Raw genomic sequence first — 57,671 nt, 5'->3', positions numbered from 1 at the left:
CAGCCTTAACTGGTTCAGCTCTTCTTCTGCCCGGACAAAAGTTTCTGCCCCAGTGGCAGCTTGAAGCTGTTCTGCTCTTTGAAGCGGAATCGACTCTTTTTCAATGGCAAGTCGAGTTGCTCTTACACCGCGTTTTTCGACTGCTGACTGAATGAAATCAAATGGATTCTCATGGTCTTCATAACCAATGATATCGCCTGACCACCCAGCATTTTTCGCCTGTTCGACTTCCATTTTAGGCAAAATAAAAAATGGATCTGCCTCTTGAAACACAAACAACCCCATGACTCTTTCATGCGGCTCTGTGAAGTATCCAGATAGATAAAACACATTTTCCTTTGTATGTATAAATGCACCTTGAATGTCTTTTTCCTTTAGCCAAGAAGACATGCTGTTCATTCGGTTCATCGTCATCCTCCTCACACGTTTTACTACTGATCTATTGTATCAGTTTTTGCTGTATTTCGCACAAAAGCGCACTGGCAGAAGCCAAGTACGCTATGATGATTTGCTTAAGATGCACGAAGTAGACGCAGTCCATTTAAAATGACCAAAATCGTACTTCCTTCATGCCCGATAACGCCAAACGGTAAATCAAGCACTTGTAAGAAGTTCGCACAAATTAACAAACAAATCACCGTTAATGAGAAAATAATATTTTGCTTAATGATTCGATTCATCTTTCTTGAAAGACGAATCATCTTTGTTAAGTTATTTAAATTGTTTTTCATTAAGATCAAATCTGCTGTTTCTAAGGCCACGTCTGTGCCCCCGCCCATCGCAACCCCCACATCTGCTGTGGCAAGTGCCGGTGCATCATTGATTCCGTCTCCTACCATGATGATCGAGTTTCCTTGTTTTTTAAGTTGATTGACCTCATGGACCTTTTCATCTGGCAGACACTCAGCAACAACTGTTTGGATGCCGGCTTCCTGCGCAATGGCTTCAGCTGTTTTTTGCTGATCTCCTGTTAGCATGACGGTTTGGATACCTAAATCATTCAGCTCTTGAATCATTTTCTTCGCTTCAGGTCTAATTTGATCCTTAAGGCCGAGGCACCCAACGACTACTTGATCCTTTTGAACATACACCACTGTATATCCTTTTTCAGAAAGTTGCTCACCAGCTTCTTCAATCTCGCTGTCCATTGGAGCCTTGCCTGCAAAGTCTTTCTTCCCAATCCGCCACGTTTCACCATTCAATTGTGCCTTTACACCAAAACCAGAGGTTTCTTCAATGGTGACATGAGCTGTTCTTTCTATTTGTTGCTCTTGTGCCATATCAGATATCGCTTTCGCTAATGGGTGGTTTGATTGACTTTCAATTTGATAAAGCGCTTGATAAAAAGCAGCTTCTTCTTGTCCTTTCGCGATCAACACCTGTTCTACAGCTGGCTTTCCGCTTGTAATCGTCCCCGTTTTGTCAAAAGCAATCATGCTACTTGTGCCGAGCTTTTCTAAAAAGACGCTCCCTTTGACAAGCATTCCGTTTCTTGCACCGTTTGAGATCAGTGACAAAGCAGCTGGCATAATAGATGCCACAAGCGCACAAGGTGAGGCTACGACCATAAACACCATGGCCCGGTAGAAGGTTTCACTCATACTCCAGCCTAGTACAAAGTGAGGTAGCACCATTAAAATCGCAACGGTGATCAATACACCTTTTACATATGCCCCTTCGAATTTTTCAATAAATGCCTGGCTTGGCGACACACTTTCTTGAGCCGATTCGACAAGTTTAATTATTTTATGGAAAAGCGTTTCTTCATTATGTTTGGTGACTTCTACTGTTAAAGAACCATTTAAGTTTACTGTTCCTGCAAATACGTCTTCGCCTTGCCCTTTTTCTTGTGGCACAGACTCGCCCGTGAGCGCAGATTCATCTACACTTGTTCTTCCGCTTAAAATCACACCATCTGCAGCAATACGTTCCCCAGCTTTGATCATGATACGATCACCTGGTGTTAATGATGAAGCAGCGATTTGAATAGTCGTACCATCTTCTTCAATTAAAGTCGCTTCATCAGGTGCGATGCTCATTAAAGCTGTTAAATCCTTCTTACTTTTATTTGATGTATACGTTTCAAGCGCACCACTTAGTGAGAAAATAAAAATTAAGATCGCGCCCTCTGCCCAATATCCAATGATCGCTGAGCCTATCGCTGCAAAAATCATTAACAGTTCAACATTCAAGCTTTTAGACGAAATGGTTTCTTCAATTCCTTCTTTCGCCTTTGCAAAACCTCCAATAATAAACGCAAGGATAAATAAAGGAATACTCCACATGGTCTCATCCTTTAACATCCATCCAATCAAAATGAGAATCCCCGCGATACCTGCTGCTATTAATTCTCCGTGCTGTGCCCATTGATGAAGGGACCATTTCGATTCCTTTTGATTTGTTGTTTGATCAAGTGCTGCATTCTCATTCATGATTGTTTTCTCCTCTCTAATTGATAATGATTTTCACATCATCAATCGTTACCCGTTTCCTTTTTTCATCTATATTTTCTGCTATTTCAAGCTTTTTATAGGTCTGTCATTCATTATAACAGGTTCTGATCAATTTTCAATTAATAATTATTATAATTTCTTCTTGATAATAATTATCATTATTGATGTGGGTCATTCCATCTCTTCTGAGCACAGTTTATTCAGATGAAAAGCAATTGAACACAAAAAAGAACCAAAGGAATGAGCCTTGGTTCTTGAAATAAGGTTTCTTTCTAAAAATTCGTCCACTCTTTGATTTGTTTTTTCGTTAGTGGACCTACATGATTTTTCACTATCTCCCCTTTTTCATTTATCAAAAAGGTGGTTGGTATGGTGATGATTTGGTATTTCTTCATCATGTCCCCTCGCTCATCTAGTACGACCGGGAATGTAAATTTTTTGTCTTTTACAAATTGAGCAACCGCATGTTTACTTTGTTCAGCACCTAGTAAATTCACTGTTAAGATATCAACATCACTCTGATTTTCTTTTACGATCTGATCAAATACGGGCAGCTCCATTTTGCAGGACGGGCACCATGTTGTCCAAAAATGCAAAATGGTCTTTTTTCCTTTTGGCGGAATCATCTGCGTTTCACCAGTTAATGTAGGAGCCTCTATCCTTGGCGCCTTAACAGGCTCTTTCGCTTCAGCCTCGCTGCCTATGAGTAATAGAAGCAGGGTCATCATAAGAAGACTGGCGGGTAGATATTTACGATTCATGAGGATCTTCCTTCCCAGTTTTCTTATAGCTTGCCCGCTCGTCGAAGAGGGCATTCATGCTTTTTTCATTCTAAGAAACATGGAAACACCGAGCTCCTTACAAATCGTCGCATAATGCAGAGCAGTCAAGAGGAGCATGCCCGTATTCATCCCTAATATCACCCCCATCATATTTAAGCTTTCAATTGATCCGAGAAAATACACCATTGAAAACGAGACGATATGCACCCATATATTATGTAGGAACACATCTTTAATGAGTCCCATACCGATTAAGCACGCTTGAAATGGCATCACAAACAGGTGGCATAAAAAGTACGGCCAAAGCAGCTGTAAGTAGACAGCAGCTTGCGGTGAATCAAAAAAGAGCTGTGTGAGCGGATAAGCAAAATAATACATCACCATGACTGCCGGTACGCCGTACCCAAATGTAATGAGAATCGCCTGCCTGACACGTTTTTTCACGAGATCATACTGACCTAAAGCATAGGCTTCAGAGACATTCGGAATCATCACGATCATGATGGAATGAGCGATAAACGCCGGAAAAAAACCGATCGACATCGCGACACCAGCCAGCATGCCGTAATGATCAACAGCAAGTGTGCCAGAGATGCCTGCGGCAATAAGTGCGCCTTTGATTAAAAACGGTTCTATGGCATTGGCAATCGCATGAAAAATCCGCATGCCCGTTGTCGGAATAGAGACGGCTAATAATCGCTTTCTCACGTCACCCCCTCTTAATTCAACAGACCTGACATGGACAGCATTTTTCGCCATGACGTATTGGGAGTATAAATAAATAAAAACGACGAGATCACTCGCGACAATGACACCGATGGCAATGAGAACCGCAGTTTCAATATCAAAGGAATACCAATGAAAGAACAAAAACAAACAGATCAGCTGGATCGTTTTCTTCAGCATATTCGCCAGAGCGATTCTGCCCATTTGCTGCTTTCCCATAAAATAGCCGCGTGCGATCGAGGTAAACGCAATGATTGGAATAAGAGACAGCACAAGCCCTTTCATGAGCGGATGATACGACTGAAACACAGGAATGAACGGCAAGACAATCGCAGCGATCCCTGTTGTTGTACATGTCACTACGAGCGTCATTTTAAATGCATGGCGGAGCATACTTTTATGGAGCCGCTCATGCGATTCTGCAATGAATTTAGAAATAGAGACTGGCAGCTCTAAGCTGGCAATCACAAGGACAAGCATAATGATTGGAAGGATACTCATATATAGACCCATTCCATGTTCTCCAAGCTCTCTCGCTAAAATCATATTGACTAAAAACTCTATACACTCCGCAATAAAAGCTGCAACAGATAGCAGAATGACCCCTTTTACAAATCGATTCATGTAGCCTCCCCTTTATCTAAAGCAAATTCTTTTCACATTCTATGAGACAAGTCCTGAAAATATTTTGATAAATGAAGACAAAAAAAAGAGCGATCTAATTGATCGCTTCAGATTGTTGACAAAGGGCTAAAATGATCTTTATTTTAGTCCTTTGTCTCCTTTTCAGCGTGATAGAAAACCTTTGAAGTCTAGGAAGGACGAGCATCGGAGCGGAGCGAATTTGACATTCGTGAGCACCGAAGCGCAGACCTGACAACGAATGCGAGGGTTTGTCTACACGCTGGAGCGATCTAATTGATCGCTTCATTTCTTTATACGGCAAATACGTGACGACCGATACGTTCTACAATTTTGCGAGAACGAATCCAGTTATCTGTTGCCGTTTTAGGATTATAAAAATAAATGGCTTTTGTTGTTCTGTCATGTTCTTTCACTACTTGTTTCACAGCTTTAACAGAATCTTGATCTGCTTTATCATGAATACTCCCATTCGATACTGGCTGGAAAGCATTTCGCTGATAAATCACACCTTTGACACTGTCAGGAAAAGAGCGATGTTCCACCCTGTTTAAGACGACGCTTGCTACAGCTTTTTTACCTGCGTAAGATTCACCTTTCGCTTCAGCATGTACCAATCGTGAGAGCAGCTCCATTTCTTCATTAGAATAGCGTTTGGCGCTTTCCTCATTCGTCGTTTCTGATTTTACTCTTTTCTTCTGCTTTGGTTTTGAAGACTTTTCTTCTGTAGACGTACTTAGCATTTTGACTTTCGGCTGACGCTTCTCCTCTGAAAATGCTGGGATGACTTGATCGTGATCATCTTGATTTATATATGAAAGCTCATGCTTAACAGGTGCTTGTGAAAGTTCGTGACTTAATGTGCCTTGCTGCTCTTGGATGTTCTCCATCTTCATGGCTGCAACCAGCATTAGGATGACAAAAAGAGCTGTATGAATTTTCATCATTCGCCTCATTCCTCCTTTAATTAAAGTAGGCGGTAAGATACTTGTCCACTCTAACAAGAGCTTCTTCTATTTTCACCCACAAAGATTTTCATGCCTGTCCAAATTCCGTTATTAAATGGCATGTCCTAGTTGAATTGCGTATCAACTGGAATTGTTAGCGCTTAAAAAGGTCTATTTTCCGCCTATAATCATCCTTATGCACCTGATTATGGGTTATTACATTTTCTTTTCACATGTATCAAGACCATTTGAAGTGTGACAAAAGAACTAAAATAAAAAAGCTTTCTCTCATTCATGAGAGAAAGCTTTAGCTTCTTGCTTCTGTAAGATATTCAAAAATAACATCTCCACCATGTTTCGCAATCCCGCGAAAATGCTTAAAATCATCTTGATTCACCAAAATCGAACGAAACGTTAAAAAATCATCTTTTTGGATGTTTACTTGCTTTTCTGTCCCATTTCGTAACGACTCAAGTATTGTGAGGATTTGTTCTTCCGTCAAAAAAACCGCTCCTTTACAGCCATCATCAAATATTAAATATACCATCCGTTAGGTAAGCATACAACGAAAACGAAACAAAAACGTCTTTATCCTTTACATTGGTATGAAAATATTGCAAAATACTTTTTAATAGGGAATGAAATCTGTTTTTAAAGGAGAGGGATCGGTTGAAGATTGCAAAAATTGGAAATGTGATCGAATTTAGAAATGGTTTAACAGGTGTAGTTGAAAAAGTGAACGAAAACTCTGTCATTGTAGATGTCACCATTATGGACAACTATAGAGATTTAGAACTGGATTCACTAACAGTCGTTAATCATAAAAACTATAAAATCATCAAAGACTCCGTACATTAATTTGCAATCCTCAATTCAGACTATCGATACATACGTAAATACGAAGCAAATCATTTATTTTTGAAATGGTAAATAGTATTTCAGACAACCTTCTATTTTTATAAAGTGATGAAATGCAGTATTAGCTCTAGATAGGAGAAACTAAAATGCAAAATTCAAATGATATCATTGTGCGTTTTGGGAATATGGAAGACGCTGAAACTACTTTAGACATACAGTCATCAGTGATTGCTGAATCAGATTATTTACTTACAACGCCTGAAGAAAACAAAAAAACCCTTTTAGAACACAAGGCTTGGATACAAAAAAGAATAGAGAACGATAACGAAACGTACATAGTTGCTCAAAAAGACGGAAAAGTCATTGGGTTTATAGCATTTAAAAATGGATCAAATAGAAAAAGAACTGCCCACACAGGTTCATTCGGTTTGTTGGTTCATAAGAACTTTAGAGGTTTAGGCGTAGGGGAAGTGTTGCTAACAGCGTTATTAGATTGGGCAGAAAAGAACCCTTCGATCGAAAAGGTTAGTTTAGCCGTATTCTCTACAAATCAAAAAGCTATTTCTTTATACAAAAAGATGGGCTTCAGAGAAGAAGGACGTAAAATAAAAGAATTTAAAATAAGTGAACATGAATACTGGGATGATGTTTTAATGTATAAACTTGTTTAATAGCATAAAAATAAATGCAGAAAAAAGGACATAGCATACAATTTGTTATGTCCTTTTGTTATTATTTCATCTGTATGAGTGTCAGTCTTTTTGCGTATGAAAGGTTTGCATTTCCGCTTTCGTTTTGTACATATCAACTTCCTCTGGGGTGATAACGCCTTTATCGATCAAAAGTGCAATCACTCCAAGCAATGTGGAGGCACTCCATTTATATCGTTCTTTGTTTTGATGTTCGAGCATTTGTAGCTCTTCTTTTAGCTCCATCAGCAGCTTCTCTGTCTTTTCTTCATTGTTTGCCAACTCAAACGCCTCCGTTATTCGTTCATTGCCCCTATTTTATCTCAAAGCAAATAAAATAAGCAAAAAACACAATTCGCCTTTACAAACATACGTTCTGTCATGTATGATAAATTTACGAGCTGGTAGCCCCCAGCCGTCCTAGCAAGTTCTATTCCCATTTTTATGAGGAGAGCGACATGACTCTTCTCTTTTTTTATCACTTCATTCTGATCCATCCCTTTTAAACCCATAAAAAAAGACATGCATTAGGCATGTCTCAGATTGTTGACCAAGTGCTAAAATGATCTTGATTTTAGCACTTGGTCTTCTTTTCAGCGTGATAGAAAACCTTTGCAGTCATAGGAAGGACGAGTACTGGAGCGGAGCGAATTTGACATTCGTGAGCACCAGCACGCAGGACTGACACCGAATGCGAGGGTTTGTCTACACGCTGAAAGACATGTCATTAGGCATGTCTTTTTCTTTATTAGCGATTATCAATCGTTTCAGGATACATATCATGGTTCATCATACGATATGACGCCATTTCTTCATATTTGGTACCAGGTTTTCCATAGTTTGTGTACGGGTCAATTGAAATACCGCCTCTTGGAGTAAATTTGCCCCATACTTCAATGTATCTTGGATCCATCAATTCAATAAGATCGTTCATAATAATATTCATACAATCCTCATGGAAATCACCATGGTTACGGAAGCTGAACAAATACAATTTTAATGATTTACTTTCGACCATGATTTCGTTTGGAATATAGCTGATATAAACTGTCGCAAAATCCGGCTGACCTGTTTGCGGACAAAGTGACGTAAATTCTGGGCAGTTAAATTTCACAAAATAATCTCTATTTGTATGTTTATTCGGAAATGTTTCAAGCACTTGCGGTGCATAATCAAACAAATAATTGGTTCCTTGATTTCCTAGTAAAGTGACGCCTTCTAATTCTTCTGGTTTTCTTGTCGTCATGTCATCTCTTCCTTTCTATACGCCTCGTTTATTTCCCCACAATAATGTGTGAAGCTGCGGCAGAACTCTTACGCGATTTAAGTCTGGGTCTTGCGCTACTTGATCAACAAGCGCTTCATATTTCTTTAATAAATGCGTCAATAAGTACGCATCATCACCTGTTGTCGTGTCATCATTTCCTACTTGCAAATAAAAAGGAAGCTCTGGATATTTCGCATGAACATCCTTTGCATAGGCTAAATCATGATCGTCAAAAATGACGACCTTCAGGCTTGCATGCTCTAATCTATTTCCGTTTTTCAGCTCATCTATGATACGTGTGAGTTTCGCGAAATCTGTTTTCATATTTGAGCTTGGCGGTTTCGGAGAAATTGTTAAATCATCAATTTTCAAAAACCAGTCCTGATACATTGTCCCTTGTGTTTCAAGCGCTGTATCAATTCCTTCTTCGTGAAGCAAATCAATGAGTGATTCCATTTGTTTTAAAAGCGCAGGGTTTCCCCCTGAAATGGTGACATGAGAAAAAGCCTGTCCACCTATTCTTTTTAATTCTTTGAGAATGTCTTCTGCGTGAAGCCACTGAATGTCATGCTTTGCTGAACCATCCCAAGTAAAGGCGGAATCACACCAGCTGCAAGAGTAGTCACAGCCAGCCATTCTGACAAACATGGTTTTTTGTCCAATCACCATCCCTTCTCCTTGAATGGTCGGACCAAAGATCTCTAGTACAGGTATCGCCTTAGCCATTGTGCTCAACTCGTTTCGGCCGGTAAATGCAGTAGCTTGTTGGTGTCTCCCTCACAAAGACCTGAACACATACCGGTTTATTTGCTAAAGTCGATAAATAATCTGCGACTTTGTCATGGACTGTCTTTGCCACAACCTCTGTAGTAGGCATTGCGTATGGATTGGTTGATGAGAATTCCTCATGATCATTCAGCAGTGTGTGATCATACTGTCCATGTATAAGTTTTTTCAGTGTACTGAAATTGACAAGGAAACCCGAATCATCTAGGTCATCTCCAGCAATGGTGATATTGATGGTGTACGTATGACCATGTACACGGCTACAAGCACCTGCATCTTCTCTTGGGATGAAATGGGCAGCTGATATATGCATATCTTTATTCAATTCAAATGAGTATGGATGATTCGTTTGTGGATAGATTTGAGAAAGCATTTATTTTGCCTCCTTCATTTCCATATACGTGTCATAGCCCTTTTTCCGAAGTTTACACGCAGGACATTCCCCGCAGCCATCAGAAATGATGCCATTATAGCAAGTGAGCGTTTCATTTTTCACAAAATCTAATGCATTCAGCTCGTCTGCCAATTTCCATGTTTCTGCTTTATTGAGCCACATAAGTGGTGTATGGATGACAAATGGTTTTTCCATCGCCAAATTTACTGTGACATTACATGACTTTACAAACTCGTCACGGCAATCTGGATAGCCGCTAAAGTCTGTCTCGCATACACCTGTGATAATATGTCTTGCTCCGATTTGATATGCAAGAATAGAAGCAAAGGATAAGAACACTAAGTTTCTTCCTGGTACAAACGTGGAAGGCAGCTCTCCTTCTTTTTCTTCAATATCAATGTCATCTCTTGTTAAAGCATTTGGTGCCAGCTGATTCAAAAGTGACATATCTAATAGATGATTCTTCACACCTAACTTATCCGCAATTCTTTTGGCGACATCAATTTCTTCTTGATGACGCTGATTATAATGAAAGGTCACGGTTTCTACCTCTTCGAATTGTTGAAGTGCCCATAATAAACATGTTGTACTGTCTTGTCCCCCACTAAAGACAACGACTGCTTTTTCATTTTTCATCTTCTGTTCTCCTCCTTTTGCAGATCTATACCATCGTATAAAGCTGCATCTGAAAGGCTCATGAAAACCCCTATTTTTCTCAAAAGAAAAGACACCTTTACATGTGTATGAGGTGTCCCAGCCATAAAAAATAAAAAATGCCACATCCAAGGATACGGCAAGTCCTTAGTTTTTTATAGAGGGTTTTGCTAGAACCTCTCCCGTTTACACGGATTTTTGTTCAATTTTCACAGAGGATAGTGTACCACATATTTGTCATGCAGGCTATCCCTTCTTTACTTATCTAAAGAGGCAGGCACTTTTTTGAGAAAAAGAAAGAGGATAAAAAAGATGCTCACATAGCCAAAAATAGGATAAACCGTTGATATCAATGTACCGTAACCAATTTTACTTATCACATAGCAGCATAAGAGAATAAGGGATATCGTCAAGACACTGTTCATTCGTATATACGCCCTCACTTGTCTCTCAAGTCCATATAAATTGCCTATGACAGATGTAAAAACTTCGCCGAAAATCACAAATAAATAAATGAGGTGTATGGAATTTGCTACTTGATACACGACCTGTGCCATTGGAATATCAAACGCCTCCAGCATATCTAATGAAGAAAGAGATAAAAAGCATACGAATAAAATAACTGTCAGCATGATGCCCCCAAGCACAGCTCCCTTTTTAATCACCGCTTCAGAGGTCATTTCATTTGCGACGGGTACTAACACGGCTTGAGAAAGTGCCAAATTAAAAGCACCATATGAGATAGCTGATAAAATCCACTCTCCCTCACCCATTTGCAATGCAAGAACATAACTTTCACTACTGCTAAAAACGAATGAATCAAGAAACACGATCAATGAAAAGAAAATAAGCATTGGGACGACGAGAACATTCACACCAAATAATCCTTTTGATCCTTTCAAAAGCACAATCACACTCAGAATGATTGTTAAAAAGATCCCATATTCCTTCGATATGCCAAGCTGCTCTTCAAATATAGCACCTGCGCCAGAAATCATCACTGAAGTGACGCCTAGTAAAATAAAAAACATGACGACATTAATATATCGACTGGCAGCTGCGCCAAATAAAAACCGGTTCATATCTTGATAAGACTCTGCTTCAATTCGTTTAGAAATGAGCATCATTTTTGCCCCAAGTCCAGTAAAAATAGCGCCGCTAATCAAGATTCCGAATAATCCAATCCAGCCAAAACGAACAAAAAATTCTACGATTTCTTTTCCGGTCGCAAACCCAGCTCCAACCACTGTTCCTACATATACAAAGGCAAGCTGAAAAGCGGATTCATTTGAACGTTTCATATGACCCCTCCGCACCCATCACTTTCGATCGTCTTTTTTTATCCTATGAGACAAGTTCCTTGAAAAGAAGGACAAACCATGATTAAATGCAAAAAAGGATTTTCACCTGCCTTTGAGCAAAACAGTTGAAAGTCAAAATAGGTCAGAGTATACTATAGTCAAAGATGGTCAAACAACAGACCATTTCCTTTAACATCCATTGGTCAAATAAAGTCAAACTTTAAAATATAAGGAGGTCATGGCAAATGCGTTGTCAACATTGTCAAGTAAATGAAGCAACAATTCGCCTGAATATGCAAGTGAATTCATCCCGGAGCCAAATGGTTTTATGTGAAGACTGCTACACCTCTTTGATGGAGCAATCAAAAATGAAAATGGGACCTCAATTGTTCGGAGGAAGCTCATTCTTCTCTGAGCAATCAGGACATACGCAAAACGTAGAGCAGCCAAAGCAAAAAGGCTTACTCGATGAACTTGGCCGAAATTTAACAGATGGCGCGAATGCTGGTTTAATTGATCCAGTCATCGGCCGTGATGAAGAAGTCGCAAGAGTCATTGAGATTTTAAATAGAAGAAATAAAAACAATCCCGTCCTCATTGGTGAACCAGGTGTTGGGAAAACAGCGATTGCTGAAGGACTTGCACTGAAAATTGCAAGTGGCGATGTACCAAATAAATTAAAGAACAAACAAATCTATTTATTAGATGTCTCGTCCCTTGTCGCGAACACAGGAATACGTGGTCAATTTGAGGAAAGAATGAAGCAGTTAATTAAAGAACTGCAAAGCCGTAAAAATATTATCTTATTTGTAGATGAAATTCATCTTCTTGTAGGCGCAGGGTCTGCCGAAGGGTCAATGGATGCTGGAAACATCTTAAAACCAGCCCTTGCACGAGGCGAGCTCCAGCTAGTAGGTGCGACGACATTAAAAGAATATCGTCAAATTGAAAAAGACGCCGCACTTGAACGGCGCTTCCAGCCCGTCATTGTAGATGAGCCAACACAAGCTGAAGCAATCGAGATTTTAAAAGGCATTCAAGATAAGTATGAAAGCTACCATGGCATCACCTATTCAGACGAAGCGATTCAAGCGTGTGTTCAATTATCTTCACGGTATATCCATGACCGTCATTTGCCGGATAAAGCCATTGATTTAATGGATGAAGCAGGTTCAAAGGCGAACCTCTCCATTGATGCAGCAAGTGAAGATGAACTAACAAATCGCCTGAGAGAAATAGCTGCTGAAAAACAGGCTGCTTTAAAAGAAGAACAATACGAAAAAGCAGCAAAGCTTCGAGATGAAGAAGAAGCCACTGAAGCAAGACTTCAAAACAAAACAAATCACAAAGAACATGTCGTCACAGCAGAAGACATTCAAGCCATTGTCGAACAAAAAACAGGCATCCCTGTTGGCAAACTGCAAGCAGACGAACAAACCAAAATGAAAGAAATTGACGTCCGCTTAAAAGCACGAGTGATCGGTCAGGAACATGCGGTTGAAAAAGTCGCAAAAGCTGTGAAGAGAAGTAGAGCCGGCTTAAAATCAAAACATAGACCAACTGGCTCCTTCCTATTCGTTGGACCAACAGGTGTTGGGAAAACCGAATTATCAAAAACGCTAGCTGAAGAATTATTTGGTTCACGAGAGGCGATCATCCGTTTAGATATGAGTGAGTACATGGAGAAACACTCAGTATCTAAGCTCATCGGTTCTCCACCTGGTTATGTTGGACATGATGAAGCAGGTCAACTGACAGAAAAAGTGCGCAGAAAACCATACAGCATCATTTTGCTGGATGAAATCGAAAAAGCACACCCTGATGTGCAGCACATGTTCCTTCAAATCATGGAAGATGGCCGGTTAACAGACAGCCAAGGCAGAACTGTCAGCTTTAAAGATACAGTCATCATCATGACAAGTAACGCAGGCAGCACAGATAAAACGGTTAAAGTCGGCTTCCAGTCTGATCAGGAAGAAGCAATCGAGGAACAATCACTCATTGATTCACTCAGCGCCTATTTCAAACCAGAATTCTTGAACCGTTTTGACAGCATCATTCAGTTTGACTCCTTAGATCGAGATGATTTAGTGAAGATTGTAGATCTTCTGCTCAATGAGCTGTCAGCACAATTAAAAGAGCAAAATTTAACAGTCCATGTGACAAAAGAAGCGAAAGAAAAAATTGCAGAACTTGGATATCATCCTGCATTTGGTGCTCGTCCACTGCGAAGAACCATTCAAGAGCACGTTGAAGATCAAATGACGGAGATATTGCTTGAAGAAGATAAGCTTTCAGGATTTACTGTAGCTGTTGAAGATAACGAAATTGTCGTTAAAAAAGGATAAGTACATCTTAAGAAGGATTTACAGCTCCATCATGTGGCGGTGTCTAAGTTCCATCCGCACGCCGACGCTCCCCCGCCTCTTTTCATTTAAGATAAAAGAAAAAGAGGTGGATCACATGATGAATTGGAGCTATGATCTTGTCAAAATCATGTATGAGGAAAAATTAAAAGAGCTGCTTTTAAATGAAACTGCTCAAAGAAATTAAAAAGAAACTCCCTTTATATTAGAGGGAGTTTCTTTTTTAAAGCAATAGAAAGCGCTTTCGTCAAAATTTCTTCACAGAAACTGTCTTAATTTGATATTCAGACTAAAACCCTTCTAGAAGACACCGATATTAACTATAGAAAAAGATAGTTAAAGGATTTGGTGAGATAATGGACAAAACATCGTTAATAGGTATTATTTTAGCATTTATTGCACTGAGTGTCGGTATGGTTTTGAAAGGTGTAAGTCTAACCGCTCTTATCAACCCAGCGGCTATATTGATCATTGTGGTTGGGACGATTGCAGCTGTTGTCATCGCATTCCCATCTAGTGAAATTAAGAAAACACCAAAATTGTTCGGCAAAATTTTCAAAGACAACAAGCTTCCAACGATTCAAGAAATGATCCCTCTTTTTTCAAACTGGGCACAAATTGCGCGTCGTGAAGGTCTTTTGGCTTTAGAAGCTAGCATTGAGGAAGTAGATGATGATTTCCTTAAGAACGGTTTAAGCATGGCCGTTGATGGTCAAAGTGCAGAATTTATTCGTGACGTCTTAACAGAAGAAGTTGACGCCATGGCTGAAAGACATCAGTCAGGCGCATTAATCTTTACACAAGCTGGTACATACGCTCCGACGCTTGGTGTACTTGGCGCCGTTGTCGGACTTATTGCTGCACTTGCTAACATGGGAGATATTGAAGCACTTGGGCATGCAATCAGTGCTGCCTTCGTTGCGACACTGCTTGGGATTTTTACTGGGTATGTGTTATGGCATCCATTTGCCAACAAACTGAAGCGTAAATCAAAGGAAGAAGTAAAACTTCGTCTGATTATGATCGAAGGGATCCTTTCTGTTCTTGAAGGTCAATCTCCAAAAGTGATTGAACAAAAACTTCTCATGTACTTACCAGCGAAAGAACGTGCAAATCTTGTCATTGAAGAAGGAGAAAAACAAAATGGCTAGGAAACGTAAAAAACATGATCACGATGACCATGTAGATGAATCTTGGCTGATCCCTTATGCCGATCTTCTAACGCTTCTACTCGCGCTCTTCATTGTGCTTTTTGCATCTAGTTCGATTGATGCGGCAAAATATGAACAGATGGCTAAGTCTTTTAATGTCGTCTTTACAGGCGGTACTGGTGTCATGGATCAATCCAGCATGCAAAGTACTGAAGAAACTGAAAATAGCAACCAGACCAAGAAAGCAGCGGAAGAAGATGAAGAAGCTAAAGCGAAAGCTCGAGATCATGCTGTTCTCACAAAGGTCAAAAAGCAAGTGGATTCCTTCATTGCTAATAAGAAACTTGGAGCTAAGCTCGAAACAAAGCTGACGGACGAAGGTTTGCTCATTACGATAGAAGACAGTATCTTCTTTGATTCTGGCCGAGCAGTTATTCGCCCTCAAGATGTCCCGTTAGCAAAGGAAATTTCAAAACTACTCGTTATTAACCCCGCTCGTGACATCGTCATTAGCGGACATACTGATAATGTACCGATCAGAAATTCAGATTTTGAATCCAATTGGTATTTAAGTGCCATACGTGCTGTAAACTTTTTGAGTATTCTTCTTGAAAACAGCAATTTAAACCAAGAGAACTTTAGTACAAAAGGTTTTGGTGAATTCAAGCCGATCGCTTCAAATGATACGGCAGAAGGCAGAAGTAAAAACCGACGCGTAGAAGTACTGATTTTACCGATTGAGAAAAAAGCAAAATAAAAAAGGGAGCCCTCGGCTTCCTTTTTTATTTATTCTTTATGATCATATAAATGTTTTGCACGAAGTCCCACATGTTTAAGCATGTCAATGCAGGCATCCTTCTCTTCTTCGCTCAGGACACTGATCATCTCATGAATTTCTTTCGCGTGATCTGGGAAGATATCATCAAGCAAAGTTCGTCCCTGCTCGGTAATATGTGCAAATGTGACCCTGCGGTCTTCTGCACAGGCCTTACGACTGAGGAGTTCTTTCTTCTCCAATTTATCGACCACATACGTGATGCTGCCGCTTGCAAGTAAAATCTTATCACCGATTTGCTGAAGTGGCTGATCCCCTTTATGATACAGTAATTCTAATACCGCAAATTCAGTCGGATTCAGTCCGTGCTTCACAATATGTTTGTTCATGTGATGATTAATTGAGCGATAGGCACGTGATAATACAATAAATAATTTCAAAGATTTTTCAACATTATGATTTTCCATTTTTTTATCATCCTTTATGAAATGCAACCCACTAATGTGACATTAATAAACAATAAGTAAAATGTCAACATCTTGATCTATCTTTAGCATGAAAATGAGACCAGAACGAATCACCTAATTTTTTAAAAATCACACAAGTCATCGTAATAAAGATAGGTTCAATGCTATAATAAGTCTATTAGGTAATACGTTGGAGCGATGAATGATGAGTATACTGAAAGGGCTTTGGAAGAAGATCAGGCTGTACCTTATTTTGGTCATGATTCCAACCCTAATCATTAGTTATTTTATCTACGAAAAAGAAACGGAAAAAATTGATTTAAAAAACAAACAAACTGCTACACTTATGTTAAATATTCACAAAAACCAAATGAATTATTTAATTAGTGAAACAGAAGCAAGATTAACTTCACTTGCCATGGGATTTGACCAGCCTCTCAAGACGAAAAAAGTACAAAACATCCTAGAGAAAATCTATAAACAAGAACCTCGTTTTTCAGGTCTGTATCTCCTAGACAAAAAAGGAAATGTAACAGTTAGCACCACACCATTAAAGGAAAAAATTAACCTATCATTCAGAGATTACTTTAAGCGCATTCAAGTGACCAAGCAGACGGTGATCACAGATAATTATGTGAGCCGAATTACAAAACAGCGGATTCTTTCCATTTGTGTGCCTGTGCTGGATGAAAACGAAGAAGTCACCAATGTGCTAGTCGCCGCCATTCAAATTGATTATTTAAGAAATATAATGAATGTATTGAACCCTGATCTTCATTTTCAGATGCTGAATCAAAATGGACATGTTGTGTTTACAAGTGGTCCACAACCAGCATCAGAAAATGGTAGCACTGTGTCTACATATTTAGATGAAAACAGCTGGAAGCTGGAGGTCTATCCGCAGCGCGCTTCTACAGGTGAAGTGCTGTCTGTTATGCTGATCCCTTTATCCAGTGCTTTTATTTTATTAAATATTTTATTCACACTTGTTCAATATATCATTTTAAGGCGGCAAACCCAGCAGGAACGTCACCAAAATGAAGCGCAAAAGCTTGAATTAATCGGAACCCTCGCAGCAAGTACGGCACATGAAATTCGCAACCCCTTAACAGGGATTAGTGGTTTTATACAGCTTTTGCAAAAGAAGTATCACTCTGAAGAAGATCAGCTCTATTTTTCTGTCATTGAAGAAGAAATTAAACGAATTAACCAAATCGTCAGTGAGTTTCTTGTATTAGGGAAACCAACAGCAGAAAAATGGCAGAATAACTCTGTAAAAGAAATTGTAAGTGAGATCATGCCGATCGTTTTCTCTGAGGCGAACCTGTATAATGTTGAGGTTGATCTGCAAATTAATACAATTCAAGATGTTGGGGTCTATTGCACAAAGGATCATATTAAACAAGTTGTATTAAATGTTGCGAAGAACTCGTTAGAAGCGATGCCAAATGGCGGTCATTTGAAGATTTTGATTGAGGCTGAAAAAGACCATGTCATTATTAAAGTGAAAGATACAGGCGAGGGCATACAAGAAGAAATGTTAAAACATATCTTCCTCCCTTTTATTACGTCGAAGGAAAAAGGAACAGGTCTTGGACTTGTCGTGTGTAAACGAATCATTTCGATGTATGGCGGAACAATTGATATCGAGAGCGAAGTGAATAAAGGAACAACTGTCATGATCATGCTTCCTTCTGCTCACTCAGCATAGCTGAAACATTCAGCCGGTTTTGCTTAGGCAAGACCGGTTTTTTTATGTCAATAAGAGGCACGGTTCACAGATAGCAGACTCATTTGAGAGACAAAATCATGAAAGGAGGGGGCAGATTGTTTCTCATGAAAAAGGAGATACTGATACTCATTCATCAGGTTGTCCAGTTCTTGACTATATTTAATTGTCGTCTCACCAGTGTAGCCTTCTGCTTGAGCAGCTTCTACCATCTGTTTTCTCTTCTCGTCAATTGACATTAGCAATTGCTCTTTTCTTACATAACTATTCATGATCTCAGCTCCCGCAATAAATTCGACTGTCTATGCTCAAATTGATCCGACACCAAAATTATACTTTATTTGTAAATTAAATTAAATATGCTTATTTTATTTAATTTTTTACAGCCTAAAGACCTCTTACCCACTCTTATTTGGGGGTAAACTTCAAATTTGGACAGGACTGACACATGGATTAAACAGAATTTTATCCTATGCTGAAGATCAAAATCAACTATTTTCTTTCTCGTTTTATACCTATTTTCCTAAAAAAAAGCTGATCTTCCGCCTCATGCGGAATGATCAGCTCTTGTCATTAAACCGTTTCTTCCTCGTAAATTGGCACCCAGCCCTCAGTTGTGACAAATATGCGAACTGAGACCACTTTTCGATCCTCTTGAAGTGTAAAGTAGTGACGAATATGTGGTGGAACAGAAATTAAATCGCCTGGGTTCAGTCTTACATCAAAAAAGACGCCATCCTTCCCTTGAATGGCAAAGATTCCATGACCACTTACAATAAAACGGACTTCGTCATCTGTATGGTGATGCTCACGCTGAAAATTTTGGAGCAGGTCATCTAGGTTTGGTGTGGCATCAGATAATGAAATCACATCCTGTGATTTGTACCCTCGTTTCTCTGATATACTCTCGATTTCCTTTTGGAAAACAGTCAAAATCTCGTCCTTTTCTTCATCTGTTAAATCATACTTTTCTGATAATCGGTTTGGCAGCTTTGCAATATCCCAATGTTCATAAATGACCCCTTGGTTTTCTAAATAGGCTGCCACCTCTTGTTCGCTTTCAAGTAATGTATTCTCTTCATTATGAATCAAAATCGTCGCCATGTGCTTTTCCTCCTTTTTATGTGACAAGCTGCTTTTGATAAAGCGTTAATTTTAAGTAGTAGCTAAACAAAAATTCATACGCCTCTAATACTCGTTTTGCTTCAGAGGCAGTTTTTCCCCAGACTGTGATGCCGTGATTTCGAATGAGCACAGCACCTGATTCCGACTCTTCAGTGAGATGCTTTGCAAATTGTGCTGCAAGATGCGGAATATGGGCTGGATTTTCAATAATCGGTAACGACACTTCTGCATCCTCTTCCCAGTAACCAAGCGCTTTGATGATTTCGTTTCCTTTGAAACGAACCTCGCCCTTATCCCCATACAGCTCAGAGATCACATTATTGTCGATAGTATGGACATGGAGACAGCAGCCTGCATTCGTCCGCTCATACACATATGTGTGAAGTTGTGTTTCAGCTGATGGTCTAAGCGGTACGTCAGGATCAACAGGGTTACCTGCTGCATTTACTAAAACAAAGTCTTCATCTGTTTCTTTTCGTTTATCTTTGCCGCTTGCTGTCACCAAAAACGTGATTGGATCATCCGACACCTTAATCGATAAATTGCCGCTTGTTCCGTAAAACCAGTCTCTTTGTGCCAGTTCACGTTTGACGTCTGCTAGCTCCTGCCAGCGCTTGTTCTTTACGTCTGCCATTCCTTCACTTCCTTTATTTGATCAAATTGTGCTTTAAGATCAATAAATGTTTCATACTCTTTATGAACAAGCCCGAGTTCTTTACATTCGTTTAGCAAGTAGTCACGCGCAAATGTGAGATCCGCATGCTTTGCCGCCTCCACATCGGTGACTGAATCTCCAATCATGATAATGAAGTCATTCTCACGGGTCAGTTCTCGAATGATTGACGGCTTACAGCATCCGCAGCCATTTTGACATTGCGAATCGCAGGCATGTGGCCATTCAATCTGAATATGCTCTTCGTGAAATGAGGCATGATTGCAAAAAATATCCTCTCTTTCCACAATGCCCTCGAGTATGGGATATACAAAAAAGTCCATCCCGCCGCTTAGCACATAGAAGGGAATATCAGCCTTTTTCACATGATCAACAAATTGCTTGAATCCTTCTCGAATCTCTGTATCTTCTAAAATAAACGATTGAATGGCTTCTTTTTGATCACTCTTCAGTAATTGAAACATCTGCCCGACGCCTTCTTGAATGGTGATCTCCTTTGTGAGAACATCGTCCTTCAGCTTCGTCCATTCACTTGGTGCAAAGTGCTTCATGATGCGAATGATATTATCATTTTTCGTAATGGTTCCATCAAAATCACAACATACAATTGGTTTTTTCATTTATTCTACTACCCTTCCCCATAATTCAAGTGCTGCTTTTAAGTCTTGGCAAGAAGCTGTCTTCTCTTGGATTGACTCACCATGTATCACCGCATCAATGATCGATCGAAATGCTTTCCCTCCGCCGATCGCTCCACGAGGATGTCCGTGAATTCCTCCACCAGCATTTATCACATGGTCGAGTCCAAAATCTTTCATCAAAACTGGAACCATTCCAGGATGAATGCCTGCTGACGGGACTGGGAATGTTTTTTGAACCGAATCCTCTTTTACACAAGCTTCATAGATTCCAAAAGCATCTTTTTTCGGAAGTGCGACCGACCCATACGGCGAGGGAAAAAGACTTAAATCAGCGCCAGCATATCGATTTAATTTACCTAAAAGAAGAGAATGGGAGAATCCATATTCAGGTGATGATGTCAAAGCGCCGCTTACTGCAGGATGGGCCATAATAGGCAATCGAATATCTGGATCCTCAGCTAAGCTTTGCATGACATCTAGCCCGTAGGCAAAAACGTTGAATAAGAGTGCATCCGCTCCGAGTTCAGCTGCCTTTCTTGCTCGATCCCTCAGTTCAAAGGTTCTTCCTGTTAAATGAACGGCATATAGCGTTCGGTGCCCTGTCTCTTCATATGTTTCTTTTAATATCTTTTTTCCTTCTTTGATTCGATCTTCAAAAGGGGCTAGCGGGCTCTCAAATAAAATTTCATCGTCTTTGATAAAGTCAACACCGCCTAATGCTTGTAAACGGAGTTGTTCTTTTAAATCTGTCATATCACGGCCAATGACACCTTTAAAAATACTCATCAACAAAGGTCGATCAAACACGCCTGTTTTTTTTCGTATGCCATCAATACCAAATACCGGTCCTGGCAGGCTTTTTTTAAATCTATCCGAGAATTGAATGTCCACTAGTTTCACTTTTCCATCTAGTGAAAGTTTTCCAAAGATCGTCGACAAAACAGCCGGTATATCTGCTGAAAAGTTAGCCTCAGGATAAGCAATGGTCACCTCAGATTGATATAGACCGTTCTCGGCTGGGGCAAATTTTTCTGTTACCTTTTCTACCCGGCCTTTATGCTTTTGAAGCTGCTCTTTTTTGAGCTGCGGTAAATCCGTCCATGATCCAACTGTTAAACCAAGCGCGATCTGCTCCGCTTTTCGGTTCACTTGTTCATCCTCTCGATGTGTTAATACGTATGTTGCCAGTAATTCACTCACTAGGAATCCCCTTTCGATTGCGTCATACATATGGTCAATAAAAAAACCTCTTCAAGTGCTTAATCAGCGCCTTAAAGAGGTTGTTTCGTATCATTCATCCGAATCTTATCTCTCAGCGCTTGCTGCAAGAATTAGCACCGTGCTTCATAGAAGTCGGTTGCCGGGCTTCATTGGGCTAGTCCCTCTGCCTACTCTTGATAAGAATATTCAATTTTCTTAAATATTGTCTGAATTATCGCACCGTTTTTTCATGTTGTCAATGGCTTATTTTCAAACAGATTCAAGACAGCAATTCGCTGAGCGGCTTCTTTTAACCGCTCCTCATTTGTTAAAAGTCCTACTCTGACGTATCCTTCACCGTGAGTACCAAACCCATTCCCCGGTGCCACAACCACATGTGCTTTCTCTAATAATACGGCAGCAAAAGATTCAGATGTATATCCTTCTGGCACCTTTAGCCAAGCAAAAAATGACCCCTTTGGTGCAGTGACCTCCCAGCCAATCTCCTTGCACGCAGCAATCCACACATTTCGCCGTTTCTCATATCGATCATTCTGCACCTGTACGCACGTTTGATCGCTTAACAAAGCTTCCACTGCCGCATCTTGAGTGGCTTTAAACAGTGAAACAAACAGGTGATCCTGATAAAGCTCAATCGCGTTAATAACAGACGGATTTCCTGCTGCAAATCCGACTCTCCAGCCCGCCATATTATACGTTTTAGACAATGTATAAATTTCAATCCCCGTCTCTTTCGCTCCATCTGTTTGCAAAAAGCTGATCGGCTTTTCCCCATCAAACCCAATGCCGCCGTAGGCAAAATCATGGACAACACAGAGTTTGTGATCTTTAGCGAATGTCACGGTTTCTTCAAAAAATGATTGGCTTGCCGTAGCACCTGTCGGATTGTTGGGATAATTTAAATACATCAACTTTGCTTTTTTCTTAACATCCTCAGGCAACCGGTCATAGTCAGGAAAAAAATCATTTTGCTCAAGAAGCGGCATCGTCACCATCTGAGCTCCAGCAAGCACGGCACCTGACCAATAATCAGGATAACCTGGATCTGGAACAAGGAGCGTATCACCCGGATTCAGCAAGCATTGCGGCAGCTCAACAAGTCCCGCTTTCCCGCCAAATAAAATCGCAATTTCCTTCATCGGATCAAGTGTAACCCCATATTCTCTTTCATAAAAGGCAGCGGCAGCCTTTTTTAATTTCGCTGTTCCGCGGAATGAGGAGTATTGATGATTTTCAGGTTTTGCGACCGCTTCTTGCATCGCTTTTACAATGTGCACGGGAGTTGGCTGATCAGGATTTCCCTGCCCTAAATTAATAATATCTGCGCCTTCCTCCACTTTTTTCTGCACTTTTTGCACAAGGGATGCAAAAAATTGTGTCGGTAATTGTTTCAATACATCTGACTGCTGAAATTCCATTTTTCTTCACCTTCTATTCAAGTTACGTAGCAATACAAACACTGTAATGGATTGTTTCACGAATTGTAAAGCAATTTTGAAAAAGGATTGACATGTGAACTGCAGCTCTGATAATATCTTGAATTAAGAAATGCAAGCAGACACGAAACAATTACATATTGATTTCTCTTATCGAGAGTTGGGCGAGGGATTTGGCCTTTTGACCCCAACAGCAACCGACCGTTAATACCACTGTGAAGTGGGGCGCAGCAAGTAAGCGCCAAGACAATTGTCTTATAGGGCACGGTGCTAATTCCATCAGACGTATGTGCTGAGAGATAAGAGAGGCTTTGAGCATACACGACATCAAGCCTCTTTCTCTCAGGAGAAAGAGGCTTTTTTATATGATTTGGAGGGGAAGCAATTGGTTACACTTACGGCATCATATGAAGAATTAACAGAAAGCTCGGCAGTTGCACTCGCAATTAGACTTGGCTTGATCCAAGAAAGCAGTCATTTGACATGTACGGAAATCGGTGACGGAAATTTAAATTACGTCTTTCATATTTTTGACCATAAACAAGAAAAAGGATTGATTATCAAGCAGGCACTTCCCTACGCCAAAGTGGTCGGAGAGAGCTGGCCACTTACATTAGACCGTGCGAGGATCGAAAGTGCTGCCCTAATCAAGCAGTCAGAATATACGCCGCACCTTGTACCAGCAGTCTATTATTCAGATACAGCTCTTGCTGTGACGGCTATGGAGGATCTATCACACCTAGAAATCGTCAGAAAAGGGCTAATTGCCGGAAAACAATATCCGCATTTATCTGATCATGTCGGAGAATTCTTAGGAAAAACACTTTTTTACACTTCTGACTTTGCCACAAATCCTAAAATCAAAAAACAATTTGTGAAGCAATTTACGAATCCAGATCTTTGTGACATTACCGAAAAGCTTGTCTTCACAGATCCTTTCTTTGATAGCAGCACAAATGATTTTGAAGAAGAATTAAGAGAAGCCGCCAAAGCGCTTTGGGGAGATCTTGAAGTGCAAGCAAAAGCAGCTGAATTGAAGCGTATTTTCCTGACATCTGCCGAAACACTTGTTCATGGAGATCTTCATACAGGCAGTATTTTTGCAAGTGAGACGGAAACAAAGATCATTGATCCAGAATTCGCTTTTTATGGTCCCTTCGGATTCGATATCGGTCACTTTATCGCCAACCTGTTCCTAAACGCTTTGTCTCGTGAAAATGAACACGATCAGCAGCACCTTTTTGACCATGTCGTCAATGTATGGGCGACCTTCAAGGAAGTGTTCGCAAAGGCTTGGAAAGAAGACAGCATTGAAGCGTTTAGTGTATCTGACAGCTTTTTAGAAACAACCTTTGACCGTATTTTAAAAGAAGCAACAGGCTTTGCAGGCTGTGAGCTTGTCCGCCGAACGATTGGCCTTGCTCATGCCGCTGATCTTGATGCGATTCCATCACCATCTAAACGGATTCAGCAGAAAAAAACAGCACTTACGCTCGGAAAAACATTCATCAAACAATATCATGCAGTGGAAACAGCGTCTGACCTCGTCGCATTATTCCAGCAATCTGTAAAGGAGTGACGGGTTTTGTCTAAAGAATTTGAAGTCCCCCGTTCTGTCGAATGGGAAGAAAACCATATTAACATTTTGAATCAGCAAAAATTACCGGCAGAAACCGTGTTTGAGCATCTATATACAAAAGAAGACGTGTATGATGCCATTGTCACGTTAAAAGTGCGGGGAGCACCTGCCATTGGCATTACAGCAGCTTTCGGACTGGCGCTCAGTGCCCAAGACATTGAGACAGAAGACATTGATGTGTTTAAACAAGAAGTCATTCAGATAAAAGAATATTTAAACAGTGCTCGTCCAACCGCTGTGAATCTAGCCTGGGCATTGGAGCGGTTGTTGCGGCGCATTGAGCGTGCAGCTTCAGTCAATGCAGCCAAAACAGACCTTGTCCATGAAGCCATTCAAATTCAAATCGAAGATGAAGAAACATGCAGACAAATCGGTCAAAATGCACTCCAGCTCTTTAAATCAGGTGATCGGATTATGACCATTTGCAATGCAGGTTCCATCGCCACAAGCCGTTACGGAACAGCCCTTGCTCCATTCTATTTAGCGAAAAAGAAAAATCTCGATCTTCACATTTATGCCTGCGAAACACGCCCTGTTCTCCAAGGGGCTAGACTGACAACATGGGAGCTCATGCAAGGCGGCGTAGATGTGACGCTCATCACAGATAATATGGCAGCTCACACGATGAAGGAAAAGCAAATTTCTGCTGTCATTGTTGGAGCTGATCGTATTGCCCGTAATGGAGATGCGGCGAATAAGATTGGCACGTTAAGTCTTGCTATTTTAGCCAAGCATTTTCAAATCCCATTTTTTATAGCTGCACCGCTGTCTACCTTTGATGTCTCAACTAAAGACGGATCAGATATTCCAATTGAAGAGCGTGACCCGCTGGAAGTAAAGGAATTTAACGGCGTCCAAATTGCACCACCTGATGTTCAGGTATTCAATCCCGCCTTTGATGTCACTCCTCACCATCTCATTTCAGGGATCATTACAGAGAAAGGGATTATCACATCGAACTATACTGAAGAGATTGATGCCCTGTTTGCTGAAAACATCTCACTCTGATCATAAAAAAAGCGCCGTGTACTTCTTATTTAAGAGCACCGCGCTTTTTTATTTCATTCGTTTTGGCTAAGATTTCGTTTTTCTGTTCTTCTGTCAAAACGTTCATTTTGACACATAGTGAAGTGATGGCATACATTTTATTCTTTTTGTCCCAAAGCATTCCCTAGCGCCCTCCTTTTTCCCTCAACCAACTTTTTTAGCTTAATAAAAGGATATGTCGCTTGGAAAACTTTTGGAACAGGTCAATCGATTTATTTTTGAACAAATGGGATACCTTCTAATTCAAGCAGAATCGCTTTCATATCTGTCTTCGTTCCTGCATAGCCCGTCAGAGATCGGTCTTTTCCAATCACTCTGTGACACGGAATAAAAATAGGTATTGCATTGCGTCTGTTGGCTTGTCCAATCGCTCTCACTGCCTTTGGGTTACCAATCGTTTCTGCAATATCTCCATAACTTTTTGATTCACCATACGGAATAGCCGAAAGTGCTTCCCATACTTGCTCTTGAAACAAAGTTCCCGTTTGCTTGAGCGGGAGATCGAATACTTGTCGCTCACCCTTGAAATATTCATCTAGCTGTTTTTTCGCTTCTTGTAATACAGACGTTTCTTTTTCTTTTAGATTGGATGCTTGCTTTTTTGCTAAAAACGGCTCATCATCAAACATCACTTCAATGATGGCATCGTCTTTTTCTAGTATGTATAGTGCCCCAATTGGTGCGTGATAGACGGTATAATACACGTTAATGCTCTCCTTCTTGTTTCTTCTGTCTAAGTGGCAGCGTGAGATGGAAGACGGTTCCTACCCCTTCCTCACTTTCTACCTCAATGGTTCCTTGGTGCTCTTCAATAATTTTATAACTAACCATTAAGCCAAGTCCAGTTCCTCTTTCTTTTGTCGTATAAAATGGTTCTCCTAGACGCCTCAGCTTGTCCTCTGCCATTCCGCAGCCTTCATCCCGCAGTGATATAACAATATGCTCTTCGCCCTTCCTCTGAATGGTCACATAGACATTTCCTTTTCTCGGCATGACTTCAATTGCATTTTTTAGAATGTTAATAAAGACTTGTTTTAATTGATTTTGTTCGCAATAAATGAGCGGTATCTCATCCATCACATTGAGATGCATTTGAACGTTGCCAAGGTTCGCCTGTGCGTGCAGCAGATCCATCGTGTCTTTCACAATTTGCACCACATTTTTTTCTTCATATACGATGGCTTGCGGCTTCGCTAAAATCAAAAATTCGGTGATGATCGATTCAATTCTTTTCAGCTCTGAAGTGATCACATTAAAATAGAGGGAATACTCCCCTTCTATATTTCCTTTTAACAGTTGGATAAAGCCTTTTAATGCTGTCATTGGGTTTCTGATTTCATGCGCAATGCCAGCGGCAAGCTCACCGACCACATGAAGGGTATCTGATTTTCTCACGCGCTCTTCTAATTCCTTCCGCTCTGTCACATCTCTAAAGATCGCCAAATTCATATTATGAATGATGTTGCGTTTAAAAGAGAATTCTAATATCCGCTGATCTGGGTGGTTCAGAACAAACGGCACTTCATTGTCCATTTCATCTAATGACATCGCCTGGGCAGGCTGTGCCAAATGTTCAACTTGATAAGGCGCGAGGATATGGAAAAGATTCATTTCCGTTAAATGATCATCTTTTAACCCGAGTAGCTCACTTGCGGATGGATTGACTTCGATAATGCGGTATTGGTTATCAAAAAGAACAATGCCGTCCATTGATCCATTAAATACTTTACGGAATTTGAGCTCACTTTCCCGCAGCTCCTCCTCCATCCTTTTTCGATCACTCACATTACGTAAAATGGTTAAATGCTGTCCTTCTAATACCGCATGCTTTGATGTAAACTCAAGCTCTTTAAACTGCCCATTCGCCATTCTGAACAAAAGCTCTTCCCTTATTTCATGATTCCGAATATATCGCCTTCTAGTCGGTCTATATCTCTGATCAGATTTCACGAGAAAGTCTGTGAGTTTTTTGCCTATCAGTGAATGCATAGGTAATTCAAAAATGCGGCAGGCTGATTCATTGGCTCTCACAATCTCTCCATCATCCGCCCAAATGATGATCGCATCCATTGCATTTTCAAAAATTTCTCTAAAGCGTTCTTCACTTTTTAACAGTTTTTCTTCCATTAATCTTTTTTCTGTAATATCCCGCATGATGGACATATAAAAACCGCTCATCACATTTGATGTAATGGTGAGCTCGAATAATTTGTACTGGCCAGATTGAAGGGTAACGGGAAGCTCTCCCTTGGCTTTCCCAGTTTCTTTAAGTGATGTTAAAAGGTGCTGTAGGGCTGGAAGATTTTCATCTTCGACAAATTCATTTAAATAACGATCGGTTAAATCAGTCTTTTGCAGTTCAAAGCTCTGACAAAAGGAATGATTGGCGTCGATCATGCAGCCATCCTGATCAAAAATGACCATGCCGTCAATGGCTCGGTCAAACAAATCTTTGAACAGCTGCTCATTCATCGATCGTTCTCGCTCTAATATTTTCTTTGAGGAAATATCTCGCATGACCACAATATATTGCTGATTCAAGACGTCATGCTCTGCGACAAATTCAATGTATTTTGTTTCTCCGTTTTCAAGCTGAATGGAAATTTCTCTTCTTAACGTTCCTTTTCGAAAAAATAAATCAAGGGAGCATTCAATTTTGTCTTTCGGGATGCCGTATAGGAAATCTAGAACGGATTTATTGAGGAGGTCTTCTTTCGATGTCTGTACAAGCCTGCATGTCGCTTCATTGGCTTGGATAATATTGAGGTGTTGATCAAATATGAAAATGGCATCTAACGTCTTATTTAACAGCATTTTTTGCTGCATCAACTCTGTTCGCAAATATTCGTTCTCTTTTTCTAATTTTCTGATATCTTCTGCGCCATCGAGCGTTTCAGTCATTCTCTTACACTCCTTTTCCAGCCTCATTCCTCTACAATATTTCTACAATATTTTCATTGTTCCTTCATTAGACTCATAAAAAAGATAACTTTTTACACGAAGACTGTCTCTTTTGTTGCATTTGGATGACAGGATTGAACCTCGATTCTCTTTTCTTACGCTTTTTTTACAACCGTTCTACAATTTCACATCAAATAGCGAAACGAGCCAAAAAGTATTTTAAAATGGGGCAAATACGGGAACAGTGTACTTAGAACATTTATGTTTAAAATCAAGCAGGAAAGGTGATGTTATGGCATCTTCACGAGATAGTTATTTTGATAATGCGAAGTTTCTTCTGATTTTTCTAGTGGTTTTTGGTCATTTGTTACGATCATTCATTCATGATAATGATTGGATGCTTTATTTATACAAGTTTATTTATACTTTTCACATGCCTGCCTTTATTTTGGTTTCCGGGTTCTTTGCAAAAGGATTTAGAAAACCAGGCTTTATGAAGAAAGTCGCTGTTAAGCTGATCATCCCATATTTCATTTTTCAGGTGATCTATTCCGTTTACTATTATCTCTTGCAAGATCAAAGCATCGCCAATTTAAATCCAATTGACCCGCAATGGTCTTTATGGTTTTTAATTAGTTTATTCTTTTGGAACTTGCTACTCATTCCTTTTTCTAAACTGCCATTTCAGTGGGCGATGATCGTCAGTTTGTCAATTGCGTTACTTGTCGGTTACGTGGACAGTATTAGCAATACGCTGAGCTTGTCGCGTACATTTGTCTTTTTGCCGATGTTTTTAGCTGGCTTCTATTTAAAAAAGCAGCATTTTGAATTCATCCGTACAAGTAAAGGTAAACTGGCAGCACTTCTTGTATTAATGGCTGTATTCTTGTTTTGCTATTTATATGAATTTGATTATTCCTTCTTATTTGGATCACAGTCATATGCTTCTCTTGGTGATGAAGGAGTCATTGCGGCAATGAAACGAATGGCATGGTATTTGCTTGCATTCGGCGCTACATTCAGCTTCTTTGCTTTAGTCCCAACACGACGTTTCTTCTTTACAAAATGGTGCACAAGAACGCTATATGTGTATTTATTACATGGCTTTGTCATCAAGCTCCTTAGAACGACTTGGTTTGATGACTGGGCGCTGAATGCAGCAAGTGTGCTCATGTTATTACTACTGACCATTCTGCTCACCTTTACCCTGTCTAGCACCTTTGTTAAAACCGTTGCACAGCCAGTGATTGAGCTCAAAATGACCAATCTTATGCGTACAATTACCGGCAGACAAGGCAGTTATAGCAAATAAAAAACGATCCTGCGAGGATCGTTTCAGCTTGTAGACAAAGTCTACAAGCTTTTTTGTATAATAAGGGTAATAACAATAATCTGTGGGGGATAAACATGTTATCGAAACGTGAAGAAGAAAGAAGAAATCAATTAGAAGTAGTGGCTTTAGATGAATTAGTGCCTGAAGATCATCTTGTGCGGAAAATTGAACAAGCAATCGATTTCGATTTCATTTATTATCTTGTCAAAGATCATTATAGTTCTGATAATGGTAGACCAAGTGTTGATCCTGTTGTTCTCATTAAGATGGTCTTAATCCAATATCTATTTGGCATTCGCTCCATGCGTCAAACCATTAAAGAAATTGAAACCAATGTGGCTTATCGTTGGTTTATTGGGTATGGATTTTCGGAGAAAATTCCGCACTTTTCTACCTTCGGTAAAAACTACGTGAGACGCTTCCACGATACAGATTTATTCGAACAAATTTTTTATCGAATCTTAAGAGAAGCGATGAAAAAAGGGCTCGTTGACCCGTCTATCGCCTTCATTGATTCGACTCATGTCAAAGCGAACGCCAATAAGAAAAAACTTGAAAAGAAAATCGTTCGAGTTGAGACAAGAAGTTATCAAAATCAGCTTCATGAAGAGATCAATATTGATCGTGAAGAACATGGAAAAAAGCCCTTACCCCTACAGAATAAAGAAGAAACAAAAGAAATCAAGGTCAGTACAACTGACCCAGAGAGTGGCTATTATGTAAAGGATGAACGTGAAAAGTCATTTGCTTATTCATTTCATACAGCGTGTGATTCAAAAGGATTTATTTTAGGCTCGCTGGTCACAGGCGGAAATGTTCATGATAGTCGTATGTTGGATTCACTCGTATCAAAAGTGACAGAGAAAGCCGGAAAACCAAATGTAGTCGCAGTAGATGCGGGATATAAAACACCTTACATCGCTAAGTTCTTAATGGATCAAGAGATAAGACCTGTCATGCCCTACACTCGTCCAAGAACAAAAGCTGGTTATTTGAAAAAGAATGAATACGTATATGATGCATATTTTGATTGTTACATTTGCCCCAACGGGCAAATTCTCTCTTATCGTACAACGACTAGAGAAGGCTATAAGCAATATGCATCCGATTCAGAAGTATGTGAGTCCTGCTCGTTTTTAGATAAGTGTACCCAAAGTCAAAACCACACCAAACAAATTCATCGGCATATTTGGCAGGATTATCTAGATGAAGCAGACAATCTGAGACTCACTGAAATAAATAAGAGCATCTACGCAAAACGGAAAGAAACGATTGAACGCGTTTTTGCGGATGCAAAAGAAAAGCATGGTATGCGTTGGACGAAACTTCGTGGACTAAAAAAAGTTTCAATGCAAGCGATGCTTACTTTCGCTGCCATGAACCTTAAAAAGCTAGCAAACTGGACATGGAAAGTACCATGTCCAGCGTAAAACACATGATGTTTTTTCAAAAAATGTGAAAACCCCACTTTTACTTGAAGTAAAAGTGGGGTTTGTCTACGGTCTGAAACGATCCTGCGAGGATCGTTTTTTCTATTTTTTGTGACATTCATCATCTTTCTTAGGTTTTACAAGCGTATCAATCCATTTGCTGCTGTTGATATCTCCAAGCTCACTGCCAAATTCCTCTTCTAAGATATCTGGGTCCATCGGCTTTTTATGGTCTTTCATGTCCTTGCTTTTTACATGCTTCTTAGTCATGAGATCCTCCCCCTTGTTTCCCTTTATGAGAATTTCGGTTTGCCTGACGGTCTCTTGATTGTTCATCAAATTGTGTTTGTCCTTGATCATGTGCCATGCTCTCTGTCGGTGTCATATTATTTGTCAGTGCTTCATTTTTCGCTGCTTTTCTTTTCATCTGAAATCAGTCCTTTTTTAACATATTTAGTTCTTCTCTTAATTGGTCTAGGAATTCCATCATTTGTTTGACCGTCACCGGCTTTTCCTCTGGCTTTAACTCATAGCCGATTTGTCCATTGGCTTCTAGGGTGGCTTTTTTGAGACTGCTGATCTCTGTAATACCTTGCTGCTTTAGGCGCATTTTAAGTTGATCTCTTGTAAGCCTCGTTTTCTTCAACTTGTGATCAAGCATTTCTCCATCCTGCAAAATGACCACAGATTTCCCTGAAACCAATTTTTCAAAGAAATCAGATTGAATCGACAGCTTCTCCATGATGACAAGCGCCACAATAAAGGTAGCGGCTGCATAAATCGTTTCAAGTAAATTATGCTCAATAAAGGGTTGGATAATAATCGATCCGATTGAAATCATGATCACTGTTTGTTGAACAGTTAATTGACTAATGGATTTGGGCCCTGCTATTCTCAGCAGCAAGGTACCAACTAGCAGCATGACAATCGCTTTCCATAACACATCCAGCACGTCTCGTTCACCTCTTACCTATAGATTGCGAACATCGTATGTGATTTAGCCAGTTAGATAATGGAAATAAAAAAACAGCATTCGCTCGGAATGCTGTTTAGCCGATGATGACACGCTCTTTCGGATAATGATAATTCGCTTCGCTTTCTCTTCGGCCAATTAAATATAAAAAGCTTGGAATGCCGATACGTCCAATAAACATGACCATCATAATGATACACTTACCAAAAACAGAGAGCTCAGAGGTAATCCCTAATGATAGACCTGTTGTTCCGAAAGCAGAACAGACTTCAAATAAATTTTGAAGAAGCGTATTATGCTCGGATAAGGTTAATAAGAATGTAGCACCAAACACCAATATAAAGGCCATCATCGTCACCATCAGAGATTTGTTAATATCTGCTTGATGCAGCTCTCTTTTGAAAATTTTTATGGACTTATTTCCCCGGGCAAAATGAAACAATGCGAGTAAATTAAGGGCAAACGTGGTTGTCCGAATTCCGCCCCCGACAGAGCTTGGAGAAGCCCCGATAAACATGAGCAGACATAAAAATAACAGCGTCGGTTCTGTCAATTGAGTAATATCTAATGTGGAAAGTCCCCCACTTCTTGTAGCTGTCGATTGGAACAATGAATAAAATAACACTTCGTGCCAGCTCTTTCCTAAAAACGTAAACCGTGCTTCAAGTGCATAAATCCCAATAGCGCCAACAATGACTAAGCTGCCAAACGTAATCGTTGTGATTTTTGTAAACAACGAAAACGATGCGTGCTTTCGGTCCTGATTAAATAAGTAATCCTTTACTTCCACGAGCACAGGAAAGCCAATCGCGCCAAAGATGATCAGCAGCATCGTAATAAATTGGACGAAATAATCATCTTTGTATGGGATGAGCGAGTTCCCTGTAATATCGAAGCCACCATTGGTGGTCGCACTTATACTTGAGAAGAAGCCATGTAAGAATGCTGTCTGTACATCGTAATATTTGAGAAAATACATACTTAAGATCAGACCGCCTACAAACTCAATAAGCAAAATTAAATATAAAACCTGCTTCATTAATTTCACAATTCCTGATAAATTGCTCTGGTTTTGATCTGCCATAATGAGCTTTCTTTCTTTAATACCGATTCTTTTTCGCATGACAATCCACACAAAGGTACCGAGCGTCATAATGCCGATACCCCCGATTTGAAGGACAAACGCAAGGATCCACATACCTGCCACACTAAATGTTTGCGAAGTATCAACCACAGTAAGTCCTGTGACACTCACAGCACTCACCGCCGTAAATAATGCATCGATAAATGTCCACTTCACCCCATCTTGATGAGCGACTGGCAAACTGAGAAGAATAAGTGAGACGGTTACAGCGAGAAAATAATAAAGGGCAATCAGCTGGAAAGCCGATAGCCGGTCAATTAGCTTTTTAATTGGGTTCATTGTCATTCCTTCTTTTAACTTTCATTTTTCAATACTTATCATTTTAATGAAAAGAGACATGATTTTAAAGATATTTTATGCTTTATTTACTTTTTCATCAAAAAAGAAAAGACATCCTGTAACAGAATGTCTTTTCGTCTCTCTTATTTTGCTTCTAGTCTTCTAATTCTTTCGTTTAAATCAGGATGTGTTGAGAAAAGAGAAGCTTTTCGTTTACCACTAATTTTAAGCGTAGCAACTGCTGTTTGATCATCATCTTTGATTCGTGACGTATACGCCTCAAGCGAGCGAAGCGCATGAACCATCTTATCTTTACCCGCAAGGTCAGCTCCCCCGCGGTCTGCATGGAATTCACGATGTCTAGAATATGCAAACACGACAAGGCTTCCTAGAACAGAGAAAATGATTTGGAAAACAATCACTGCAATAAAATGAACAATCGGCACAAGCTCTTCACGCGAAACAAAGCGACTTGCGATCCATGCCGCAATTCTTGAAAGGAAGACAACGAACGTGTTGACGATTCCTTGAAGCAGCGTCATTGTCACCATGTCTCCGTTCGCAACGTGAGCAACTTCGTGAGCGATGACACCTTCAACTGCTGCATCATCCATTTCATGAAGCAATCCAGTGGAAACCGCAACAAGTGATCTTCTCTTAGAAGGACCTGTCGCAAAAGCATTTACTTCAGATGATTGATAAATACCAACCTCAGGCATTTTAGAAAGACCTGCTGCTCTTGATAATCTGTGCACACGGTCGACAAGCTGCTGCTCATCATATGTTAATGAATCCTTTTCAGGGTTCAACACACGTACACCCATCATCATTTTTGCCATCCAGCGAGACATCGCAAGTGACATGAACGAGCCAACAAAACCGACAACTGCACTGAATACTAACAGTGCCACCATATTAATTCCACCGTCTGCTCCTATATAAGAACCAACACCAGTTGCTGCACTAATAACCGATAGTACAATACCAATCGTAGTGATAACAAGAATGTTCGTTAATATAAACAGAAATATTCTTTTACCCATACATAACCTCCGCTGTCATATTAAGTTCATTTGAACTTATTAATAAAATTATAAAAATAAACGTCTCAAATTGCAAGGAAAAAGGAATCATTTCCTCTATTTATCATAACGGCTTAAGCCCCGTCACTTCAATATTTATGACATATACCACAGCTAAAAAGTGAATAAATTGTGACGTCACTTTGTGGATTTTAGTTTATTTTGCATTTTTACCAAAAAGAGATTATGATGTTGAATTAGATCAATGATGACGTTTTTGACATACAAACGAGGTGGAACAATGGGTGCTTTTAAATTAACGAGAATTGACATGACAAGTCTTCTTTATTCTCTAAAAGGAGAGGGAGATCTAACTCCGCTTCAGCTATTAAATTTATCTGTAAAAAAAGACAAACATCACGAACTTGACGAGCTCATCATCCCTTCTTTTTTTGAGAGGCTTGAACGACGGAAACAAAAATCAGAGCATGGACTCTCCACAAATGAAATTGTAGAATTAGGAAATCTTTGCGAACTGACTTCTCTTAAATCGACAGCGATTCAAAACTGGATCAAGCGTGATATTAAAGATATGATTGGCCACCCTGAGCTTGGAAAGAAGTACTCAATTGATCAGGTCGTTATTTTATTAATTGTGAGAGATTTAAAATCAGTTTTTGACTTTGATGCCATCCGCACCATCTTATCTGCCTTATTTAACACGATTACGGATCGAACTGATGATATTATTAGTCCATTGCGTTTTTATGAAGCATATGCGCATGTCCTTGATTTTATTTATCATCACACGCCTTTTCCGTTAAAAGAAACAAACTTACGGGAAATCACAGAGGTTCAGACAGATAAGCTACGTGAAGAATTTGCTGAATTATCGCAGCACCAATGGCGTTTGATCAAAGGTATTATCAGTTCAACCGTTTTTTCTGTCTTTACTTCACACTTGCAAAGTACAGCACAAGAAATGATGTTTCATACACTACAGCATCAGGATTAAAAGAACCGAGGTGAATCATCACCTCGGTTTTTTGTACAGCAATTGCCAGCATAATTGCATGCCGTTTTCTTCAAAATAAGAAGGCGCAACAAACATCTTGAGGTGAAAGGAGGAATACGGACATGGCAAATCGAAATCAGCTTCTTGTTCCTGGAGTAGAACAAGCATTAGATCAATTTAAATACGAGATCGCTCAAGAATTTGGCGTGACTCTCGGTTCAGATACAGTCGCACGTGCAAACGGTTCTGTTGGCGGTGAAATTACTAAAAGACTCGTTCAACAGGCTCAATCACAAATGGGTAATCAATCTAAATAAAAGCATGGTGAAATACGCCGGAGTGATTCTGGCGTTTTTTTATTGTTCATATGTGTGCTCATACCAGTTCTCACGATACGGGGACGGTGCACCTTTTCCTTGCTTCTTCATATGTTCTTTTTTTCGATCAGAGGACGGCTGCTTTTGATTCCTGTCGTTTTTTTTTGCGTGCTTTTCAGCGCCACCACGCGATGTGCCGTTTGGATTCCTTTTGTCATCAGGTTCCGTCGAGTGATTTTTTTTTTGTTCTTTATCGATAGAACGATCCTTTTCCTCTTTTATTTGATTGTCTTTGCTTTTATCATCAGGTTTTGTTTGATGAGGCTTTTCAATAGATCCTTGCTCTTCCCTCTTTTGGTCCTTTTGCTCTTTGTCTTCAGCTTCAGGAGCCTCTTGATCTGGCTTCATCTCTTCGCTATCGCCTGACTTGATGTCTTCTTGTTTGTCTTGATCTGCTTGGTCTTCATCATCTTTTTTAGGCTCTTCTTCTTTGACAGCATCACTCTCTGCTGCGTCTTCATCCTTTTGAATGTCTTCTTGTTCTTTGTCTTGCATTTCTTGATTTCTAATATATGTGCCTGTTGAAATGCCTGCCTTTTGAGCTTTTTCTCTTGTTTCCAGGTCACTTTCTACAGTTTCTAGCTTGTAATCGCGCTTTTGATATTCACCAGAAATGGTGTTAATTTTACTTTTGACGTTGGTTTTATATGTATGGTCCTGCTTGTTTTCATAAACCGTTGAAATATAAATACTCTTAGAATGGTTCACGTAACCTTTTTTATCACAGTCATCTATGATTTCCTGCACAACTTTGGTCATGTCGCTTTTTTCCAAATCCTTCATACTGGCCAGTACTTGTTTCGCATCTTTATTCAGTGGTGTGACACCAATCACTTGGTAATTGTGATCAAGCTTCAGTTCAAAGCTTGGATTAATGTCAATTGTCATATATGCATATGCTTTTTGACTTGAGAAAGATGGCATCATAGTAAAAATCACGACAATAATCGCTGCGATTGATAGGATTCCTGCATTTAAAGGACGTAAACGAAGCAAGTCAAAAAAACCGGCTTTTTTTCTTTCGAGACGTGATTCATTCGGAAATGTCACTTCTTGACCGATTTCATAATCTTGCTGTTCATATTTTGTCCGCAGAAATTGTCCATCAGGGGTCAGCAGCGTGACATATTTTTTGTTTTTTTCTACTATAATGCCTCTTCTCATGAATTAAGCACCCCTTTAAGGTAATCTTTCAAATACACATAATCACCCGTCATAATGATCGCCATCGCAATGATATATTTTCTATTTCTCTCAATCGTTTTGCGGCTGACTTCCACTAGTTTTTCAAGCTGTTTGACAGGTAATTGTTTTTTCTGAAATAAAATGGTTCGGAGCTCATCGTGTTCAACGAGTGTGTGAGCTACTTTAATGGCATTTTGCCTGGCATCTGCATGCTTTGGTGAATGTTCAAGCAGCTCTTGAAACGTGAGACCGTATACTTTTAATCTTTCTTTAAAATGTTCAATTTCTTCTCTTCTATGTTCTTGTTCAATTAAACGTCTATATTCATTTGTAGACAGCTCTGCTTCAATCATGCTTTGAGAATACTCGCCATTTTCACTTTCTTGCAGGTCCATTTGAACCGTTGGCGCATTTCTCGCTTCTTTTCGAATATAGTCGATCACTTTTCTTTTAATAATTAATTCTGCGAAGGCAAGGAGTGAGTTTCCTTTTTCGGCAGAGTATTTTTCTATCGCTTCATTAAAGGCAATTAAGCCAATGCTGAATTCATCATCTTTTTCATCTATATATCGTTTACAAACGGATGAAACCGTCTTAGCGACAAATGGTTTGTATTGCTCTATTAATGCATTTTGCAGCTCGGTATCACCTTGTTGGATACTGATAGCCGACTGCTCTAATGTTTGCTTTTTCTTTCCTTTTTTAAACAAAAGGCTAAGCAATGGTTTCACCTCAGTTCTCCCTATATTACTCATTTATGATAGCTAATTTATGAGGGAAGCGCAAAGGAAGAAATGAGGAATTCATTTCCTGTTACTCAATTATGACATGTATATCATCATCTACTTTACAATGTTTCGTCTAAAAGCAAAGAAATAAGGGGGTATCTCCCCCTTATTTGTAATATACGTGTTATGAAAATGAAATGATATTTCTTTCAAAAAACCTACTCTTCTAGGCGTTCCTCTTGTTTTTCCTTGATTTGTTGCCCGCCTTTTCTTGATGGACTTGATAAAAACCAGCCAAATGCTGCAATTGCGAGAAGCACTGTCCAGAAAATCACTTTCCATAATGTTGAATGAATAAAGTGAGAGGACACGATACCAATGGCTGGATGTGACAGTGTATAAAGCGTGAGCTTCACACCAACCCACCCGACAATGACAAAAGCAGCTGTTTCTAGGCTCGGTCTTGTTTTGAGCAATTTCACAAAGACCGTCGCTGCAAATCTCATGATGATCAAACCTATGATACCACCTAAAAGAATGACAATAAATTGACCACCATCAAGTCCACCGATTTGCGGAAGACTTGTTTTTGGCAGTGTTACGGCTAATGCGACGGCCGCTAAGATGGAATCGACAGCAAAAGCGATGTCAGCAAGCTCGACTTTTACAACTGTTGCCCAGAATCCGCTTTGCTTCATGTTAGTGTCTGATTCCTTTTTCTTAAATACGTGCGATTTTAAAATATGGTGAATGGAAATATAAAGAAGATAAATTGCGCCAATGGCTTGAACTTGCCACACATCCACTAAAAACGAAATAAGAAATAGAGAACCAAATCGCATGACAAACGCACCCGCAAGTCCGTAAAACAGCGCCTTTTTTCTTTGCTTTTCAGGAAGGTGTTTCACCATCACAGCCATGACCAGCGCATTATCAGCAGCTAAAATCCCTTCTAATCCAATCAGTACGAGAAGAACCCACCCGTACTCTAAAATAATTGCTGCATCCATCATCATTCCTCCTTGTTTTCATCTATTGTCCCACAACAGACAAAGGCTTATGAATGCAAAAAAGACCTTTGCCTGTAATGGCAAAGGTCTTGCTAGACATGTGATATGTAGAATCATGCCAACAAAGCCGATGGAACTTAAGTCCATGTAATGACGACTTTGTTTCCGGTAAAAACCGGACGCTACTCCCCTTTGGTGGGATTTAAGAATATTTAGATTACTTATATTTTAATCAATAGACAATGTAATGTCAACAGGTGACTTTCACCCTGGCCCAACGATTAGGCAGTTGGTGTTTCTGTTTTTCTTTTTCTACGTTTCAACCATATATACATCGCGAAAAGCAACACAATCCCGATTCCAATCGGCAGAAGATATGGATCTAACATTGCGCCAACCTCTTTCCAGTTCTCCCCGAGCACAAATCCAAGATACACATACACAAATGTTATAGGCGTAATCGCTAAAAACGTGTACAAGCAAAAGACCCACACATTCATCTTGGCTATACCACACGGGATGGAAATAAGCGTTCTAACCCCTGGAATAAACCGGCCACTAAATGCGACGAACCCACCATGCTTTTCAAAAAAGGCATCCGATTTATCAAGCGACTCCGGTTTCACAAAAAAGTACTTTCCATATTTATTTAAAAAGGGTCTGCCGCCATAACGTCCTAACCAGTACAAAGTCAAAGGACCAGCCACGCCGCCAATAGAGCCAGCTGCTACAACACCGATGAAGGCCATGTCCCCTTTGGAGACCCAGTAACCCGCAAGAGGCAGAACCACTTCAGCAGGAACAAATTCAATACATAATGCAAGAAAGATGCCAAAGTACGACAAGTTCTTAAAGGCATCAGCTAAAGAAATAATAAAATCTTCGATGTTTATCAATCCCTTTCACACATAATCGTTTAACTGATTCTCTCTCTTTTAGAATCGCACATATATTAAACGAATAAAACAGAAAAAACGATTCACTTTTCGTCGTTTTTTTACATTAAATTTGATTTTACTATAAAAACAGGTGAAAAAACGATGATTATGGTATTTAAGTGAAGGAAAAGTGAACACAGAAGCCATTCAATCCGATATATTAAGTATACGTCTGTTTTAAGATACTGGAGGTTTTCTTACATGACCCATTTAACAGGAAGCTACAATGGATGGCTTGTCTTTCTGTCAATCGTACTCGCCGCTCTCGCCTCCTACTCAGCTCTTCAATTAGCCAGCCGAGTGGCACAGTCAAGCGGTGCGAAGAAAAAGGTATGGCTGATCGTTGGTGCCTTGATCATGGGAATGGGGATATGGTCGATGCATTTTATTGGCATGATGGCATTTCACGTGCGTGCTGGCATCACATATGAAACACCCTTGCTCATTTTATCGATTTTGGCATCTTTTGTCGGATCCTTGATCGCATTCACAATATGCATTCAAGAACAGCTCTCCACAAGACGGCTGCTCATTAGTTCAATCACCATGGGTTCAGCTATTTGCAGCATGCATTACCTTGGAATGGAATCAATGGCCAATGTCTCCATCAGCTATGATCCAGTCCTCTTTTTTCTTTCGTTTTTCATTGCTACGATAGCGTCTTTCTTTTCGCTTCATCTCTTTTTTCGGCTCCATCGATCCGGAAAAAAACAGGAGGATCATCTGTTAAAAATAGTTGGTGCACTTGTGATGGGCGGGGCTGTTGCTGGGATGCATTATACCGGTATGGCTGCTTCTACTATGTTTTTTCATTCAGATGGTCAGTCTTCCGGGGGTGGTTCTCTTGAATTATCACCATTCAGTCTGTCGATTTTCATCGGTTTAATGACACTGATTGTCCAGACACTGATGATTTTTGGTGCCTATATCGATCACCGAATCATGAAGCAGGCAGATAAGCTCAAGGAAAATGAACAGCGATTTCAATCACTCATCAAACATAATATCGATGGCATTATCGTGTTATCGGTCAATCGAAAGGTGCTTTCTGCAAACGACTCAGGTAAACAAATTTTAAAAATGTGCAATTCTTGGATTGGTGACGATGTCAGCCAATACGTCATGCCGACTGACATGTGGGAAGAATTTATTTATGAGTCAAAGAAAGCCATCACACGTGAAGCAGAACTAAAAGCAGCAGATCGCTTTTATTATTATCATGTCACTTACATACCTGTTCATGTCAACAATTCGCTTGACAGTATTTATCTTGTCTTAAAAGATTTAACGCAGCAGCGGATTGCAGAAAAAGAAATTCATGTCATGGCACATTATGATGCGTTAACTGAGCTTCCTAATCGGCGCCATGCCATCAACCATTTAAATGATGTTCTCTCCGCTCAAGAAGAGACGGGTACATCGACGGCTGTTCTTTTTCTTGATTTGAATCGTTTTAAAATTATTAATGATGCACTTGGTCATAACATAGGGGACTTACTTCTTAAAGCAGCTGCGAACAGACTGACGCAATGTTTACCAGACAACGGCTTTATAGCAAGACTAGGTGGGGATGAATTTTTAATGATCTTCCCTGATATGGGGCATGACACACAGAAAATTGAACAGCTTTCTCAAAATATCATTCGTCAATTTGAGCGTCCTTTTTTCATTCAGAATCATCAGCTCATTACATCTATCAGCATTGGAATTGCTATTTCACCTCAGAATGGGAAAGATGGGATGGAATTAATGAGGAAAGCCGATATGGCGATGTATTTATCTAAAAAACATAAACAAAGTCGTTATGAGTTTTTCACCGAATCAATGGAAAGATCAAGTGAAGACAGGTTGAACCGAGAGCTTGAGTTACGGGATGCCATTCAAAGAGAACAGTTCGTGCTTCATTACCAGCCTCAAGTGAGTGTGAAAACAAGAGAGATGACTGGCGTAGAAGCTCTTCTAAGAATGAAAGCACCAGATGGTTCGTTAAAATCACCTGAGGCTTTTATTGAGCTGGCAGAGGAATCAGGACTGATCATTGATATTGGCAGATGGGTCATTGATACCGCATGCAGGCAGGCTAAAACGTGGTATGATACTGGTCTGAAAATTCCTGTGGCTGTTAATTTATCTGCGAAACAATTTAATTCTGAAGACTTAATTGATTTGATTAAGCTAACACTGAAAAAATACGATCTGACACCGTCACTACTCGAGCTTGAAGTCACAGAAAGTATGACAATGGACAATATCAAGCAATCAAAACAAGTGCTGACGTCACTGAAACATCTAGGCGTTCGCATTAGTATTGATGACTTCGGTACAGGTCATAGCTCCTTAAGCTATTTAAAGGATTTACCCATTCATCGACTAAAAATCGACAAATCCTTCATTGAAGATATTTTAAATGATTCAAAATCTGAACAAATTACAGGTGCTATTATCGCGATGGGACATCAACTATCTCTTGAAGTCATAGCAGAAGGTGTTGAAACCTTTGCACAAGCGCAGCTTTTATCTGCACAAGGATGCGACGACCTGCAAGGCTTTTATTATGCAAAGCCACTTCCAGCAAGCGATATCGAAAAATTCATTGCCTATCCAGCGCATCAGCTGGACACATAAAAAAGGTGCCAATCATGGCACCTTTTCGTTCTATCTAAATAATAAATGTTGACTGTGAATACCTGCTTTTTTCAATAGACTAATCAATTGTTCTTGTTCTTCTCGCGAGAGGCCAGAAAAAGCACGCGCAATCCGGAGAGAATGAATCGGGTAAATTTTATCAAGATAACTGCGCCCTTTATCTGTTAAATGGGCATAAACCGACCGTTTATCCTTTGGGTCCTGCTCTCTTTCAATGAAACCATTTCGTTCTAATTTGTCAATTACGTACGTCACATTCCCGCTCACAAGCAGGAGTCTTGAGCCGATTTGCTGAAGTTTTTGAGCACCTCTCGTATACAGCAGTTCAAGAACCGCAAATTCAGTTGGATTAAATCCATGCTCTTTGCTGTCTCTAATACTGTGTTCTGAAACGCTTTTAAATGCTCTTGCAAATACTTTGTAAAGTGTCATTGAACGTTCTACTTCTTCTTCATTAAACGATAGTCTCATCACATATCTACCTCTTATAATATTTTTTTAACTTCAAGGCTTTCTTGCGGTGCAGTTGGAGCCTTTCGTAAAAAATAGAAGTACGTTTTTGAAAACCCTTTCAACCACATAAGTGACTCCATTCGTGTTATGTATAAGATTTCGATATAAACTTTTAAAATCCTTCTTATTTTTCATAACCATCTCGAAAAAAAGGTTTTTTAGCAAACCATCAAGATCCGACATGGTTTAACATAATCTGTAAAGACTCTATGTTTTCTTACACTGCATTCGTCAAATTTCTACAAAATTCAATATTGCTATAATATTAAACAAAAAAAGAATCCCTAATGTGACTTGCGCACATTTCAAGGGATTTTCACAATTCACGCTCTGTTTTGTTGAAAAAGAAGTGATACTCTTTTTTTAAGTCACTAATTGTCATGTTTTTTGCCGTATTTGGACTGTACACGCCCAATGAACAGAGCTGTTTCGTATAATAATGTCTTTCCTTTGCTAAAGCTTCTGTTAAGATACGCCGCACCGATTATCCCCTCCTATCAATATGATATGGACTAGGTGCTTATGAAGACCTTTTATACAAATCGTTTTGTACGGCTCTTAGAAGAGCATGTGCATTCTGACCTGCCGCCTGCATGAATCGCTCCAGTAATTCATCCCTTTTTATATCTAATGCGATGATTTCTTTTGCCATACAGATGATCTGCGTTTGCTCCATCATATGCTCCTCCTCCTATTTCAACTCATCATCATTATATGCATGCGCAACACTCTTTTCACATCTGTTGTCAACTTTCCTTCCATTGTTTTTCATTTCCATGTTTTTGTGTTATATTTTCTAACAAACAATGATTTTTTTTCGTTGCTATTCTGTATAATATGAAGAAAAGACTTGCAGGGGTGAGTATATGACGCAGGAAGACGTATCTTATAAAGATAAAAAAGTCATTTCAATCGGGATTGTCAGTGAATTAACAGGGCTATCTGTCAGGCAAATCCGATATTATGAGGAACGCAGACTCATCTACCCCCAGCGATCAACAAGAGGCACGCGTAAATATTCTTTTTCTGATGTAGAACGATTAATGGATATCGCCAACAAACGAGAAGACGGTGTGCAAACAGCAGAGATTTTGAAAGACATGAAGAAAAAAGAACAGGCCTTAAAAAGCGGACAATATAAGAAAAAGATGCTGGAAGGTCAAATTAACGCACACTTCCGGTACAAAAATCGATAAACAAATAATTTAGGCCTTGTTTGTAGTTGGTTTTGATCATGGTTTCATAAAAAAGAGACAGCTTTTTTGCTGTCTCCGTTCCATTTACGACTAAGAGCTATTTTCGTTAGAGTATCGCTTTAATAGTTCTTGTACTGGCAAACTATTTGTATTGCTCATGCCAACAAAATATTCTAATTGCCATTTCTGCATTTCGATAGATTGTTTGCTAGCAGGCTTATCTGAATTGACCAAAATCACTTTCATGAGTAAAGGTATTGATCACCATTTTTATTTTCCTCATCCTTTTCCCAAAAAGCAACAAACTGTCCTATCTTAGTAGGCGTTATTTTTGCCACTCTAAAACGAATCGGCTTTGAGTTTAGCTGAAACACCAGCTCCATATTCCGAATTTTGGACTTCTTCTCGGACAGCTTTCAAAGACATACGATTAGGTTCATAAAACATTTTATTTACATACGTTAACGCGTTATAAAATTCATTCACTGCTTTATCCCCTTATTTATTGCTCATTCCAACACTCTATCACATAGCGTTTAAGTAAATGGTTAAGTGCAGGCGATCTAGCGTTCATCCATTCGTTCAGGAAGCGAAACAGTTCGTTCATTGACCACATTCCCCGTGTTTAGCGTCGTTTTTGGTTCAATTAAGAGCAAATGAACTTCTTCTTCAGCAACTGGCTGATGTTCAATTCCTTTTGGAATCACAAGAAATTCTCCTTCATGAAGCGCTATTTCTCTATCCCTAAAACGGATGACTAGATTGCCTTTCCATACAAAGAACATTTCATCCTCATCATCATGGTGATGCCAAATGAATTCACCCTTAATTTTTACCATTTTCATGTATGAGTCATTCAATTCTCCACTTATTCTAGGGTTCCAATAATCATTTATTTGCGAAAATTTCTCTTGGATATTCACCTTTGAAATCAATAGATTCCCTCCTCATTTACTTGGAAACGTCTTTTTTATGTTTTCTAAGCTAAAACTCCCTACCTTGTAAATTCTCCTCCTCATCTTCAGACACCAAGGGGCACATGTGCATCAACCTCTTGTATGATTAAGTTTACTTATTCTATTGGATCACGTAAAATCAAAAAATAGGGTATCATTCATCACAATTAGTGGTGCAAAAAGGAGCATTATTTTGGATATTACATCTTTGGAAATATTTAAAGCAGTAGCTATTGAACAAAGCATTACAAAAGCTGCTGAGAAATTAAATTATGTGCAGTCCAATGTCTCTGCACGAATCCAGCGTCTTGAACAAGAATTAGGTGTTCCTCTTTTCTATCGATATCACAAGAAGATATCCTTAACGCCAGCAGGACGAGAACTGTTGCCATATGCAAACAAATTACTCTACGATTTTGAAGAAGCGATAGAGGCCGTAAAGCTTTCCTCTTCTCCGCGAGGAGCTTTGCATATTGGATCTATAGAATCTACTGCTTCGACAAGATTGCCCAGCATTTTCGCGGCATATCATAAGACATTTCCACAAGTAGAATTGAGCATGTATATGGCACCTACTGTAGATCAGGTCGATGCTATTCTCAACTACAAGGTAGACGGTGCACTAGTTGATGGGCCCATTCTTCATCCCGACATTATTGAATATCCTGTATTGGAAGAATCACTTGTTCTCATTACAAGCTACTCCCAGGAGGAATTCCATGTAGAATCAATTTTACATGAACCTTTGCTATCGTCATTTGCTCATTGCATCTATTTGGGGCGTTGGCAGCGATGGTTAGAGAGCAAAGGCTTTGCTCCGATGAAGGTAATGGAATATGGCTCTTTAGAGGGCGTGCTTAAATGCGTTGAGAATGGCTTAGGGGTTACCGTATTACCAAAATCTATGGTTGAATCTCGGATGCAAGGAAGATTTACCTGTCATCCATTACCGGAACCATATAGAATAGTGCCCACTGTGTTTATAAGACGCAGCGATTCTTACATGACCAGTGCCCTCTCACATTTTATGGAATTCATAGGCATAACTCATATGTGATCAGTCATTTGAAATAAAAAAGAGGATAGATAGAGCGAAATTCTTTCAACTCTTCTATCCTTTTAGCTTTCATTGAGAGGAAGCTTCAGATCCTTCAACGAGCCCTACAAAGTCAATCCGTACACCGCCTTTTTCAGGATCTTCTATGACCCGCATGGCCAGTGCTTTTTTCTTTCCTGTTTTTTCATCTTCGTAATTCGCATGAAAGACATGAATGCTGGCTTCTTCCAATTGAAAATCATCATAAGAAAGCGTCTCTATACCCCATTCTTTTTTCATTTTCAGCATGTCATTTGGGCTTGGGACAGCGCCTTCAACATAGATATTTTCTATTTTTTGTTTATTTCCTTCGGCAATAGCTTTAATCATCTGCTCTGCTGCCACTAGTCTTCTGTCTTTCCCCTCGTCTTCTCTTGAACATGCACCTAGCAAAACAATGCACATGAAAATGAATAAAATCTTCTTCATTGTTCTCTCCCACCTTCACCTTAAAATGTAAAGGATGGAAGCGCTATATGCAATCTTTATTCAAAAAAGACTGTAAAACGTCACGTTTTACAGTCTTCTTGCTACATCAGTGTATGAAGGAATGCTGTAGCAATTCCAAAATAGATCAGTAAGGATAAAATATCATTCAATGTAGTGATCAGTGGCCCAGATGCAATGGCCGGGTCCACATTTAATCTGTGTAAAATAATCGGCACGACCGTACCTGCCATTGTCCCAATAATCAGTGTTGCAAGCAGCGAGGAACCGACAACAAAACCTAAAATCATATTGCCTTGCCACACCATTGCGACGACTGTAATAATAATGGAACAAACAATCCCAATGTAAATACTTGCTCTCAACTCTCTAAAAATAAGGCGCACAATGGTTTTTTTTGTTAATTCTTCTTTTGAGAGCCCTCGAATGACAACAGCAAGAGACTGTGTCCCTGTATTCCCTGTCATACCAGCAATCATCGGCATGAAGAATGCTAAAGCTACAACTTGCTGAAGGGTATCTTCAAAATAATTTAAAATACTGCCTGAAATCAGCCCGATGAACAAGAGCAAAATGAGCCAAGGAAGACGGCGATATGCCGCCACAAATGCCGGTGTGTCGAACGTGATATCTTTACCAGAGGCAGCAAACTTTTCATAGTCTTCGCCTGCCTCTTGAATGACAACATCAATGATATCATCGACTGTCACAATTCCGACTAGGACATTGTTTTCTTCCACAACAGGAATCGCAAGAAAATCATATCGTTCAATCAGTTTTGCGATTTCCTCCTGATCTTGAAAGGCTCCAACGGCAATGACTCTTGTAAACATAAGATCCTGTACTTTTTCATCCGGTTCACCTAAAATGAGATCCCGGTATGAGAGCACGCCTACGAGTTGTTTTTGATCATTAATCACATATAAATAGTTGATTGATTCTGCAATTTCAGCAAAGCTTTTCAGCTTCACAACTGCATCCTGTACTGTATAATGCTGAGGTATCCAAACATAACGGTTGGTCATGATCCGTCCCGCTGTCTCAGCAGGGTAATTCATAAGAAGCTGGACGGCTTTGGATTCCTCTGCTTCCATGTTAGATAAAAGCTGATCCTTTAGCTCATCCTCCATCTCATCAAACAAGTTGGCTAGATCATCGTTATCCATTTTGTTTGTGACGAAGGTCGCTTTGTCTTTCCCTACTTTTTCAAGGACGATTTCTTGATATTCCCGCTCCAACTCACCCATCATTTCTGTCACGTCATCGACTGGTAAAAAGCTGAGGAAGCGGCTGCGGTGTTTCTCTGGAAGCTCTTTAAATAAGTAGGCCATATCATATGGCTGAAGTTCTTCCATGATGTTTTTAAATTCTTTTCGTTTTCCATCTCTTAATAAAATAATGATGCGTAAAATGAGTTCATCGTACGTTATATTTTGTATCATCGCTGTTACCTCCCCAAAGTCAGGAGATACCCGAATCCCTTAGAATGTGCGGGGGTCAGGATCTCCTCTATCTGATGTCTCGATCTGATCTTTTGACATATTCTCTATGTGTCTCGAATCGGGATGATCCATCCCCACACCTCCTTTTCCCATAAAAAAACACCTTCAACCGAATGAAGGCGCTTTGTAAGCATGACAAATAAACACTTGCTCCTTCAATCGTAGAGCTTTAGCACTGTATGGCATAGGAAAAATCCAGCTGCATTAAAAATCACCTTATGTCGATGATTTCTGTTGACCCATTGGCGTCTTTGGACATTTTTGGGCAGCAGCGTATCTCCATACAGGAGCCTCACCTAACGAAGTCTCATATTGTTGACACACTGAGATTACAGAAAAAGTGCAGTGATGTCAATAAGCAAGTTGCCCAGCTTCCTTATGTATTCGCTTACTTTTCAAAAAAAGAGCGATAGACAAAGTAGACCATCGCCCTTTCACTGTTTTTTATTCCTCTTCTGGCTGATTCATATCCTCTTGGGAGAGGAGATGAAAGGAATCATGCAAAAACAAAGCATATCCTTCTCCGTCAGGGTGCGGAACATATTCCGCATGGTCCATTGTTTGCTCTTCTTCTTTTTTCTTCATATTCTCTCGCCTCCTTTCCCGTAGTTTGTCCCAATGAAAAAACCTTACACATAAAAGTGTAAGGTTTCAGATTGTCGACAAAGGGCTAAAATGAACTTTATTTTAGCCCTTTGTCTTCTTTTCAGCTCAGCGTGATAGAAAACCTTTGAAGTCTAGGAAGGAAGAGCACTGGCGCGGAGCGAATTTGACATTCGTGAGCACCAGCGCGCAGGACTGACAAAGAATGCGAGGGTTTGTCTACACGCTGAAAACCTTACACATGAAAGTGTAAGGTTTCGTTGTGGCTTAATCATCCCATTCTTGCTTTAGGATTTTGCCTGTTTTAGCGGAAATCTCAAAATCAACTTCCTCGCCGTTTGGTGTGGTGATTTCGACTTCATATAAGTACACGCCATTTTCTTTATCTAAATCAGAATCTGTGACTGTCCCTTTTACTTTTGCAAGAGCAATTTGTTCAGCTTGCTTTTTAGTGATTTTCACATTTTGTTTCTTTTCTTTGACCGGATCATTCAGCGCTTTTCCTGATTTAGCATCGACATATACTTTATATTCAAAGCCGCCTTTTTTAATCTCGACCTCATACACCCATTTTCCTTTTTTACGCTCAAGATCCACATCATCTACATACCCTTTCACCACTTTTAGGGCTGCTTTTTCTGCTTGTTTCTTTGAGACAAACGAAGATTTCTTTTGCACCACTTGCTCCGCGTGTGCTGTTTGATTTGTATTTTGAGCTTGAAGTGTGAAACCACCTGCGACAAGAGTTCCTGTTAATGCTGTAGCTACTAGTACTTTTTTCATCATGTTCATATCCTCCTCTATTTGATTTCTCCTTTATCTTAAAGAAACAAGATGATAAAGGAAGGAAAGAAACATGAGAAAATCATGAGAAAAGGATTAGTTTTCGTACGTAATTCCTTCAATATCCCCTGTATATGCGTTTACAAGTACCTCTGCCTCTCGCCCGTCAGGCAAATCGAGCTCCACCTCAAATACGAGCATACCGCTAAATGTTTCTAGATCGGCATCATCCACTGTCCCTCCGACTTCTTTTACTGCAATTCGGATGGCTTCTTCGACCGTGATTTTTGTCATTTTCTTTTCTTTGGAGGTCGGGCTTTTCTTTTCTGCTTCAAGCACTTTAAACGTTTGCTTGTCGACATCGACTTGATATAATTCTTTTTTTGATTGGATCGTAAAGATAAAACGATCCGATTTTTCTTTCTTTTGAATGACTGTACCGCTCACTTTTTTAACAGCCGCTTCTTCTGCCTGAAGCTCAGCATTTTTTTCATTTGGTTTTTGATAGCTTTTTATTTGTCTAATTTCTTTCATTTGACCGCTTGCGGAAGATGCAATGATTTGATAAATGCCATTTGCATTTTCCAGCGTCAATGTATAGTCCTGTTTATAATTGATTAAATCAATTTGTGTAATGTTTCCATTGTAGTCTTTTGCAATTATTTTTTTCATTTCTGCTTCACTCAATATCTTTTGATCAATGGTTTGAATCATGAGCGTTGCAAAGGCCGCAAGAACGACGAGACATCCTGCGAGCGCAAGCATCATTTTCGTTTTTCTAGACATGCAGCGCCTCCTTCCTATTTCCTATTTTATAAGGAGGAAATGAGAAATTGATGAGAAAAGACCTATTTATTTCGGGAAAAGAATGGTCATGGTTGTCCCTTCGCCGATTCGGCTATCTACCTTCAGCTCAGCTCCATGCTCTTCTGCAATTTGCTTCGCAATTGAAAGACCAAGACCCGTTCCGCCGGTCTCACTGTTTCTTGCTTCATCCACACGGAAAAAGCGGTCAAAGATTTTCGGAAGATCCTCTTCTTTTATGCCAATCCCATGGTCACCGACTGAAATAAACGGCCTCTCCTCTTTCCATCCGCAGGTCACATCAACTGGTGCTGTACTATATTTGACCGCATTATCAATCAAGATGGTCAAAAGCTGTTTGATTTTCTCTTCGTCTCCTTCCGCAATAAGCGGCTGATCTGTTTGCACACGAGATTGAATGGTTCGATTGGTGGCCACTTCAAGTGTATGACAAAGCTGATTGCACATATGACCAAGATCAACTGGCTTCATATCCACATAGAGCGGCTGACCATTTTTTGCAAGTGTCAGCAATTGATCTGTCAGTCTTTTCATTTTTTCCGCTTCATCATGAATCGCTTGGGAGGATTCTTCTACAACCTCTGGACGTGTTTGCCCCCAGCGCTTCAGTAAATTGCTGTAGCTCATAATGACCGTAATCGGCGTCTTTAATTCGTGTGAGGCATCATGAAGAAATTGCTGCTCTTTTTCATAATGCTTCTCGAGAATTTCTGACATTTCATTAAAGGTTTGGCCCATTTGATACAATTCATCCTTTGAATCGCCTGTTAATTCGATTCGTTTAAACGCCTTCTCCTTCATACTCGCCTTCATCGTACTCGTCATTCGACTAATCGGCCGGACGATTTGTTTTGTTAAAATGTGGCCTGCAAAATAAGAAAGCACAATAAATAAAACGCCCGCAGCCATTAAAATCATTTTTAATAGTGCTAAGTTCTCTTCCGTATTTTCGATTTCTTCATATACTTGAAGCGACACAATCTCGCCATTTGTCCATATCACCGGAATCGCAGCGAACGCAACCATATGCTTGTTATATTCTTTGATTTCTGCTGTCTGCCCAGATTCATATGAAAAAGGCAATGAACTAAACGTTGACTCCTTTGTGACAGTCAGTTTTGATTCATCCGTTTCTGTCACAACACGGATCATACCATTTTGGGGCAGGTATGCTTTCAGCAGCTCTGATGATGGAAGACCTTCTTCTTCTGATTTTTTTAAAGCGATGGCGATATTTTCAGCCACTTCAGACAGCCTGGACATATCTTTTTGGGTCAAGGTGATTGAAAAAATAAAATAAATGGCTGTATGAAATAAGAGCACCATTAAAAACAAAGACAACGACGTATAAAGCTGGATCTTATTTTTTAATCTCATGCTTTATCCTTTCATCACATAACCCACACCTCTCACTGTGTGAATCAGTTGTTTTTCGAATGGGTAATCGACTTTTTTCCTTAAATAACGGATATAGACATCCACCACGTTCGTATCGCCAAAATAATCAAAACCCCAAACAGCTGTTAAAAGCTGATCTCTTGTGAGCACTTGCTGCTGATGTTTCAGCAAGTGGACAAGCAGGTCATATTCTCTCGGCGTGAGTTCAAGCATTTGACCTGCCCTTTGTATGTCTCTTGTTTTCTCGTTGACAGTTAAATCTGCTATGCTCAGCTCTGTCTCCTTCTCTTGTTGCTCGTTTATATTCAATCTGAGTTGCGCACGAATTCGCGCTAATAATTCTTCTATGTCAAAAGGCTTTGTAATATAATCATTCGCTCCAAGATCAAGCCCACTTACCTTATCAGGCACACTATCTCTTGCTGTAATCAACATAATAGGTGTCGCCGTATTTGTCTTACGAACTCTTCTCAGCACTTCAAGACCGCTTAATTCTGGAAGCATAACATCAAGCAGCACCAAATCGAAGCTTTCTTCTTCTAAAGCCTGAAGTCCATCTATTCCTGTCTCTTTGACCGTCACCTCATACCCTTCATACTGAAGCTCTAGTGACAGCACCCTTGCAATTTTCTTTTCATCTTCGACTACGAGTATCTTCCCTTTGTTCATCTCTATCTCTCCTATCTAAAAGGCAAGCTTGTCTTTTCATTATTATATGTTGCCTATCGCATTTGGAACAGACATAATCTTCATGTCTATTTTTTTATGAAAGACACATTTATTTTTGAACAAAAACATTACACATCCCTTTCACATCGCTTTTATTGCTTGATTTCATTATTTTTTAGTTTGCCTCTTTTAGTTCTTTTCACCCATTTTCATCTGAACAGGTGCAAGCTCACTATGCAGCATTTCCTTCTTTTTCATATGATATCAAGAGTTTTCCTCAAAAGCTGAGTTCTTTCGTCAAGATGTGAGGAGAACTGCATTTTCGATAATAGATTGATTATTTGAAAAATTATTACAATTGACCCTTTCCGATCAAAAGTTTCTTTTATACAATAACATTACGCAGCCTGAATCTACTTTGAAAACAAAATAAGGAGGGCTTTCTTATGAAAGGTGAAATTCGCTTAATTCCGTATGAAGTAAAAGCCAATGTGATGGAAGCGAAAGAGACGCCGGAAAGTATTCAGGAGATTAAAGCACCCGAACTTTGGTCAAGTGGCTTCAAAGGAAAAGGCATAACCATTGCTGTCCTTGATACAGGTTGCGACACAGAGCATCCCGACTTAAAAGATCAGATTATCGGAGGTAAAAACTTTACCGATGATGACAACGGAGATGCTGAAAATGTGAAAGACTACAACGGGCATGGTACCCATGTAGCGGGAACGATCGCTGCAACGGATCAAAATGGTGGAATTTTAGGGGTTGCTCCTGAAGCAAAGCTGCTGATCGTGAAAGTTCTTGGCGGTGAAAACGGCAGCGGGAAATACGAATGGATCATTAATGGCATCAACTATGCCGCAGAGCAGAAGGTGGATATTATTTCTATGTCTCTCGGTGGTCCAAGCAATGAGCCCGCCTTACAGGAAGCCATTCAAAACGCGGTGAAAAGCGGTGTACTTGTTGTGTGCGCAGCAGGAAATGAAGGAGACGGAGACGAGCGTACGGAAGAGTTCTCCTACCCAGCAGCATACAATGAAGTCATTGCCGTCGGCTCTGTCTCACTTGCAAGAGAATCCTCTGAATTCTCCAACGCCAATAAAGAAATCGACCTCGTTGCTCCAGGAGAAGACATTTTATCCACTCTCCCTAACCATAAATACGGCAGACTAACAGGCACATCGATGGCCGCCCCTCACGTAAGCGGTGCACTAGCCATTATTAAAAATGCCGAAGAAGAAGCGTTCCAGCGCAAGCTGTCAGAGCCTGAGGTCTATGCTCAACTTGTCAGAAGAACCCTACCACTGAAGCAATCGAAAGCCCTCGTAGGGAATGGATTTTTATATTTAACTGCACCTGATGTGCTTTTAGAAAAGACATTGGAAGCAGATCTTTTATCTCTATAACTTGAATAGAGGTCCTGAGAATAGATTGAATTTTCTCAGGATTTTTTTAATTAAAATTATTCAAAATTTACTTTGACGAAATGAAGTGGACGTTATATAATCGAACACAATAAATTCATAGTTTGAGAGTCGGTAATTCGATCACACGTCGAATTTTAAATGGGAAGACCGGTGAAAATCCGGCGCGGTCCCGCCACTGTGAGTGAGGAGAGCTTTTCTAATGAATCCACTGTCATCAGGACGGGAAGGTTGAAAAGCTTGCAGATTCACCAGCCAGGATACCAGCCGCTCTATCACATCAAACCCCCTACGGTTGATAGGAGATGTCGGAAAAAGCGTCAGTTCTGCTCACGCCTTATTTCGCACACACATTTTGTCTTTTTAAACCAGACATTTGCCCTCATCAATCTTCACCGTGAGTGTAAATGTCTTTTTATATTTAGAGGAGGAATTGGAATTGACAATTGTTAAAACAAGTAATCTAGGTTTTCCGCGAATTGGTTTAAACAGAGAATGGAAAAAAGCACTTGAGTCTTATTGGAAAGGTCAAACGGATCGTGAAACCCTCTTAAGCACACTTGATGAACAATTTTTAACTGCCATTAAAACACAAATTGATCAACAAATTGATGTTGTTCCTTCTGGAGACTTTACCTTCTACGATCACGTGCTCGATACTGCTGTTATGTTCAATTGGATTCCAGAGCGCTTCCGCAGCTTAAAGGACCCGCTAGATACATACTTTGCGATAGCAAGAGGAACAAAAGATGCTGTCTCAAGTGAAATGACAAAATGGTTTAATACAAACTATCACTACATCGTTCCAGAATACGAAAAAAGCACCGAATTCAAACTCACACATAACAAACCGCTTGAAGCTTACGAAAAGGTGAAAAAGGCGTTTGGTGTTGAAACAAAACCTGTTGTACTTGGTCTTTATACATTTGTATCACTTTCTAAAGGCTATGAACCAAATGAAGTAAAAGAGATTCAGCAGCGCCTCATCCCTCTTTATACACAGCTTTTAAAAGAACTTGAAGAAGCCGGCGTCAAATGGGTACAAATTGATGAGCCAGCACTTGTCACAGCTTCATATGAAGACGTGAAAGCCGCCAAAGAAATCTATCAAACGATTACAGAAGCCGTACCTGCCTTAAATATTCTTCTTCAAACATACTTTGATTCAGTAGATGCGTATGAAGAGCTTGTCACATACCCTGTTGAAGCTATCGGTCTTGATTTTGTCCATGATCAAGGACGCAATCTTGATCAAGTGAAAAAACACGGATTCCCGAAAGACAAAATTTTAGCAGCAGGCGTCATTGATGGAAGAAATATTTGGAGGTCAGATCTTGGCGAAAGATTGACGTTCGTTTCTGAGGTCATTGCCGGCGCTCAGCCGAAGGAAGTATGGTTACAGCCTTCAAGCAGCTTACTTCATGTACCCGTTGCAAAACACCCAAGCGAACAGCTTGAAGAAAAACTATTAAACGGACTGTCTTATGCCACTGAAAAGCTGGCTGAATTAACAACATTAAAAGAAGGGTTAACAAAAGGCGCCGCAGCGATTGAAGCCGCCATCAATGAAGCCGAGCAAGCACTTCTTACTTTAAAAGAATTTGCAAAAGGAACCAATGCGGATTTCACAGCAGAACGCAACAACCTTTCATCGAAAGACTTTAAGCGTCCTATTGCCTTTGAAGAACGCCTTCGTATCCAAAACGAATCTCTTGAACTGCCGCTCTTACCAACAACAACCATTGGCAGCTTCCCGCAGTCTGCTGAAGTGCGCAGCGCTCGTCAAAAATGGCGTAAAAATGAATGGACAGATGCAGAATATGTTGAATTTATTAAGAAAGAAACAAAAAGATGGATTGATATTCAGGAAGAAATCGGTCTGGATGTTCTCGTACATGGAGAATTTGAACGTACAGACATGGTTGAATACTTTGGTGAAAAGCTAGCCGGATTTGCCTTTACGAAATTTGCTTGGGTACAATCCTATGGATCACGCTGCGTGAAACCGCCAATTATTTATGGAGATGTCGAATTTACAGCACCAATGACCGTGAAAGAGACGGTATACGCACAAAGCTTAACGGAGAAAAAGGTCAAAGGAATGCTGACAGGTCCTGTCACCATCTTAAACTGGTCTTTCCCAAGAACAGATATCTCACGAAAAGACATTGCCTTCCAAATCGCTTTCGCATTACGTAAAGAGGTAGAAGCGTTAGAAGAAGCAGGGATTCAAGTCATTCAAGTGGATGAACCTGCACTTAGAGAAGGTCTTCCGCTCAAGGAAAGTGATTGGGCAGACTATTTAAACTGGGCAGCAGAGTCATTCCGACTATCAACATCATCTGTTCAAAATGAAACGCAAATTCATACACATATGTGCTACAGTAACTTCGAGGATATTGTAGACACGATCGAAGACCTTGATGCCGACGTGATCACAATTGAACATTCACGAAGTCATGGCGGATTCCTCGATTATATAGAGAAACATCCGTATTTGAAGGGTCTGGGACTTGGTGTATATGACATCCATAGCCCGCGCGTTCCATCTGTCGAAGAAATGAGTCAAATCATAGATGATGCATTGAACGTATGCCCGACAGATCGCTTCTGGGTGAACCCTGACTGTGGACTAAAAACAAGACAAGAGCCTGAAACCATTGCTGCTTTGAAAAACATGGTAACGGCAGCTGAAGTCGCTCGTAAAAAGCTGGCGCAGCATGCATAATTGATTCCTTCTCCCCTGCTATCACGGCGGGGGATTTTTATGTGCAAATTATCCTTTGTGACCATTTACTAGGATGTTTCCTTTTCTAGCATGATTCGTTTATACTAGAGAAGTCAGTCGAACAAAGGGAGGAAGACAATGAATCACGAAGATTTTTTACAACGCGCAATTGATCTTGCAGTAGAAGGAGTCAATAGTGGTACTGGCGGCCCTTTTGGAGCAGTCATTGTCAAGGATGGACAGATTATTGCTGAGGGAAGCAACAATGTGACAACAACGAATGATCCAACCGCACATGCTGAAGTCACAGCCATTCGAAAGGCGTGCCAAACGCTGAATACATACCAATTAGAAGATTGTATTTTATATACAAGCTGTGAGCCTTGCCCAATGTGCCTTGGCGCTATTTACTGGGCTAGACCAAAAGCGGTCTATTTTGCTGCTGGACATCAGGATGCAGCAGTTTCTGGCTTTGATGACTCGTTTATTTATGAAGAAATCAATAAAGATTACGAATCAAGAAATATTCCATTTTATCAGCTGACACTTCAAAAAACCCTTGCACCATTTGAAGCATGGGCAACATACGAACAAAAGAAAGAATATTAAAAAAAGACACCTGCTCATGAGCAGGTGTTTCTTTTTTCATCATGATAGTGAATTTTTTTATTCAGCCACTTCAAGCTCTACTTCGATATTTCCTCTTGTTGCTTTTGAATATGGACAGAATTCATGCGCAGCATGGGCTAGCTCTTTCGCTTTGTCATGGTCAAGTCCTTTT

Annotated in this window: 61 protein-coding genes, 1 pseudogene and 6 riboswitches (2 of these 68 only partly in view); of the genes and pseudogenes, 18 read left to right on the top strand and 44 right to left on the bottom strand. The window is 39.9% G+C overall.

From position 1 onward, the window contains the following. From NKR21_RS07365 to NKR21_RS07340, 6 genes are all read right to left on the bottom strand, one after another. Positions 1–408: the start of a M24 family metallopeptidase gene (locus NKR21_RS07365; RefSeq protein ID WP_012009756.1), read on the bottom strand. The gene continues 687 nt to the left of window position 1, outside the view; 408 of the gene's 1,095 nt are visible here — the first part of the coding sequence; it begins with the start codon at positions 406–408; its stop codon lies beyond the left edge, outside the window. A 104-nt stretch (positions 409–512) separates the two neighbouring features. Next, complete coding sequence (locus tag NKR21_RS07360; RefSeq protein WP_012009755.1) at positions 513–2,432, bottom strand: heavy metal translocating P-type ATPase; 1,920 nt, start codon at positions 2,430–2,432, stop codon at positions 513–515. Positions 2,433–2,725: 293 nt separating this feature from the next. Further along, positions 2,726–3,214 carry an endospore biogenesis thiol-disulfide oxidoreductase StoA gene (gene stoA, locus NKR21_RS07355; protein WP_012009754.1) on the bottom strand — a complete coding sequence of 163 codons (489 nt, stop codon included), beginning with the start codon at positions 3,212–3,214 and terminating at the stop codon, positions 2,726–2,728. Between the two features lie 54 nt (positions 3,215–3,268). After that, on the bottom strand, positions 3,269–4,585 hold the full coding sequence (locus tag NKR21_RS07350; RefSeq protein ID WP_012009753.1) for a polysaccharide biosynthesis protein: 1,317 nt from the start codon (positions 4,583–4,585) through the stop codon (positions 3,269–3,271). Positions 4,586–4,896: 311 nt separating this feature from the next. Beyond that, positions 4,897–5,550: a cell wall hydrolase gene (locus NKR21_RS07345; protein WP_012009752.1), complete on the bottom strand. Its 654-nt coding sequence runs from the start codon at positions 5,548–5,550 to the stop codon at positions 4,897–4,899. 307 nt (positions 5,551–5,857) lie between these two features. Next, positions 5,858–6,052 (bottom strand): hypothetical protein, encoded by a 195-nt coding sequence (locus NKR21_RS07340; RefSeq protein ID WP_012009751.1) that lies wholly within the window; start codon positions 6,050–6,052, stop codon positions 5,858–5,860. 167 nt (positions 6,053–6,219) lie between these two features. Between NKR21_RS07340 and NKR21_RS07335 the strand changes: the two genes are divergently transcribed. Continuing rightward, positions 6,220–6,408: a YkvS family protein gene (locus NKR21_RS07335; RefSeq protein ID WP_003211747.1), complete on the top strand. Its 189-nt coding sequence runs from the start codon at positions 6,220–6,222 to the stop codon at positions 6,406–6,408. A 146-nt stretch (positions 6,409–6,554) separates the two neighbouring features. After that, on the top strand, positions 6,555–7,079 hold the full coding sequence (locus NKR21_RS07330; RefSeq protein WP_012009750.1) for a GNAT family N-acetyltransferase: 525 nt from the start codon (positions 6,555–6,557) through the stop codon (positions 7,077–7,079). A gap of 81 nt (positions 7,080–7,160) precedes the next feature. Here the strand turns inward: NKR21_RS07330 and NKR21_RS07325 are convergent, their stop codons facing one another. From NKR21_RS07325 to NKR21_RS07300, 6 genes are all read right to left on the bottom strand, one after another. Further along, positions 7,161–7,379: a hypothetical protein gene (locus tag NKR21_RS07325; protein WP_012009749.1), complete on the bottom strand. Its 219-nt coding sequence runs from the start codon at positions 7,377–7,379 to the stop codon at positions 7,161–7,163. Between the two features lie 466 nt (positions 7,380–7,845). After that, positions 7,846–8,343 carry a preQ(1) synthase gene (gene queF / locus NKR21_RS07320; RefSeq protein WP_003211403.1) on the bottom strand — a complete coding sequence of 166 codons (498 nt, stop codon included), beginning with the start codon at positions 8,341–8,343 and terminating at the stop codon, positions 7,846–7,848. 15 nt (positions 8,344–8,358) lie between these two features. Beyond that, complete coding sequence (queE, locus tag NKR21_RS07315; protein WP_144458049.1) at positions 8,359–9,090, bottom strand: 7-carboxy-7-deazaguanine synthase QueE; 732 nt, start codon at positions 9,088–9,090, stop codon at positions 8,359–8,361. Beyond that, a complete protein-coding gene (gene queD, locus NKR21_RS07310) occupies positions 9,083–9,523 on the bottom strand; it encodes a 6-carboxytetrahydropterin synthase QueD (protein ID WP_088004411.1) in 441 nt (146 codons plus the stop codon). Before queD ends, queE begins: the two co-directional genes overlap by 8 nt. Further along, positions 9,524–10,180 carry a 7-cyano-7-deazaguanine synthase QueC gene (queC, locus tag NKR21_RS07305; protein WP_012009745.1) on the bottom strand — a complete coding sequence of 219 codons (657 nt, stop codon included), beginning with the start codon at positions 10,178–10,180 and terminating at the stop codon, positions 9,524–9,526. 159 nt (positions 10,181–10,339) lie between these two features. Continuing rightward, positions 10,340–10,384, bottom strand: a riboswitch (PreQ1 riboswitch). Positions 10,385–10,455: 71 nt separating this feature from the next. After that, entirely contained in the window at positions 10,456–11,499 is a 1,044-nt protein-coding gene (locus NKR21_RS07300) for a YkvI family membrane protein (protein WP_012009744.1), read from the bottom strand. Between the two features lie 245 nt (positions 11,500–11,744). On the opposite strand from NKR21_RS07300, the gene NKR21_RS07295 reads away from it, so the two are divergent. The 3 genes from NKR21_RS07295 (at position 11,745) to motB (ending at position 15,773) form a co-directional block, all read left to right on the top strand. Beyond that, positions 11,745–13,847: an ATP-dependent Clp protease ATP-binding subunit gene (locus NKR21_RS07295; RefSeq protein WP_144458047.1), complete on the top strand. Its 2,103-nt coding sequence runs from the start codon at positions 11,745–11,747 to the stop codon at positions 13,845–13,847. A gap of 374 nt (positions 13,848–14,221) precedes the next feature. Beyond that, positions 14,222–15,016 carry a flagellar motor stator protein MotA gene (motA, locus tag NKR21_RS07290; RefSeq protein WP_012009742.1) on the top strand — a complete coding sequence of 265 codons (795 nt, stop codon included), beginning with the start codon at positions 14,222–14,224 and terminating at the stop codon, positions 15,014–15,016. Continuing rightward, positions 15,009–15,773, top strand: a complete 765-nt coding sequence (motB, locus tag NKR21_RS07285) for a flagellar motor protein MotB (RefSeq protein WP_012009741.1) — start codon at positions 15,009–15,011, stop codon at positions 15,771–15,773. The genes motA and motB overlap by 8 nt, the downstream gene beginning before the upstream one ends. 29 nt (positions 15,774–15,802) lie before the next feature. Here the strand turns inward: motB and mhqR are convergent, their stop codons facing one another. Then, on the bottom strand, positions 15,803–16,258 hold the full coding sequence (mhqR, locus tag NKR21_RS07280) for a MarR family transcriptional regulator MhqR (protein ID WP_088004408.1): 456 nt from the start codon (positions 16,256–16,258) through the stop codon (positions 15,803–15,805). Between the two features lie 205 nt (positions 16,259–16,463). Between mhqR and NKR21_RS07275 the strand changes: the two genes are divergently transcribed. Further along, positions 16,464–17,969: a sporulation kinase KinD gene (locus NKR21_RS07275; RefSeq protein WP_012009740.1), complete on the top strand. Its 1,506-nt coding sequence runs from the start codon at positions 16,464–16,466 to the stop codon at positions 17,967–17,969. 47 nt (positions 17,970–18,016) lie between these two features. On the opposite strand, the gene NKR21_RS07270 is transcribed toward NKR21_RS07275, so the two are convergent. The 6 genes from NKR21_RS07270 to NKR21_RS07245 all read right to left on the bottom strand — a co-directional run bounded on the left by NKR21_RS07270 (position 18,017) and on the right by NKR21_RS07245 (position 23,065). Continuing rightward, entirely contained in the window at positions 18,017–18,259 is a 243-nt protein-coding gene (locus NKR21_RS07270; protein WP_012009739.1) for an aspartyl-phosphate phosphatase Spo0E family protein, read from the bottom strand. 301 nt (positions 18,260–18,560) lie between these two features. Continuing rightward, positions 18,561–19,091, bottom strand: a complete 531-nt coding sequence (locus tag NKR21_RS07265; RefSeq protein WP_012009738.1) for a 1,2-dihydroxy-3-keto-5-methylthiopentene dioxygenase — start codon at positions 19,089–19,091, stop codon at positions 18,561–18,563. A 16-nt stretch (positions 19,092–19,107) separates the two neighbouring features. Continuing rightward, positions 19,108–19,746 (bottom strand): methylthioribulose 1-phosphate dehydratase, encoded by a 639-nt coding sequence (locus NKR21_RS07260; protein ID WP_144458045.1) that lies wholly within the window; start codon positions 19,744–19,746, stop codon positions 19,108–19,110. After that, the gene (locus tag NKR21_RS07255; protein WP_144458043.1) at positions 19,734–20,405 is read right to left on the bottom strand and encodes a 2-hydroxy-3-keto-5-methylthiopentenyl-1-phosphate phosphatase; all 672 of its coding nucleotides are present in this window, start codon (positions 20,403–20,405) and stop codon (positions 19,734–19,736) included. Before NKR21_RS07255 ends, NKR21_RS07260 begins: the two co-directional genes overlap by 13 nt. After that, positions 20,406–21,626, bottom strand: coding sequence for a 2,3-diketo-5-methylthiopentyl-1-phosphate enolase (mtnW, locus tag NKR21_RS07250; RefSeq protein WP_041815463.1), 1,221 nt, complete (start codon positions 21,624–21,626; stop codon positions 20,406–20,408). 102 nt (positions 21,627–21,728) lie between these two features. After that, a riboswitch (SAM riboswitch) is annotated at positions 21,729–21,830 on the bottom strand. A gap of 44 nt (positions 21,831–21,874) precedes the next feature. Continuing rightward, a complete protein-coding gene (locus NKR21_RS07245) occupies positions 21,875–23,065 on the bottom strand; it encodes a pyridoxal phosphate-dependent aminotransferase (protein WP_144458041.1) in 1,191 nt (396 codons plus the stop codon). A 165-nt stretch (positions 23,066–23,230) separates the two neighbouring features. Then, positions 23,231–23,389: riboswitch (SAM riboswitch) on the top strand. A gap of 79 nt (positions 23,390–23,468) precedes the next feature. Here NKR21_RS07245 and mtnK point away from each other — a divergent pair. Continuing rightward, the gene (mtnK, locus tag NKR21_RS07240) at positions 23,469–24,662 is read left to right on the top strand and encodes an S-methyl-5-thioribose kinase (protein ID WP_144458039.1); all 1,194 of its coding nucleotides are present in this window, start codon (positions 23,469–23,471) and stop codon (positions 24,660–24,662) included. A 6-nt stretch (positions 24,663–24,668) separates the two neighbouring features. Beyond that, complete coding sequence (gene mtnA / locus NKR21_RS07235) at positions 24,669–25,730, top strand: S-methyl-5-thioribose-1-phosphate isomerase (protein ID WP_012009732.1); 1,062 nt, start codon at positions 24,669–24,671, stop codon at positions 25,728–25,730. A 25-nt stretch (positions 25,731–25,755) separates the two neighbouring features. Here the strand turns inward: mtnA and NKR21_RS21170 are convergent, their stop codons facing one another. The 3 genes from NKR21_RS21170 to NKR21_RS07225 all read right to left on the bottom strand — a co-directional run bounded on the left by NKR21_RS21170 (position 25,756) and on the right by NKR21_RS07225 (position 28,670). Next, the gene (locus NKR21_RS21170; RefSeq protein ID WP_260851677.1) at positions 25,756–25,890 is read right to left on the bottom strand and encodes a hypothetical protein; all 135 of its coding nucleotides are present in this window, start codon (positions 25,888–25,890) and stop codon (positions 25,756–25,758) included. A gap of 91 nt (positions 25,891–25,981) precedes the next feature. Then, positions 25,982–26,473: a methylated-DNA--[protein]-cysteine S-methyltransferase gene (locus NKR21_RS07230; protein WP_144458037.1), complete on the bottom strand. Its 492-nt coding sequence runs from the start codon at positions 26,471–26,473 to the stop codon at positions 25,982–25,984. Between the two features lies 1 nt (position 26,474). Then, complete coding sequence (locus NKR21_RS07225) at positions 26,475–28,670, bottom strand: PAS domain-containing sensor histidine kinase (RefSeq protein WP_088004401.1); 2,196 nt, start codon at positions 28,668–28,670, stop codon at positions 26,475–26,477. Between the two features lie 292 nt (positions 28,671–28,962). Between NKR21_RS07225 and NKR21_RS07220 the strand changes: the two genes are divergently transcribed. Then, positions 28,963–29,982: an acyltransferase family protein gene (locus tag NKR21_RS07220; RefSeq protein WP_253602498.1), complete on the top strand. Its 1,020-nt coding sequence runs from the start codon at positions 28,963–28,965 to the stop codon at positions 29,980–29,982. A 95-nt stretch (positions 29,983–30,077) separates the two neighbouring features. Further along, positions 30,078–31,433: an IS1182-like element ISBpu1 family transposase gene (locus NKR21_RS07215; protein ID WP_253602497.1), complete on the top strand. Its 1,356-nt coding sequence runs from the start codon at positions 30,078–30,080 to the stop codon at positions 31,431–31,433. 102 nt (positions 31,434–31,535) lie between these two features. On the opposite strand, the gene NKR21_RS07210 is transcribed toward NKR21_RS07215, so the two are convergent. The 5 genes from NKR21_RS07210 to htpX all read right to left on the bottom strand — a co-directional run bounded on the left by NKR21_RS07210 (position 31,536) and on the right by htpX (position 34,872). Continuing rightward, positions 31,536–31,703 (bottom strand): hypothetical protein, encoded by a 168-nt coding sequence (locus NKR21_RS07210; RefSeq protein WP_162900847.1) that lies wholly within the window; start codon positions 31,701–31,703, stop codon positions 31,536–31,538. Continuing rightward, on the bottom strand, positions 31,696–31,860 hold the full coding sequence (locus tag NKR21_RS07205) for a hypothetical protein (RefSeq protein WP_088004399.1): 165 nt from the start codon (positions 31,858–31,860) through the stop codon (positions 31,696–31,698). Before NKR21_RS07205 ends, NKR21_RS07210 begins: the two co-directional genes overlap by 8 nt. A 6-nt stretch (positions 31,861–31,866) precedes the next feature. Continuing rightward, positions 31,867–32,385 carry a DUF421 domain-containing protein gene (locus NKR21_RS07200; protein WP_144458348.1) on the bottom strand — a complete coding sequence of 173 codons (519 nt, stop codon included), beginning with the start codon at positions 32,383–32,385 and terminating at the stop codon, positions 31,867–31,869. A gap of 97 nt (positions 32,386–32,482) precedes the next feature. Then, entirely contained in the window at positions 32,483–33,829 is a 1,347-nt protein-coding gene (locus tag NKR21_RS07195; protein ID WP_012009725.1) for a TrkH family potassium uptake protein, read from the bottom strand. 143 nt (positions 33,830–33,972) lie between these two features. Next, positions 33,973–34,872: a protease HtpX gene (gene htpX, locus NKR21_RS07190; RefSeq protein WP_119124754.1), complete on the bottom strand. Its 900-nt coding sequence runs from the start codon at positions 34,870–34,872 to the stop codon at positions 33,973–33,975. Between the two features lie 280 nt (positions 34,873–35,152). On the opposite strand from htpX, the gene NKR21_RS07185 reads away from it, so the two are divergent. Together NKR21_RS07185 and NKR21_RS07180 are read left to right on the top strand one after the other, a co-directional pair. Beyond that, on the top strand, positions 35,153–35,866 hold the full coding sequence (locus NKR21_RS07185) for a DUF1836 domain-containing protein (protein WP_012009723.1): 714 nt from the start codon (positions 35,153–35,155) through the stop codon (positions 35,864–35,866). A 122-nt stretch (positions 35,867–35,988) separates the two neighbouring features. Continuing rightward, positions 35,989–36,183 carry an alpha/beta-type small acid-soluble spore protein gene (locus NKR21_RS07180; protein ID WP_003211343.1) on the top strand — a complete coding sequence of 65 codons (195 nt, stop codon included), beginning with the start codon at positions 35,989–35,991 and terminating at the stop codon, positions 36,181–36,183. A 39-nt stretch (positions 36,184–36,222) separates the two neighbouring features. Here the strand turns inward: NKR21_RS07180 and NKR21_RS07175 are convergent, their stop codons facing one another. The 4 genes from NKR21_RS07175 to NKR21_RS07160 form a co-directional block, all read right to left on the bottom strand. Further along, the gene (locus NKR21_RS07175) at positions 36,223–37,407 is read right to left on the bottom strand and encodes an anti-sigma factor domain-containing protein (RefSeq protein WP_012009722.1); all 1,185 of its coding nucleotides are present in this window, start codon (positions 37,405–37,407) and stop codon (positions 36,223–36,225) included. Further along, the gene (sigI, locus tag NKR21_RS07170) at positions 37,404–38,159 is read right to left on the bottom strand and encodes an RNA polymerase sigma factor SigI (protein WP_012009721.1); all 756 of its coding nucleotides are present in this window, start codon (positions 38,157–38,159) and stop codon (positions 37,404–37,406) included. Before sigI ends, NKR21_RS07175 begins: the two co-directional genes overlap by 4 nt. Positions 38,160–38,374: 215 nt before the next feature. Continuing rightward, complete coding sequence (locus NKR21_RS07165; RefSeq protein WP_012009720.1) at positions 38,375–39,166, bottom strand: TerC family protein; 792 nt, start codon at positions 39,164–39,166, stop codon at positions 38,375–38,377. A 31-nt stretch (positions 39,167–39,197) separates the two neighbouring features. Further along, positions 39,198–39,369, bottom strand: a riboswitch (yybP-ykoY riboswitch). 78 nt (positions 39,370–39,447) lie between these two features. After that, the gene (locus tag NKR21_RS07160) at positions 39,448–40,062 is read right to left on the bottom strand and encodes a DedA family protein (RefSeq protein ID WP_144458346.1); all 615 of its coding nucleotides are present in this window, start codon (positions 40,060–40,062) and stop codon (positions 39,448–39,450) included. Between the two features lie 243 nt (positions 40,063–40,305). Here NKR21_RS07160 and NKR21_RS07155 point away from each other — a divergent pair, with 243 nt between their 5' ends. Next, positions 40,306–42,729: a bifunctional diguanylate cyclase/phosphodiesterase gene (locus NKR21_RS07155; protein ID WP_144458344.1), complete on the top strand. Its 2,424-nt coding sequence runs from the start codon at positions 40,306–40,308 to the stop codon at positions 42,727–42,729. A 30-nt stretch (positions 42,730–42,759) separates the two neighbouring features. Here NKR21_RS07155 and NKR21_RS07150 read toward each other — a convergent pair whose 3' ends face one another. From NKR21_RS07150 to NKR21_RS07140, 3 genes are all read right to left on the bottom strand, one after another. After that, positions 42,760–43,224, bottom strand: a complete 465-nt coding sequence (locus tag NKR21_RS07150; RefSeq protein WP_088004396.1) for a MarR family winged helix-turn-helix transcriptional regulator — start codon at positions 43,222–43,224, stop codon at positions 42,760–42,762. Positions 43,225–43,579: 355 nt separating this feature from the next. After that, entirely contained in the window at positions 43,580–43,744 is a 165-nt protein-coding gene (locus NKR21_RS07145) for a hypothetical protein (protein ID WP_012009717.1), read from the bottom strand. Between the two features lie 39 nt (positions 43,745–43,783). Continuing rightward, complete coding sequence (locus NKR21_RS07140) at positions 43,784–43,939, bottom strand: hypothetical protein (protein ID WP_088004413.1); 156 nt, start codon at positions 43,937–43,939, stop codon at positions 43,784–43,786. A 190-nt stretch (positions 43,940–44,129) separates the two neighbouring features. Between NKR21_RS07140 and NKR21_RS07135 the strand changes: the two genes are divergently transcribed. Beyond that, positions 44,130–44,459 (top strand): MerR family transcriptional regulator, encoded by a 330-nt coding sequence (locus tag NKR21_RS07135; RefSeq protein ID WP_012009715.1) that lies wholly within the window; start codon positions 44,130–44,132, stop codon positions 44,457–44,459. Positions 44,460–44,549: 90 nt separating this feature from the next. Here the strand turns inward: NKR21_RS07135 and NKR21_RS07130 are convergent. After that, positions 44,550–44,945: pseudogene (locus NKR21_RS07130) on the bottom strand (MepB family protein). Between the two features lie 77 nt (positions 44,946–45,022). Continuing rightward, positions 45,023–45,394 (bottom strand): cupin domain-containing protein, encoded by a 372-nt coding sequence (locus NKR21_RS07125; protein ID WP_012009714.1) that lies wholly within the window; start codon positions 45,392–45,394, stop codon positions 45,023–45,025. A gap of 214 nt (positions 45,395–45,608) precedes the next feature. Between NKR21_RS07125 and NKR21_RS07120 the strand changes: the two genes are divergently transcribed. Then, on the top strand, positions 45,609–46,472 hold the full coding sequence (locus NKR21_RS07120; RefSeq protein WP_144458342.1) for a LysR family transcriptional regulator: 864 nt from the start codon (positions 45,609–45,611) through the stop codon (positions 46,470–46,472). A 69-nt stretch (positions 46,473–46,541) separates the two neighbouring features. Here the strand turns inward: NKR21_RS07120 and NKR21_RS07115 are convergent, their stop codons facing one another. From NKR21_RS07115 to NKR21_RS07085, 7 genes are all read right to left on the bottom strand, one after another. Further along, positions 46,542–46,940 carry a hypothetical protein gene (locus NKR21_RS07115; RefSeq protein WP_119124751.1) on the bottom strand — a complete coding sequence of 133 codons (399 nt, stop codon included), beginning with the start codon at positions 46,938–46,940 and terminating at the stop codon, positions 46,542–46,544. 101 nt (positions 46,941–47,041) lie between these two features. Further along, positions 47,042–48,400, bottom strand: a complete 1,359-nt coding sequence (gene mgtE / locus NKR21_RS07110; protein WP_119124750.1) for a magnesium transporter — start codon at positions 48,398–48,400, stop codon at positions 47,042–47,044. A 207-nt stretch (positions 48,401–48,607) separates the two neighbouring features. Next, positions 48,608–48,771, bottom strand: a riboswitch (M-box (ykoK) riboswitch). 133 nt (positions 48,772–48,904) lie between these two features. Continuing rightward, a complete protein-coding gene (locus NKR21_RS07105; protein ID WP_003212346.1) occupies positions 48,905–49,045 on the bottom strand; it encodes a hypothetical protein in 141 nt (46 codons plus the stop codon). A 285-nt stretch (positions 49,046–49,330) separates the two neighbouring features. Then, positions 49,331–49,849, bottom strand: coding sequence for a PepSY domain-containing protein (locus NKR21_RS07100; RefSeq protein ID WP_012009709.1), 519 nt, complete (start codon positions 49,847–49,849; stop codon positions 49,331–49,333). A 93-nt stretch (positions 49,850–49,942) separates the two neighbouring features. Beyond that, positions 49,943–50,632 carry a PepSY domain-containing protein gene (locus NKR21_RS07095; RefSeq protein WP_144458338.1) on the bottom strand — a complete coding sequence of 230 codons (690 nt, stop codon included), beginning with the start codon at positions 50,630–50,632 and terminating at the stop codon, positions 49,943–49,945. Positions 50,633–50,698: 66 nt separating this feature from the next. After that, a complete protein-coding gene (locus tag NKR21_RS07090) occupies positions 50,699–52,048 on the bottom strand; it encodes a sensor histidine kinase (RefSeq protein ID WP_144458336.1) in 1,350 nt (449 codons plus the stop codon). A 3-nt stretch (positions 52,049–52,051) separates the two neighbouring features. Further along, positions 52,052–52,738: a response regulator transcription factor gene (locus NKR21_RS07085; protein WP_012009706.1), complete on the bottom strand. Its 687-nt coding sequence runs from the start codon at positions 52,736–52,738 to the stop codon at positions 52,052–52,054. Positions 52,739–53,184: 446 nt separating this feature from the next. Here NKR21_RS07085 and NKR21_RS07080 point away from each other — a divergent pair, with 446 nt between their 5' ends. The 3 genes from NKR21_RS07080 to guaD all read left to right on the top strand — a co-directional run bounded on the left by NKR21_RS07080 (position 53,185) and on the right by guaD (position 57,499). Next, entirely contained in the window at positions 53,185–54,144 is a 960-nt protein-coding gene (locus NKR21_RS07080; protein WP_012009704.1) for a S8 family peptidase, read from the top strand. A 112-nt stretch (positions 54,145–54,256) separates the two neighbouring features. Further along, positions 54,257–54,448: riboswitch (cobalamin riboswitch) on the top strand. 153 nt (positions 54,449–54,601) lie between these two features. After that, positions 54,602–56,890 carry a 5-methyltetrahydropteroyltriglutamate--homocysteine S-methyltransferase gene (gene metE, locus NKR21_RS07075; RefSeq protein WP_144458334.1) on the top strand — a complete coding sequence of 763 codons (2,289 nt, stop codon included), beginning with the start codon at positions 54,602–54,604 and terminating at the stop codon, positions 56,888–56,890. A 138-nt stretch (positions 56,891–57,028) separates the two neighbouring features. Then, complete coding sequence (gene guaD, locus NKR21_RS07070; protein WP_012009701.1) at positions 57,029–57,499, top strand: guanine deaminase; 471 nt, start codon at positions 57,029–57,031, stop codon at positions 57,497–57,499. Between the two features lie 57 nt (positions 57,500–57,556). Here guaD and ohrB read toward each other — a convergent pair whose 3' ends face one another. After that, positions 57,557–57,671: the final stretch of an organic hydroperoxide resistance protein OhrB gene (gene ohrB / locus NKR21_RS07065; RefSeq protein ID WP_012009700.1), read on the bottom strand. It continues 302 nt past the right edge of the window; 115 of the gene's 417 nt are visible here — the last part of the coding sequence; its start codon lies off the right edge, out of view; it ends in the stop codon at positions 57,557–57,559.

Origin of the sequence: Bacillus sp. 1735sda2 (assembly GCF_024159245.1) — a bacterium.
Taxonomy (GTDB): domain Bacteria; phylum Bacillota; class Bacilli; order Bacillales; family Bacillaceae; genus Bacillus; species Bacillus pumilus_O.
The sequence above is the reverse complement of the archived record's forward strand: the minus strand, read 5'-3'. Positions and strand labels throughout refer to the sequence as shown.

Excerpts from the sequence above, each read along its gene's own strand:
- NKR21_RS07350 (WP_012009753.1), bottom strand. The coding sequence starts at position 4,585 with ATGAATCGATTTGTAAAAGGGGTCATTCTGCTATCTGTTGCAGCTTTT.
- NKR21_RS07080 (WP_012009704.1), top strand. The coding sequence starts at position 53,185 with ATGAAAGGTGAAATTCGCTTAATTCCGTATGAAGTAAAAGCCAATGTG.
- queD (WP_088004411.1), bottom strand. The coding sequence starts at position 9,523 with ATGCTTTCTCAAATCTATCCACAAACGAATCATCCATACTCATTTGAA.
- stoA (WP_012009754.1), bottom strand. The coding sequence starts at position 3,214 with ATGAATCGTAAATATCTACCCGCCAGTCTTCTTATGATGACCCTGCTT.
- NKR21_RS07220 (WP_253602498.1), top strand. The coding sequence starts at position 28,963 with ATGGCATCTTCACGAGATAGTTATTTTGATAATGCGAAGTTTCTTCTG.
- mgtE (WP_119124750.1), bottom strand. The coding sequence starts at position 48,400 with ATGATACAAAATATAACGTACGATGAACTCATTTTACGCATCATTATT.
- NKR21_RS07360 (WP_012009755.1), bottom strand. The coding sequence starts at position 2,432 with ATGAATGAGAATGCAGCACTTGATCAAACAACAAATCAAAAGGAATCG.
- NKR21_RS07140 (WP_088004413.1), bottom strand. The coding sequence starts at position 43,939 with ATGGAGCAAACGCAGATCATCTGTATGGCAAAAGAAATCATCGCATTA.
- NKR21_RS07180 (WP_003211343.1), top strand. The coding sequence starts at position 35,989 with ATGGCAAATCGAAATCAGCTTCTTGTTCCTGGAGTAGAACAAGCATTA.
- NKR21_RS07135 (WP_012009715.1), top strand. The coding sequence starts at position 44,130 with ATGACGCAGGAAGACGTATCTTATAAAGATAAAAAAGTCATTTCAATC.
- NKR21_RS07215 (WP_253602497.1), top strand. The coding sequence starts at position 30,078 with ATGTTATCGAAACGTGAAGAAGAAAGAAGAAATCAATTAGAAGTAGTG.
- NKR21_RS21170 (WP_260851677.1), bottom strand. The coding sequence starts at position 25,890 with ATGCTTTGGGACAAAAAGAATAAAATGTATGCCATCACTTCACTATGT.
- NKR21_RS07115 (WP_119124751.1), bottom strand. The coding sequence starts at position 46,940 with ATGAAGAAGATTTTATTCATTTTCATGTGCATTGTTTTGCTAGGTGCA.
- NKR21_RS07155 (WP_144458344.1), top strand. The coding sequence starts at position 40,306 with ATGACCCATTTAACAGGAAGCTACAATGGATGGCTTGTCTTTCTGTCA.
- NKR21_RS07185 (WP_012009723.1), top strand. The coding sequence starts at position 35,153 with ATGGGTGCTTTTAAATTAACGAGAATTGACATGACAAGTCTTCTTTAT.
- NKR21_RS07175 (WP_012009722.1), bottom strand. The coding sequence starts at position 37,407 with ATGAGAAGAGGCATTATAGTAGAAAAAAACAAAAAATATGTCACGCTG.
- NKR21_RS07195 (WP_012009725.1), bottom strand. The coding sequence starts at position 33,829 with ATGAACCCAATTAAAAAGCTAATTGACCGGCTATCGGCTTTCCAGCTG.
- NKR21_RS07265 (WP_012009738.1), bottom strand. The coding sequence starts at position 19,091 with ATGGCGACGATTTTGATTCATAATGAAGAGAATACATTACTTGAAAGC.
- NKR21_RS07245 (WP_144458041.1), bottom strand. The coding sequence starts at position 23,065 with ATGGAATTTCAGCAGTCAGATGTATTGAAACAATTACCGACACAATTT.
- queC (WP_012009745.1), bottom strand. The coding sequence starts at position 10,180 with ATGAAAAATGAAAAAGCAGTCGTTGTCTTTAGTGGGGGACAAGACAGT.
- NKR21_RS07295 (WP_144458047.1), top strand. The coding sequence starts at position 11,745 with ATGCGTTGTCAACATTGTCAAGTAAATGAAGCAACAATTCGCCTGAAT.
- NKR21_RS07210 (WP_162900847.1), bottom strand. The coding sequence starts at position 31,703 with ATGACTAAGAAGCATGTAAAAAGCAAGGACATGAAAGACCATAAAAAG.
- NKR21_RS07300 (WP_012009744.1), bottom strand. The coding sequence starts at position 11,499 with ATGAAACGTTCAAATGAATCCGCTTTTCAGCTTGCCTTTGTATATGTA.
- queF (WP_003211403.1), bottom strand. The coding sequence starts at position 8,343 with ATGACGACAAGAAAACCAGAAGAATTAGAAGGCGTCACTTTACTAGGA.
- NKR21_RS07255 (WP_144458043.1), bottom strand. The coding sequence starts at position 20,405 with ATGAAAAAACCAATTGTATGTTGTGATTTTGATGGAACCATTACGAAA.
- NKR21_RS07165 (WP_012009720.1), bottom strand. The coding sequence starts at position 39,166 with ATGGATGCAGCAATTATTTTAGAGTACGGGTGGGTTCTTCTCGTACTG.
- motB (WP_012009741.1), top strand. The coding sequence starts at position 15,009 with ATGGCTAGGAAACGTAAAAAACATGATCACGATGACCATGTAGATGAA.
- NKR21_RS07260 (WP_144458045.1), bottom strand. The coding sequence starts at position 19,746 with ATGGCAGACGTAAAGAACAAGCGCTGGCAGGAGCTAGCAGACGTCAAA.
- NKR21_RS07095 (WP_144458338.1), bottom strand. The coding sequence starts at position 50,632 with ATGTCTAGAAAAACGAAAATGATGCTTGCGCTCGCAGGATGTCTCGTC.
- NKR21_RS07090 (WP_144458336.1), bottom strand. The coding sequence starts at position 52,048 with ATGAGATTAAAAAATAAGATCCAGCTTTATACGTCGTTGTCTTTGTTT.
- NKR21_RS07100 (WP_012009709.1), bottom strand. The coding sequence starts at position 49,849 with ATGATGAAAAAAGTACTAGTAGCTACAGCATTAACAGGAACTCTTGTC.
- NKR21_RS07085 (WP_012009706.1), bottom strand. The coding sequence starts at position 52,738 with ATGAACAAAGGGAAGATACTCGTAGTCGAAGATGAAAAGAAAATTGCA.
- NKR21_RS07270 (WP_012009739.1), bottom strand. The coding sequence starts at position 18,259 with ATGAATAGTTATGTAAGAAAAGAGCAATTGCTAATGTCAATTGACGAG.
- htpX (WP_119124754.1), bottom strand. The coding sequence starts at position 34,872 with ATGGGTAAAAGAATATTTCTGTTTATATTAACGAACATTCTTGTTATC.
- motA (WP_012009742.1), top strand. The coding sequence starts at position 14,222 with ATGGACAAAACATCGTTAATAGGTATTATTTTAGCATTTATTGCACTG.
- NKR21_RS07330 (WP_012009750.1), top strand. The coding sequence starts at position 6,555 with ATGCAAAATTCAAATGATATCATTGTGCGTTTTGGGAATATGGAAGAC.
- guaD (WP_012009701.1), top strand. The coding sequence starts at position 57,029 with ATGAATCACGAAGATTTTTTACAACGCGCAATTGATCTTGCAGTAGAA.
- NKR21_RS07105 (WP_003212346.1), bottom strand. The coding sequence starts at position 49,045 with ATGAAGAAAAAAGAAGAAGAGCAAACAATGGACCATGCGGAATATGTT.
- mhqR (WP_088004408.1), bottom strand. The coding sequence starts at position 16,258 with ATGGAAAATCATAATGTTGAAAAATCTTTGAAATTATTTATTGTATTA.
- NKR21_RS07275 (WP_012009740.1), top strand. The coding sequence starts at position 16,464 with ATGAGTATACTGAAAGGGCTTTGGAAGAAGATCAGGCTGTACCTTATT.
- NKR21_RS07205 (WP_088004399.1), bottom strand. The coding sequence starts at position 31,860 with ATGAAAAGAAAAGCAGCGAAAAATGAAGCACTGACAAATAATATGACA.
- NKR21_RS07225 (WP_088004401.1), bottom strand. The coding sequence starts at position 28,670 with ATGACTGAAACGCTCGATGGCGCAGAAGATATCAGAAAATTAGAAAAA.
- queE (WP_144458049.1), bottom strand. The coding sequence starts at position 9,090 with ATGGCTAAGGCGATACCTGTACTAGAGATCTTTGGTCCGACCATTCAA.
- NKR21_RS07345 (WP_012009752.1), bottom strand. The coding sequence starts at position 5,550 with ATGATGAAAATTCATACAGCTCTTTTTGTCATCCTAATGCTGGTTGCA.